At 38.6% G+C, this 43,666-nt stretch carries 44 protein-coding genes and 3 tRNA genes; 6 read left to right on the top strand and 41 right to left on the bottom strand.

Translation table 11 applies throughout. The features are described from left to right. Window positions 1–149: 149 nt before the first annotated feature. The 11 genes from panB to Q7U95_RS03310 all read right to left on the bottom strand — a co-directional run bounded on the left by panB (window position 150) and on the right by Q7U95_RS03310 (window position 11,708). Window positions 150–953, bottom strand: a complete 804-nt coding sequence (gene panB / locus Q7U95_RS03360; RefSeq protein ID WP_308751859.1) for a 3-methyl-2-oxobutanoate hydroxymethyltransferase — start codon at window positions 951–953, stop codon at window positions 150–152. A 3-nt stretch (window positions 954–956) separates the two neighbouring features. Further along, window positions 957–1,829, bottom strand: coding sequence for a DUF2520 domain-containing protein (locus Q7U95_RS03355; protein WP_308751858.1), 873 nt, complete (start codon window positions 1,827–1,829; stop codon window positions 957–959). A gap of 142 nt (window positions 1,830–1,971) precedes the next feature. Further along, window positions 1,972–2,463, bottom strand: a complete 492-nt coding sequence (gene folK / locus Q7U95_RS03350; RefSeq protein WP_308751857.1) for a 2-amino-4-hydroxy-6-hydroxymethyldihydropteridine diphosphokinase — start codon at window positions 2,461–2,463, stop codon at window positions 1,972–1,974. A gap of 200 nt (window positions 2,464–2,663) precedes the next feature. Next, entirely contained in the window at window positions 2,664–3,866 is a 1,203-nt protein-coding gene (gene folP, locus Q7U95_RS03345) for a dihydropteroate synthase (RefSeq protein ID WP_308751856.1), read from the bottom strand. Between the two features lies 1 nt (window position 3,867). After that, entirely contained in the window at window positions 3,868–4,437 is a 570-nt protein-coding gene (folE, locus tag Q7U95_RS03340) for a GTP cyclohydrolase I FolE (protein ID WP_308751855.1), read from the bottom strand. 123 nt (window positions 4,438–4,560) lie between these two features. Beyond that, window positions 4,561–6,480: an ATP-dependent zinc metalloprotease FtsH gene (gene ftsH / locus Q7U95_RS03335; protein WP_308751854.1), complete on the bottom strand. Its 1,920-nt coding sequence runs from the start codon at window positions 6,478–6,480 to the stop codon at window positions 4,561–4,563. A 76-nt stretch (window positions 6,481–6,556) separates the two neighbouring features. After that, on the bottom strand, window positions 6,557–7,099 hold the full coding sequence (gene hpt / locus Q7U95_RS03330) for a hypoxanthine phosphoribosyltransferase (protein ID WP_308751853.1): 543 nt from the start codon (window positions 7,097–7,099) through the stop codon (window positions 6,557–6,559). An 8-nt stretch (window positions 7,100–7,107) separates the two neighbouring features. After that, a complete protein-coding gene (gene tilS, locus Q7U95_RS03325) occupies window positions 7,108–8,502 on the bottom strand; it encodes a tRNA lysidine(34) synthetase TilS (protein ID WP_308751852.1) in 1,395 nt (464 codons plus the stop codon). 305 nt (window positions 8,503–8,807) lie between these two features. Further along, window positions 8,808–9,410 carry a flavin prenyltransferase UbiX gene (locus Q7U95_RS03320; RefSeq protein WP_308751851.1) on the bottom strand — a complete coding sequence of 201 codons (603 nt, stop codon included), beginning with the start codon at window positions 9,408–9,410 and terminating at the stop codon, window positions 8,808–8,810. Continuing rightward, entirely contained in the window at window positions 9,407–10,270 is an 864-nt protein-coding gene (locus Q7U95_RS03315) for a UbiA-like polyprenyltransferase (RefSeq protein ID WP_308751850.1), read from the bottom strand. The genes Q7U95_RS03320 and Q7U95_RS03315 overlap by 4 nt, the downstream gene beginning before the upstream one ends. Further along, window positions 10,263–11,708: a menaquinone biosynthesis decarboxylase gene (locus Q7U95_RS03310; RefSeq protein WP_308751849.1), complete on the bottom strand. Its 1,446-nt coding sequence runs from the start codon at window positions 11,706–11,708 to the stop codon at window positions 10,263–10,265. Before Q7U95_RS03310 ends, Q7U95_RS03315 begins: the two co-directional genes overlap by 8 nt. Window positions 11,709–11,790: 82 nt before the next feature. On the opposite strand from Q7U95_RS03310, the gene mqnE reads away from it, so the two are divergent. From mqnE to mqnC, 3 genes are all read left to right on the top strand, one after another. Beyond that, window positions 11,791–12,885, top strand: a complete 1,095-nt coding sequence (gene mqnE / locus Q7U95_RS03305; protein ID WP_308751848.1) for an aminofutalosine synthase MqnE — start codon at window positions 11,791–11,793, stop codon at window positions 12,883–12,885. Between the two features lie 220 nt (window positions 12,886–13,105). Next, window positions 13,106–13,930 (top strand): menaquinone biosynthesis protein, encoded by an 825-nt coding sequence (locus Q7U95_RS03300; RefSeq protein ID WP_308751847.1) that lies wholly within the window; start codon window positions 13,106–13,108, stop codon window positions 13,928–13,930. A gap of 1 nt (window position 13,931) precedes the next feature. Next, complete coding sequence (gene mqnC / locus Q7U95_RS03295; protein WP_308751846.1) at window positions 13,932–15,002, top strand: cyclic dehypoxanthinyl futalosine synthase; 1,071 nt, start codon at window positions 13,932–13,934, stop codon at window positions 15,000–15,002. A gap of 109 nt (window positions 15,003–15,111) precedes the next feature. Here mqnC and Q7U95_RS03290 read toward each other — a convergent pair whose 3' ends face one another. Further along, window positions 15,112–15,942 (bottom strand): 1,4-dihydroxy-6-naphthoate synthase, encoded by an 831-nt coding sequence (locus Q7U95_RS03290; RefSeq protein WP_308751845.1) that lies wholly within the window; start codon window positions 15,940–15,942, stop codon window positions 15,112–15,114. After that, window positions 15,942–16,583, bottom strand: a complete 642-nt coding sequence (gene mqnB / locus Q7U95_RS03285) for a futalosine hydrolase (RefSeq protein WP_308751844.1) — start codon at window positions 16,581–16,583, stop codon at window positions 15,942–15,944. The genes Q7U95_RS03290 and mqnB overlap by 1 nt, the downstream gene beginning before the upstream one ends. Before the next feature lie 164 nt (window positions 16,584–16,747). Between mqnB and Q7U95_RS03280 the strand changes: the two genes are divergently transcribed. Beyond that, window positions 16,748–16,999 (top strand): DUF1622 domain-containing protein, encoded by a 252-nt coding sequence (locus Q7U95_RS03280; protein WP_308751843.1) that lies wholly within the window; start codon window positions 16,748–16,750, stop codon window positions 16,997–16,999. A 1-nt stretch (window position 17,000) separates the two neighbouring features. Here Q7U95_RS03280 and Q7U95_RS03275 read toward each other — a convergent pair whose 3' ends face one another. The 9 genes from Q7U95_RS03275 to Q7U95_RS03235 all read right to left on the bottom strand — a co-directional run bounded on the left by Q7U95_RS03275 (window position 17,001) and on the right by Q7U95_RS03235 (window position 23,444). After that, on the bottom strand, window positions 17,001–17,873 hold the full coding sequence (locus Q7U95_RS03275) for a BON domain-containing protein (protein ID WP_308751842.1): 873 nt from the start codon (window positions 17,871–17,873) through the stop codon (window positions 17,001–17,003). A 15-nt stretch (window positions 17,874–17,888) separates the two neighbouring features. Further along, complete coding sequence (gene amrS / locus Q7U95_RS03270; protein WP_308751841.1) at window positions 17,889–18,782, bottom strand: AmmeMemoRadiSam system radical SAM enzyme; 894 nt, start codon at window positions 18,780–18,782, stop codon at window positions 17,889–17,891. Window positions 18,783–19,175: 393 nt separating this feature from the next. Beyond that, a tRNA-Arg gene (locus tag Q7U95_RS03265) sits at window positions 19,176–19,251 on the bottom strand. 97 nt (window positions 19,252–19,348) lie between these two features. After that, entirely contained in the window at window positions 19,349–20,056 is a 708-nt protein-coding gene (locus Q7U95_RS03260; RefSeq protein ID WP_308751840.1) for an HAD family hydrolase, read from the bottom strand. After that, window positions 20,053–21,318 carry a glycosyltransferase gene (locus Q7U95_RS03255; protein ID WP_308751839.1) on the bottom strand — a complete coding sequence of 422 codons (1,266 nt, stop codon included), beginning with the start codon at window positions 21,316–21,318 and terminating at the stop codon, window positions 20,053–20,055. The genes Q7U95_RS03260 and Q7U95_RS03255 overlap by 4 nt, the downstream gene beginning before the upstream one ends. An 11-nt stretch (window positions 21,319–21,329) precedes the next feature. After that, window positions 21,330–22,139: an SAM-dependent chlorinase/fluorinase gene (locus Q7U95_RS03250; RefSeq protein WP_308751838.1), complete on the bottom strand. Its 810-nt coding sequence runs from the start codon at window positions 22,137–22,139 to the stop codon at window positions 21,330–21,332. Between the two features lie 83 nt (window positions 22,140–22,222). Next, window positions 22,223–22,792, bottom strand: a complete 570-nt coding sequence (locus Q7U95_RS03245; RefSeq protein WP_308751837.1) for a M48 family metallopeptidase — start codon at window positions 22,790–22,792, stop codon at window positions 22,223–22,225. Between the two features lie 142 nt (window positions 22,793–22,934). Next, window positions 22,935–23,011, bottom strand: a tRNA-Glu gene (locus tag Q7U95_RS03240). A gap of 136 nt (window positions 23,012–23,147) precedes the next feature. Then, the gene (locus tag Q7U95_RS03235; protein ID WP_308751836.1) at window positions 23,148–23,444 is read right to left on the bottom strand and encodes a hypothetical protein; all 297 of its coding nucleotides are present in this window, start codon (window positions 23,442–23,444) and stop codon (window positions 23,148–23,150) included. Window positions 23,445–23,786: 342 nt separating this feature from the next. Here Q7U95_RS03235 and Q7U95_RS03230 point away from each other — a divergent pair, with 342 nt between their 5' ends. Then, window positions 23,787–25,040, top strand: a complete 1,254-nt coding sequence (locus tag Q7U95_RS03230) for an OFA family MFS transporter (RefSeq protein WP_308751835.1) — start codon at window positions 23,787–23,789, stop codon at window positions 25,038–25,040. Between the two features lie 91 nt (window positions 25,041–25,131). Here the strand turns inward: Q7U95_RS03230 and Q7U95_RS03225 are convergent. Next, a tRNA-Gln gene (locus Q7U95_RS03225) sits at window positions 25,132–25,205 on the bottom strand. Window positions 25,206–25,298: 93 nt separating this feature from the next. Continuing rightward, complete coding sequence (gltX, locus tag Q7U95_RS03220; protein ID WP_308751834.1) at window positions 25,299–26,759, bottom strand: glutamate--tRNA ligase; 1,461 nt, start codon at window positions 26,757–26,759, stop codon at window positions 25,299–25,301. Between the two features lie 556 nt (window positions 26,760–27,315). Between gltX and Q7U95_RS03215 the strand changes: the two genes are divergently transcribed. Then, entirely contained in the window at window positions 27,316–28,089 is a 774-nt protein-coding gene (locus tag Q7U95_RS03215) for a FliA/WhiG family RNA polymerase sigma factor (protein ID WP_308751833.1), read from the top strand. 16 nt (window positions 28,090–28,105) lie between these two features. Here Q7U95_RS03215 and Q7U95_RS03210 read toward each other — a convergent pair whose 3' ends face one another. The 17 genes from Q7U95_RS03210 to galT all read right to left on the bottom strand — a co-directional run bounded on the left by Q7U95_RS03210 (window position 28,106) and on the right by galT (window position 43,371). Continuing rightward, window positions 28,106–28,486, bottom strand: a complete 381-nt coding sequence (locus tag Q7U95_RS03210; RefSeq protein WP_308751832.1) for a response regulator — start codon at window positions 28,484–28,486, stop codon at window positions 28,106–28,108. 126 nt (window positions 28,487–28,612) lie between these two features. Next, window positions 28,613–29,734, bottom strand: a complete 1,122-nt coding sequence (locus Q7U95_RS03205) for a GNAT family N-acetyltransferase (RefSeq protein WP_308751831.1) — start codon at window positions 29,732–29,734, stop codon at window positions 28,613–28,615. A 303-nt stretch (window positions 29,735–30,037) separates the two neighbouring features. Then, the gene (locus tag Q7U95_RS03200) at window positions 30,038–30,280 is read right to left on the bottom strand and encodes a hypothetical protein (protein ID WP_308751830.1); all 243 of its coding nucleotides are present in this window, start codon (window positions 30,278–30,280) and stop codon (window positions 30,038–30,040) included. 139 nt (window positions 30,281–30,419) lie between these two features. Beyond that, window positions 30,420–33,383: a proton-conducting transporter membrane subunit gene (locus Q7U95_RS03195; RefSeq protein ID WP_308751829.1), complete on the bottom strand. Its 2,964-nt coding sequence runs from the start codon at window positions 33,381–33,383 to the stop codon at window positions 30,420–30,422. 26 nt (window positions 33,384–33,409) lie between these two features. Then, on the bottom strand, window positions 33,410–33,859 hold the full coding sequence (locus Q7U95_RS03190) for a hypothetical protein (RefSeq protein WP_308751828.1): 450 nt from the start codon (window positions 33,857–33,859) through the stop codon (window positions 33,410–33,412). A 25-nt stretch (window positions 33,860–33,884) separates the two neighbouring features. After that, window positions 33,885–35,417 carry a monovalent cation/H+ antiporter subunit D family protein gene (locus Q7U95_RS03185; RefSeq protein WP_308751827.1) on the bottom strand — a complete coding sequence of 511 codons (1,533 nt, stop codon included), beginning with the start codon at window positions 35,415–35,417 and terminating at the stop codon, window positions 33,885–33,887. Window positions 35,418–35,468: 51 nt separating this feature from the next. Next, on the bottom strand, window positions 35,469–36,959 hold the full coding sequence (locus tag Q7U95_RS03180; protein WP_308751826.1) for a monovalent cation/H+ antiporter subunit D family protein: 1,491 nt from the start codon (window positions 36,957–36,959) through the stop codon (window positions 35,469–35,471). A gap of 22 nt (window positions 36,960–36,981) precedes the next feature. Continuing rightward, on the bottom strand, window positions 36,982–38,505 hold the full coding sequence (locus Q7U95_RS03175) for a monovalent cation/H+ antiporter subunit D family protein (RefSeq protein ID WP_308751825.1): 1,524 nt from the start codon (window positions 38,503–38,505) through the stop codon (window positions 36,982–36,984). A gap of 3 nt (window positions 38,506–38,508) precedes the next feature. Next, a complete protein-coding gene (locus tag Q7U95_RS03170; protein ID WP_308751824.1) occupies window positions 38,509–38,883 on the bottom strand; it encodes a cation:proton antiporter subunit C in 375 nt (124 codons plus the stop codon). Then, window positions 38,880–39,614 carry a hydrogen gas-evolving membrane-bound hydrogenase subunit E gene (mbhE, locus tag Q7U95_RS03165; protein ID WP_308751823.1) on the bottom strand — a complete coding sequence of 245 codons (735 nt, stop codon included), beginning with the start codon at window positions 39,612–39,614 and terminating at the stop codon, window positions 38,880–38,882. The genes Q7U95_RS03170 and mbhE overlap by 4 nt, the downstream gene beginning before the upstream one ends. Further along, window positions 39,611–39,856, bottom strand: a complete 246-nt coding sequence (locus tag Q7U95_RS03160) for a hydrogenase subunit MbhD domain-containing protein (RefSeq protein WP_308751822.1) — start codon at window positions 39,854–39,856, stop codon at window positions 39,611–39,613. The genes mbhE and Q7U95_RS03160 overlap by 4 nt, the downstream gene beginning before the upstream one ends. Further along, on the bottom strand, window positions 39,840–40,196 hold the full coding sequence (gene mnhG, locus Q7U95_RS03155; protein WP_308751821.1) for a monovalent cation/H(+) antiporter subunit G: 357 nt from the start codon (window positions 40,194–40,196) through the stop codon (window positions 39,840–39,842). The genes Q7U95_RS03160 and mnhG overlap by 17 nt, the downstream gene beginning before the upstream one ends. Then, window positions 40,189–40,458: a monovalent cation/H+ antiporter complex subunit F gene (locus tag Q7U95_RS03150; protein ID WP_308751820.1), complete on the bottom strand. Its 270-nt coding sequence runs from the start codon at window positions 40,456–40,458 to the stop codon at window positions 40,189–40,191. The genes mnhG and Q7U95_RS03150 overlap by 8 nt, the downstream gene beginning before the upstream one ends. Continuing rightward, complete coding sequence (locus Q7U95_RS03145; RefSeq protein WP_308751819.1) at window positions 40,458–40,952, bottom strand: Na+/H+ antiporter subunit E; 495 nt, start codon at window positions 40,950–40,952, stop codon at window positions 40,458–40,460. The genes Q7U95_RS03150 and Q7U95_RS03145 overlap by 1 nt, the downstream gene beginning before the upstream one ends. Window positions 40,953–41,062: 110 nt before the next feature. Continuing rightward, the gene (locus Q7U95_RS03140; protein WP_308751818.1) at window positions 41,063–41,317 is read right to left on the bottom strand and encodes a hypothetical protein; all 255 of its coding nucleotides are present in this window, start codon (window positions 41,315–41,317) and stop codon (window positions 41,063–41,065) included. 21 nt (window positions 41,318–41,338) lie between these two features. Beyond that, window positions 41,339–42,196, bottom strand: coding sequence for a diguanylate cyclase (locus Q7U95_RS03135; RefSeq protein WP_308751817.1), 858 nt, complete (start codon window positions 42,194–42,196; stop codon window positions 41,339–41,341). 125 nt (window positions 42,197–42,321) lie between these two features. Further along, on the bottom strand, window positions 42,322–43,371 hold the full coding sequence (gene galT, locus Q7U95_RS03130) for a galactose-1-phosphate uridylyltransferase (protein ID WP_308751816.1): 1,050 nt from the start codon (window positions 43,369–43,371) through the stop codon (window positions 42,322–42,324). Window positions 43,372–43,666 lie beyond the last annotated feature (295 nt).

The following is a 43,666-nucleotide window of genomic DNA, read 5'->3' as shown; positions in this document are numbered from 1 at the left end:
GAATGAAAAACTATAATATAAAATTAAAAATGCTTTTGTACTATTTTTGTTTTTTACTCTTTACCACTTGCCAGATTTTTATTCATACATCGTTTGTTTTTCCTGGTAGCTGACAACTGGTGACTTTTTCCCCTTTACCCTTTCTTTTACTAATGAAATTCATGCTCTTCGGAGGGGAATTTACCCGTTTTCACTTCCGAGATGTAGTCGGATACCGCTTTCTTCATCTCACTGTTTAATTTCGCGTACTGTTTAACAAACTTCGGCACAAATTTATCATACATTCCCAAAATATCTTGAGTAACTAAAACTTGCCCGTCACATTCACATCCGGCCCCAATCCCAATAATAGGAATCGAAACCGCTTTGGTAATATCTGCCGCAAGTTCTTTGGGAACACACTCCAATACAATTGAAAAAGCACCTGCTTCCTCAAGAATTTTTGCATCTTTAAGTAATTTTTTCTTTTGTTTATCCTCTTTGCCCTGAACCTTAAAACCACCCATCTGATGTACCGATTGAGGAGTAAGCCCAAGGTGTCCCATCACGGGAATTCCGGCCTTAACAATTTTATCAACCTTATCCGCCACCTCTTCACCGCCCTCAAGTTTTACCGCTTGAGCACCAGCCTCTTGCAAAAATCTCCCGGCGTTTTTAAGAGCTTTGTCTGCATTTATTTGGTATGACATAAAAGGCATATCGCCAACGACCATGCTCGATTTAACGCCCCTTGCAACCGCCTTAGTATGATGAATCATGTCATCCATGGTAACAGCCAAGGTGTTTTCGTATCCAAGAACAACCATTCCCAAAGAATCGCCGACTAAAATTAAATCCACACCCATTTCATCTAAAAGTTTCGCGGTCAAATAATCGTAGGCAGTTAGCATGGTAATTTTTTCGCCCCTTTGTTTTATTTCTACAAGTTTGGTAACGGTAATTTTTTCTCTCATCTTCTACTCCTTATCTAAAAGTTGTTTAACTTTGTCTGCTTGTTTCTCATCTATGCTTCCCTTTTTAAGCGCCACATCAACCGTATAATTACCTAATTTCTCATAAAGACTTAAAACCTCAGGCAACTTCAATTTTATAGAAGATAAATGTTTTTCAATAGTACCTAAATCTCCGCGAGCAATTGGCCCGGTCAGCGCCTGAGAAGTACCCTTCTGTTTTATATTTTTAAGCGTCCCTTCAACAAGAGGCCAAATGGCCTTAATAGAAACTTCCTGCGATATTCCGATGCTCGAATAGATTTCCTGAGCAAAATGTAAAAGTGCCACCAGATAGTTTGAAGTCACGCAAGCAGCGGCATGATATAAGGACTTATCCTCATCTTTTACTAAAATTGGCTCACCGCCAAGGTCTTTTACTAATTCAAAAGCAAAGGGCCAAATCTCATCACCGGCCGTAACTCCAAAATAAGTTCCGGGCAATTGTTTTATTGCCAAATCGATGTCAGCAAAAGATTGTATCGGATGAATACTTGCTATACACGCTCCTGCCTCATCCGCGCTTTTGAGCACTTTTATTGAAAGCGCCCCACTCATATGCAAAACCATATCACCTGTCTTAAAACCATTTTTGTGAGCAATTTCCTTACAAACGTTTTCAATCTGGTCATCCTGAGTGGTAATAAAAATTACATCTCCTAAGCTTGCGGCCTTAACAATATTGGTAGTAATCAACCCTTTAATATATGAGCGAGCTCTAACAAGAGAAGCTTGGCTTTTGCCAGCAATGGCCACTACCTCATAACCCTTTGTATTTAAAATATATCCGACGGTCGTTCCGACAACTCCAGCGCCAATGATAGAAACCTTTTTTTTCACTTTTTACCCCCAAAAAATAAAAAAATCTTCTAACCCGCAGAAGATTTAAATTTACTGCCATCTTCCGTCCCGGTCACATTGGATCCAAGCGGTTTTAAAGCATTAACTATTAAAATTTCATAATGTTGAAAAATTATATCACTTATTCCTCCACTCTTCCAATTAGCTTAATTTTAAAAGGAGGAAGTTTATCCAAAAATTCCTTTATGGGTACTCCTGAAGAAAGTTTTAAATCAGAAGCAATTTCTAAAAGCGGAACTAACACAAAACTACGCTCGCACATTAGAGAATGAGGAATTTTTAAATTTTCTTCATTAATTTCAAGTTCATCATATAATAAGATATCTAAATCTATAGTCCTTGGACCCCACTTAATCTCCCGTTTTCTTTTAAGTAAACTTTCAATGAAATTACAAATTTTAAGCAGCTCATCAGGGGGAAGCGAAGTCTTAAGTTCTAAAACAAGATTGTAAAATTTTCTCTGCTCAGTATAGTTTTCAGGTTCCGTTTCGTATATAGAAGATACTTTCTTAACTTCAATATCTTTGTGCTTTTTTAACAACCTTATTGCGGCCCGCAAATAAGCTTCCCGGTCACCGATATTTGAACCAAGCCCAATATAAACTTTCGCCATTAAACACCCCCTGTTATTAGCTACCAGTCACCAGCTTACAGCCACCAGGATAAAGTGCAAGACTTGAAATTCAGAGAATGGATTTGTGGTTAGAAAGTTTGGTTTGCCGGATTATTGGTTGGATAGTTTTTCCCATACTCCAACATTCTGCTCTATTTTTAGTTTTGCTGAAAGCTGAGAGCTGGAGGCTGACGGCTAAATTATCCTCTAACCATCGCATCGGTCATCTTAGCAACGCGAACCATTTCTTTCACATCGTGAACCCGAATGATATTGGCCCCTTGAACGATAGAATATGCAACGGTCGCAGCCGTTCCTTCCAATCTATCTTCAACGGGCAAATTAAGTGTTGTCCCAATAAAAGATTTTCGAGAAGTGCCTATTAAAATTGGATAGCCTAAGTTTTTTAACTCCGGGAGTTTTCTCATAATCTCAAGATTGTGCTCTCTGGTCTTACCAAAACCAATCCCCGGATCAATGATAATTTTGTCTTTTTGGACACCTGCTTTTAAAGCAACTTCGGCTTTTTCTCTTAAGAAAGAAATTATCTCCCTCATTACGCACTCATAGTGGGGATTTTTCTGCATCATCTCCGGAGTCCCTTGCATATGCATAATAATTATAGGAACACCCGTTTTAGCAACAAGCTTTGGCATATTTTTATCCATTTGAAATCCGCTTATATCATTTACAATTGTCGCTCCGGCTTCTAACGCCTTTTTAGCTACCTCGGATTTATAGGTGTCAATTGATATTGGACAATTGATTTCACAAGCCAATCTTTCTATAACCGGTATTACCCTTTTTAACTCTTCTTCTAAACTAACTGATTCTACTCCCGGACGAGTTGACTCGCCCCCGACATCAATAATATCGGCCCCTTCTTCAACCATTGCAATACCACGAGAAACGGCTGTTTCGGTTTTAAAATAACTGCCTCCATCGGAAAAAGAGTCAGGTGTAATATTTAAAATGCCCATAAGGTGAGTGCGTTCGTTTAAATCCAGTTTAGATTTGCCAGCTTTGATAATTTGCGGCTTTGTATCAAAATTTCTAAGAACCTCATCAATCTCTTTTGAGATTTTCTTCAGATTGAAGGGCTGATTGGTTAATTTTTTACAAAGCTTATCAAACTGTGTAATTGTTCCTATTAAAATAACATCCGAATGTTCTTTCGTTAAACTATAGACTGTTTTAGAGATGGCTACTTCGCCACCACAAACTAACATTTCCTGCTTTAATATATTGGCCTGACATGCATTTAATCCCTCAAGTTTAATAATCCTAAAGATTGCTTTTGAAACCATAATCTTTATGCCCATGGGATCTACGCCTATCTTTTCAAAAGCTTTTTTTATCTCCCCGGATTCTTTTAAGATTAAAACTCTCGCGTTGCAAGACAATTTAATCCCTCCTAGCGTGAATTAACGATAAAGCTTCTTGGCGAGAAGCATCATTTGTTAGAAAAATCCCTCTTACTGCAGATGTTATGGTTAATGCCCCTGGTTTTTGAACCCCCCTCATACTCATACAAAGATGTTCGGCTTCTACAACAACAAAAACCCCTAAAGGATTTAACATCCTTACTAGAGTATCAGCAACAACTGTTGTCAATCTCTCTTGGACCTGAGGACGTTTCGCTACTACATCAACAACCCTAGCCAATTTGCTAATTCCAGTTATTTTTCCTTTTACTCCTGGAATATACGCAACATGAGCCCTGCCAATAAAGGGCATCAAATGATGTTCACAAATTGAATATAAGGGAATATCCTTAACTAAGACCATCTCGTTGTGATTTTCTGAAAACATTATTTGAATTACCTTTGAAGGATCTTTATTTATACCACAAAAAATTTCCTCACACATCCGACTAACTCGGGCAGGCGTCTCTTTCAATCCTTCCCTGCTTAAATTTTCACCAATTCCTTCCAAGATAAGACGTACCCCTTGCTCAATTTTATCCTTATCCAAACAATCCACCTCCGTAGGCATCAAATTAAAATTAGTATGACAAATATAATAGCTTATTCGCCCCAAATAACAAAAGGCCACCCGTTTTTAACGGGTGGCCTTTTGTGTAAGTAAAGAACAGTCTCAACTTTCCACAGGCCTGATTTTTCCAGGAATATCAATAATTCTCTTTTTCTTAAGTGTTTCTGGTTTTTTGTTCTTTTTATCTTCCTTTTTAACACTCTTTTTGATTTTTGAAGAAACCCTTTTGCGTTTCTTGCCTTCCAGTAAGTCTTTTAATTCATTTTTTTCAAGAGTTTCTTTATTAACTAAAGCCCGAGCTATTTTGTCCAGTTTTTTCCTGTGCTTTGTGAGTATCTCTCTAGCTTTTTCATATGCCTCATCAACTATGCGTCTTATTTCTTTGTCAATTTCATATGCTGTTTCACCACTATAATCAGTATGAGAAGCAAAGTCGCGCCCCAAAAATACTTGCTCTTGTTTTTGACCTAAAGTCAATGGTCCAATCTTATCACTCATCCCATATTCACAAACCATTTTGCGAGCTATTTTAGTTGTTCTTTCCAAGTCATTCTGGGCCCCTGTGGTAATATCCCCAAACAACATTTCCTCGGCAACCCGACCACCCAGTAACATAGCCAACTCATCTAACAATTCAGACCTGCTTACCAAATATTTATCTTCTGTAGGCAAGGTTAAGGTATAACCCAACGCCATACCTCGTGAAATTATGGATATTTTATGAACAGGATCCGTATTGGGTAAAGTGTGAGCCACCAACGCATGCCCAGCTTCATGGTAAGCTATAATCTCTTTCTCTTTATCGCTAATCAACCTAGTTTTTCTTTCAGGACCAGCGATAACCCTATCAATTGCTTCTTCAAGCTCAATCATATCAATTTTCTTCTTATTATGGCGAGCTGTAAGTAACGCGGCTTCATTAACCATGTTAGCTAAATCAGCGCCGGTGAATCCGGGCGTCCGTCTTGCAAGAACATCTAAGCTGATATCCTTTGTCAATGGCTTACCTTTTACATGAATTTTAAGAATTCCCTCACGACCTCTCAAATCGGGCCTATCCACAACAATTTGACGATCAAATCGCCCGGGCCTTAAAAGAGCAGGGTCAAGAATATCGGGACGGTTAGTTGCCGCAATAAGAATTACGTTATCTTTTACATCAAACCCATCCATCTCAACCAGCAACTGATTGAGAGTCTGTTCTCTTTCATCATGTCCTCCGCCCAAACCAGCTCCTCGATGACGCCCCACGGCATCTATCTCATCCATAAAAATAATAGAGGGAGCATTTATTTTAGCTTGCTCAAAAAGATCTCTTACTCTTGAGGCACCAACTCCAACAAACATTTCAACAAAATCGGAGCCGCTAATTGAAAAGAATGGCACATTCGCTTCACCGGCAACAGCTCGTGCTAAAAGCGTTTTCCCTGTACCTGGAGGACCATAAAGAAGAACACCTTTGGGTACCTTGGCCCCCATCGCTTGAAATTTAGATGGGTTAGCAAGATATTCTTCAATTTCCTTGAGCTCTTCCACCGCCTCGTCAACACCAGCAATATCTTTGAAGGTAACTTTGGGCTGGTTAGGGTTTAACCTCTTAGCCCTACTCTTACCAAAGGACATTACTCGATTTCCACCCCCCTGCATTTGATTCATCATAAGCAACCAAATTCCGATGATTAACACAAAGGGAAGCAAATTTATGAGAGCAATAATCCACATCGATTCTTTTTGTGGGTCAACTTTAGTGCTTACATCTTTGTCAATTAATTTTTCGGTTATATTGTAATTTTCTTCATAAGTAACCGTGAATTTTTCGCCGTTTTTCAATTCTCCTTCGACTATATGATCCTTGTTTTTAATCAGAACTTTGCTTACTTCTCCTGAGTCCAATTTCTTAAGAAAAGTATTGAGAGTATACTCTTTTGGCCCTGGCTGATTCCCCAAAAAATTCTGAGCTAAAAACAGTATAAGAATTATAATCAGGAAGTAAAAACCGGCGTTCCTGAATATCTTTTTCAACTTATTTCCCCCTTAAAATAAAAATTTTTCACTTTTAAATCGTAACACAATTTGAGGTAGAGAACAATTTAAGGAATTAATCCTCATTATAGAGCTCAGGTTTAAGTACGTAGATACAAGAAAGGTTTCGATACTTCTCGTCCCAGTCTAAACCATACCCTACAATAAAATTATCTGGAACTTTAAACCCACAATAATCTATATCTAAAGATATTTGCTGTTTGTTCTCTTTTTTTAAGAGAGAGCAAACTTTCAAACTCGCTGGTTTTCGAGATTTTAAATTTTTAAGAAGATATTTAAGAGTAAGCCCCGTATCAACAATATCCTCAACAATGAGAACATCTTTCCCTCGAATATCATCATCCAAATCCTTTAAAATCCTGACAACCCCCGATGTCTTAGTAGAAGAACCATAACTTGAAACAGCCATAAAATCGACCTTCATTGGCACATTAATCTCACGAGCTAAATCAGCTAAAAAAATTATCGCTCCTCGCAATATCCCAACAAGCACCAGTTCTTTGCCTTGATAATCTTTAGAAATACTTTCCCCTAACTCTTTTACGCGCTTCTTTATCTCTTTTTCACCAATTAAAATCCGTTCCAAGTCCTCGTCCATTGCTCCTCCTAAAAATTATTATTATCTTTAAACTGAGATTTAATATTAAGAATTCGCTGCGTTTCCTTGGTTACTTTAAATCTATCGTCAATTCTATGTCCAACAACCCAAATTATCTCACCTTCAGACAAAATTATGGGAACCTTATCTCTCAACCGCTCAGGCAACTTTACGTCCACAAAATAATCCTGCAACTTCTTTTCACCTTTCAGACCAAGCGGAAAAAATTTATCCCCGGGTAAATGATTGCGAACCTGAATAGGAAAGTGTACTTTATCAGCATCCAAATTTGCAACTAAGTTCGCTTCACCTTTCGTCAAACAAAATTTATCTTTTAAAATACCTTTTTCTGAAGATAAATCTCCCTTTACTTCCGTTATACATACTTCAAACTCAATATTTAACTCAGGTATCTCAATTTTTCCCGGCCCGCTGAGAATAACCTCAAAATGTCCTCTTTTTTCAAGCAAATCTCGTCTTATTAAAATGATATTATTATACTCTTTAATAATGGCTATTTGCCCCGGAATATCGCGCCTAAGTTTGGACATTTTCTCTGCATCTAATAATAAATCTTTTATGTGTTTAAACTCAACTCCCTTAAGGTCCCCTTTTAAAATCTCTATTCCCATACGTAATACTCTGCGCCTTATCGCCACAGAAAGCGCCTTTAAATCATCAAGTGAAAATTTAATTAAGCCCTCTTTAATTACAGATACGCGATTAAATTCCTTTGAAGCAATTTCGTCCAAGAATCGCTCATCATCACCAACAACCTCAATAGTCCGCAAAATCGTTTCTTTAAGATTTGGATTGTATTCTTCCAAATAAGGAATTAAGTTGTGACGAATCTTATTGCGAAGATATGTGAACTCAAAATTTGAAGCATCCACCTTGAATTCAATTCCCTGAGCTCTACAATATTCTTCCGTTTCTCTCCTTGAAATTTCAATTAAAGGACGAATAAAGATGTCTCTCACGGGAGGAATGGCCCTTAGCCCTTTAAGCCCGCTTCCTCTTAAAAGACACATCAAAAAGGTTTCCACCTGGTCATCAACTGTATGGCCTAATGCTACCTTATTCGCGCCTATTTCATTGGCTACTTTTTTAAAAAGCATATAGCGAGCCTCTCGCGCCCCTTCTTCAACAGAAAGATTTTTTTCAGCAGCATACAACGGCACATCAAAAGATAAAATCGTCGAGGGCAAACCTTCTTTTTCAGCAAGCGCCTTAACAAATTGCGCGTCTTCCTTTGAAATATCTCCTCGAAGCATGTGGTCTAAATGAAAAACATGCAAATCCAAATTAAAGAAATTTCTAATTTGGAGCAATAAATAAATTGAAGCAACTGAATCCTGCCCTCCAGATACAGCAACCAGGACCTTATCGCCAAATTCAAGCATATTATACTTTAAAACAGTATCCTTAAACTTTTCAAATATATTTTTAGTTGTTATGAGGACCAACTCCAGAAAAAATTCAGAGTACTATATTTTGTAAAATTAGATAACAAGTAAATTATCTATAATTTAGAACAAAATTGGAAGGGAGCCTGATAAACAAAGAACAAAATCTTTTAGGAACAAACTTTTGAGAAATGATAATTCCTCCAGAACACTAAAAAACTTCCATTTATAATGCCGCCTGTAAATTACAATGCCCGTCTCAGTTTAACTTTTGGAGTAAATTCTCGTTTCACGCGAACTCCTTAAGTATTCCATCGCCTATAAAGATTGTGTTCTAAGCCAAGCACATCAAAAACTCGGCCAACTACAAAACAGACCAAGTCATCAATACTTTCCGGCCGATGGTAAAAACCCGGCACGGCTGGAACAATAAAAGCACCCGCTCTATGCAGAGAAAGCATATTTTTTAAATGAATTTCATTTAGTGGAGTCTCCCTTGGCACAACAATCAAGGGGCGTCTCTCTTTTAAAGTCACATCTGCCGCTCTCTCTAAAAGGTTTGATGACATACCGGATTTAACCGCCGCTAAAGTTGCCATAGAGCAAGGAATAATAATCATACCGTCAACTTTGTAAGAACCGCTGCAGATAGACGAGTTTAAATCAGAAATCTCAATATATTCAAGACGCTCATCTGCAAAATCAAGCCCCATCCACTCTCTTAATTGTTTCTGCGCCTCATTTTGTTTTTCTTTTAACTTAAAATCAAGCTCATACGCCATAATATCTTTTGCCGTATCCGTAATAAGAAGCTTCACTTCGTGGTTGCCTAATAAAAGCTCTCTTAAAAGACGCTCAGCATAGACAGCTCCACTTGCTCCGGTTACTCCAACAATAAACTTCAAATCGCCACCCCTTTAACCATAAAATCCAGAAAAGTAAAGACAAACATAACGGTACTTATCACTCCATTCATTGTAAAAAAAGCAGCGTTAAGTTTGGAAAGGTCGTCTGGCGATACCAGTCTGTTCTCATATAAAAGAAGAAAAGAGACAACCCCCAAACCAAAAAAGTAAATTAAACCAAGGTTTGCCAGAATCCCAACTAAAAGAAATATCCCAACAGAAAATAGATGAAAAATTCCCGCAGTTCGGAGAGCTTTTTCTATCCCAAATTTCGCTGGAATTGAATAAAGATTTTGTTCCTTATCAATTTGAATATCCTGACAAGCATAAATAATATCAAAACCCGCCACCCACAAACAAACGGCAACCCCTAGTAAAATAGAGACTAAAGAAACAGAATTTTTTATTGCAATCCACGCTCCAATTGGTGCAAGCCCTAAACACATGCCCAGAAAAAGATGACAATACCAAGTGAATCTCTTAGTATAAGGATAAACTACAAAAGGCAATACAATAAAAGGCCAAAGCCAACGACAAAGTGGAGCTAAACTATAAACAGCGAGAAGAAAAACGACCAGTGAAATTAAACTAAAGATTAAAACATCTTTTTCTGACAGCAACTTCTTTGGTAAAGCCCTGTTTTTGGTACGCGGATTCTTTTTGTCTATCTCTTTGTCAATTAACCGGTTTAAACTCATAGCAAGACTTCTTGCCCCCACCATAGCCACCGTTATCCAAAAAACCTGCCAAAAAGTGGGAAGTCCTTCGGCTGCCAAAATCGCTCCCATATAAGCAAACGGAAGAGCAAAAATTGAGTGTTCAAATTTTATCATCTTAAATATGATAGCAATCTTATTCAATGCTGTAGTTTAACCACCTATCATCAACTAACCGTTTTGTTTCATCATCCATTTTGATATCGTCCGGCCACTCTCTGGGATATCCTTCTTCCTTCCATTTCTTTGTGGCATCAATACCAATCTTTGACCCATAACACGAACTATTTGAAGAGTGGTCCAATACATCTAAAGGCCCTCTGGTAAAAGCTATGTCTCTCTCAGGATCAACATTATTGAATATCTTCCAGGCAACTTCAGAGCAATCATGGACATTCACATTTTTATCTACCACCACAATCATTTTCGAAAACATCATTTGGCCCATACCCCATATAGCATTCATGATTTTATTAGCGTGCAAGGGATAACTTTTGTTGATTGAGACAATCACGCAATTATGAAAAACCCCTTCAAACGGCAAATTAATCTCAATTATTTCAGGATACATTAACTGAATTAAGGGAAGAAATATTCGTTCCGTGGCTTTGCCAAAATAACAATCTTCCATTGGAGGCCTACCTACTATAGTTGCGGGATAAATTGGATTTTTCCTGTGAGTAATAGATTGAATATGAAAAATGGGATATTCGTCAGCAAGAGAATAATAACCGGTATGGTCTCCAAAGGGACCTTCTCTGCGAAGCTCATTTAAATCTACATACCCTTCCAAAATAATTTCCGCACGAGCCGGGACCTTTAAATCTACGGTTTTACACTTAACGATATCCACCGGTTCCTCCCGGAGAAACCCGGAAAATATCAGCTCGTCAATCCCTTTGGGAAGCGGAGCAGTGGCTGAATAAATAGTTGCCGGATCCGCCCCCAGAGCAACTGCAACTTCAAACTTATCCTTGGCCTCAATAGCTTTGCGATAATTTTCCGCGCCATCATGATGAATGTGCCAATGCATTCCGGTTGTCTTTCCATCAAAAATCTGCATCCGATACATGCCCATATTTTGCTGGCCTGTTACCGGATCCTTCGTTATAACCAACGGGAGAGTGATAAATTTTCCGGCATCACCAGGCCAACATTTGAGAATGGGAAAGTCCTCTAAGCTAAAATTCTCAGTTAAAACTACTTCTTGGCAAGGTGCTTTTTTAACAAGTTTTGGCATATAGTTTGTAAAATCTTTAAGTTTTATAAGTGCGCCCAATTTCTCAATTAAATTTCCGGGGAGATTAGTGGACATTATTTTTCTTATCCGATTGGCAATTTCATCAAGATTCTCTACCCCTAAAGACCAGCTCATACGGTCAAAAGAACCAAATGTGTTGATAAGAACGGGAAAATCGGAACCTTTGACGTTTTCAAACAAAAGCGCGGGGCCATTTTTTTTCGATACCCTATCGGTTATTTCAGTTATTTCTAAGACTGGGTCTACCTTCGTCTTTACTCTCTTTAATTCGCCTTTTTTTTCGAGAAATTCTACAAATTCTCTCAAGTCTTTAAACGCCAAATAACTCACCTCAAATTAATTAGAAATTAAATACTCTGTGATATAATAGCACCTGTTAAATAAGTTTAGCAATGGAGGAAAGATGAAAGTTGCGACCAAAAAATTTAATTTAGCTGACATTCAAGAAAAAATATTAAATAACAAACGGCTTACAAGAGAAGATGGAATAAACCTTATTAACCGCGATGATATTTTATTTTTAGGAAGACTTGCAAAATATGTAAAAGAGAGAAAAACAAACAACAGAGCTTACTTTAACGTAAATCAACACATCAACCTCACAAATATCTGTGTATCTCGGTGTAAATTCTGCGCTTTCAGCTGCAATAAAAGCGACCCCAGTGCCTATACAATGTCGATTGAAGAAGTAATAAATGCTGCCTTACGTGCGCCAAAGGATATAACAGAACTTCACATCGTAAGCGGGCTGCACCCGGACAAACCTTTTGATTATTATGTGAATGTTATAAAAGCTTTAAAAAAAGAGTTCCCAAATATTCATGTCAAAGCATTTACCGCAGTTGAAATCGATTACTTCTCAAAAATATCAGGGTTAAGCGTTGAAGAAATTTTTAAAATTTTAAAAGAAGCTGGTGTCAATTCCTTGCCCGGAGGCGGAGCTGAAATTTTTAATCCCATAATAAGAAAACAGATATGCCCGAAAAAAGCCACCGCCAACGAATGGTTAAATGTAGTTCGCGCCGCTCACAAACTCGGTTTAAAGTCCAACGCCACCATGCTCTATGGTCATATTGAAACACTCGAAGACAGAGTAGACCATCTGATAAAAATTAGAGAACTTCAGGATGAAACAGCCGGGTTTCTGGCTTTTATTCCACTTCCATTTCACCCCCAGAACACCGAGCTCTCCCATCTAAAAAAACCAACAGCTGTAGAAAACCTTAAGATGATCGCCATATCCAGGTTAATGCTTGACAATTTCGATCACATAAAAGCATATTGGATAATGATGGGGCCTAAGGTAGCTCAACTATCTTTAGACTTTGGCGCTGATGACATCGATGGGACTGTAACCGAAGAAAAAATTACACACGCTGCGGGAGCACAGACTGATAAGTTTATCGAGAAAAACGAATTAATAGAAATGATAAAAGAGATGGGAAGAGTGCCCGTTGAAAGGGATACGCTTTATAATATTGTAAAAATGTATGAATAAATAGCTGATGTTTGTCCGCCGCTGGCGGAGCTTATGGCAGATAGCTGATGGCAAATGGCTTATAGCGTATAGCTAAAAACAGTCAGAAATCAACTGCTTTGCTAGTCAAAAGTCAAATTAAGGATATAGGATAAGAGTAAAATACTAAACGTAAATTGAAAATAAACGAGCAAGCTCCCGACTATTGACTACGGACTATCGACTAATTGAGGTGTAAAAATTGAGGCCAAAAGTAGGACATATTCAATTCTTAAACTGTTTTCCGCTTTACTATGGATTGGTTACCAGCAACTGTCTGTTGGGAATGGAGCTCATAAAAGGAACTCCTACTGAACTTAATCGCATGTTAATAAATGGTAAATTGGATGTGAGCCCAATATCGGCTATGGAATATGCACGCCACAACGATGAACTTTACTTATTACCCAATCTCACCGTAAGCTCAGATGACGAAGTTAAAAGCATCCTTTTAATAAGTAAAGTCCCGCCAAATGAATTAAACGGAAAGAAGATAGCTTTAACCAATACCTCGGCTACATCACAGGTACTGGTGCAAATAATCCTTAAGGAAAAATACAAGATTAATCCAAAATATTTTACATGCCCATCTGATCTCCCTCAAATGTTACATGAGGCAGATGCTGCGCTCTTAATTGGCGATGATGCTTTACGAGCTTTATATAATCCTCAAGATTTTTTCGTTTTCGACCTTGGCCAAGAGTGGAAAAACCTAACTGGCCAAAAAATGGTCTATGCAGTTTGGTGCGCAAGAAAAGAGTTCGCTAAAGAGAATCCCCATCTTTTAAAAGAAGTCTATGGCACCCTTCGAAAATCCATGGAGTATAGTTTAAGAAACGTCGACGAAATATCCTTGGCCGCCTCGAAATGGGAGATATTTACCGCTGACTTTTTGAAGGATTATTTCCTTTCACTAAACTTTACTTTCGATGAGAATTATCAAGCAGGGCTTAAATATTTCCTTAACAAAGCAAAAGAGCACGGATTTTTAAAGAAGGTGCCGGAACTCAAATTCGCGGAGGTATAAATTGAAAACAACAGAGAATATTTTGAAAAAATCTCTTTCTGGGAAAAGAATTACAGAAGATGAGGCACTTACCTTACTAAAAGAAGGTGAGCTAACTCAATTGGGAGAAACTGCAAACGAATTGCGCAAAAAATTTCACCCCGAAGACATTGTCACATTTGTCATCGATAGAAATATAAACTACACCAACATATGCGAGAGTAAATGTAAGTTCTGCGCCTTCTATAGAGAAAAAACCGACCCGGACGCCTACGTTCTCGACAAAGATGAAATATTTTCAAAGATAGATGAGACATTGGAGTTAGGCGGAACTCAAATTATGCTACAAGGAGGGCTTAATCCCGACTTAAAAATAGACTATTACACAGATTTACTTTCAGCTATAAAATCAAATTACAAGATACACATCCACTCCTTCTCCCCCCCGGAAATTGCTCACATCTCTAAAAACTCAGGACTTTCACTAAGAGAAACTCTTTCAGAGTTAAAAAAAGCGGGGCTTGATTCTTTACCCGGTGGAGGTGCCGAGATTTTAGTTGACCACATTAGACATCAGATAAGCCCAAATAAAATTGGGGCCGAGCTTTGGCTTAATGTCATGGAAGAAGCCCACAGTATTGGTCTTCGAGCAACAGCGACCATGATGATGGGAAGCTTGGAAACAATTGAGGATAGAATATTGCATCTTTCTCGCTTAAGAGCCCTGCAAGACAAAACAGGAGTTTTTAGAGCTTTTATCCCCTGGACATTTCAACCCGGACACACAGAATTAGGGGGAAAGAAAACATCAGGAGTCGAGTATCTAAAAATGCTCGCCGTTTCCAGAATATTTATGGACAATTTTGAGCACGTGCAAGGCTCGTGGGTTACCCAAGGTAAAGACATAGGGCAAATCGCCCTTCACTTCGGGGCAAATGATTTGGGAAGCATAATGATAGAAGAAAACGTCGTCGCCTCGACAGGCGTCTGTTACAAGATGTCAAAGGACCAGATAATTAACATGATTAAAAAAGCGGGTTTTGTCCCGGCCCAAAGGAACACCCGATATGAAATTTTGGAAACCTTTAATTAATTGCAGGTCCATGCTCACTTAGCCAATGCTTTTAAGTTAAAAATTCAAACTTGGACTTCTGCGAAGAATAAAAAACTTTTACTTTCAACAAAGAACGATCAGAATTGTCTTAAACAATAAAATCCTCGCGGTAAGTTTTAAATATATTTTTTTCATAGCCCATTTTTAGCAGATATTTGATAGCTCTGACTCCTTCTTCCCCAAGGTCTACACTAAACCGGTTTACATAAAGCTCTATGTGTTGCTTGATAACATCATCTTCAAGCTCCCGCGCATACTCTTTTATATACTCCATTGATTCTTCTCGATGTAGAAATGCATATTCAACGCTTTTTTTAATACAGGAATCAATTCTTCCGATAGTTTCTTTTCCCAAGCTCCTTTTGGCAAAAATTCCTCCAAGCGGGATGGGCAACCCCGTTTTTTTCTCCCACCAGTTACCAAGGTCAACCACCTTAACTAAACCCTCTTTTTTGTAGGTAAATCGACCTTCGTGGATTATGACTCCGGCATCAACAATTCCTTCTTTTATAGCGGGCATTATCTTCTCAAAACTCATCTCTACTAAATTTTTACACTGGTTACTATATAGTTTAAAAAGCATAGCAGCGGTTGTGTACTTACCAGGTATAGCTATTTTTTTATCAATGAGTTCTTCTGGCGCAAGAGAATGATGGGAAACAAGCAGCGGCCCACAGCCCCGACCAAGAGCGCTTCCGCTTCTAAGCAACACATAATCATCTACAAGGTGACCAAATGCCTGGTAAGAAAGCTTGGTAACGTCGAATTTGCAATTAAAAGCGGCTTTATTTAATGTTTCAACATCAGCAAGAGTTTCAACAAAACTTAACTCGCAATCATTTACCTTTTTCTTCATTAGCGGGTAAAAGATGAATGTATCGTTTGGACAAGTAGAAAAACCAATTGTGATGGGTTTCATCAAAACACCTCAGGTAAAAGTTTTTTTAAAACCCTTGTGCCTTTATCTATCGCCTCATTTAATTTCCACTTTGACTTGTCACGATCTTCAACCATATTGCTTACGCATCGAAGCTCAATCATAGGCACACGGTAAAGTTCACAAACGCGGGCTACAGCCGCGCCCTCCATGTTTTCACAAATAGCGCTAAATTTATCCCGTAAGAAATTTCCTCTTTGAAGTGTTCCACTGCAAGAATTTACAGTAACGAAGTTGCCAATTTTGTGGGGTATTTTAAGAACATTTAACTTATTCTCAACTTTATCAAGCAAGTTGTTTTTTAAATTAAAGGTGCGCTTGTTCTTTAGGGCGTCATCAGTAAAATATTCCACCTTGTTGCCCATTGCAACTCCAAGGTCACCAAAGTACTCCTTTTCGGCGAGGCATATGTCGAGAATATCTACACCCGTGTTTGAATATGCTCCACCGACACCAAATAAAATTAGGCCACCCACTTCTTTTTCTGCAAATAATCTTGCGAGCGAAATTGCACTTTCCACCATCCCAACATTAGTGGTAAAAAAGTTGAAATCTCTCTCAAGCTCTTTGCTCTTTCTTAATTGGTCTATCTCTATCTCCGTAGAACTTACAATAAGATACATATAATGGCATTAAACTCCAGTTTGTTGTTTGCGTCAATCCTTCTATACTTTTGCTTAATATGGTTTAATATAGAAATTAATATTAGCTTTATAATAAATAAAACCGGAGGAACAAAAGTAGAAATTAAAATACCATTCGCTTAATTGTTCACATTCTCGAGTTTTTGGGAATACTTGTTGTAACCTATGGTTCCATTAAAGCCGCCGTACAACTCGCAATAAATATTTTCCAAAGGACCAAAACAATCCCGGATTTAAGAAGAACCCTGGCTTTCGGGTTAGAATTTTTAATGGCAGCCGAAATAATAAGATCTGTTATCGTGCGCACAATGAATGAACTTGTCATGCTGGGAAGTATCATTGCTTTAAGAGGCCTTTTGGGATTAATTATTCACTGGGAAGAGAAAACTTCTTAACTTATTTTCGCGTCGCCACAATAAGGTTGTTGTGAATAGCTTTCACGCCACTTATAGAAAAGACAATTTTACCCGCTTTATCCCGCTGTTCCGGAGTATCTACTTTACCCTCCAGATAAACTACCTTATTTACCACAGAAACTCTGACATCTACAAGATTTAATTTCTTGCTTTTCTCGAGAACAATTAAAATTTGTCTCTCAAGAATTTCATCTGTACCAACCGGAAGTTCAGCCACCTGTATTTTGTTCACAACTCTTTTTATGCCGGGAATCGTCCGAACCACTTTTTCAATATGGTCTTTTTCTCCCCGCGTTTCAACCCAGCCCCTAAGGACAACTTTACCTTTTTTGGCCAAAGCCCCAATATATTTAGCATGCACTCTTTTATCTTCATGAAGAGCCATTTCTACCCGATTAGTCAATTCCACATCGGGCAGGTCCTCCGTCCCTTCAAACTTAATTTGATTAACTACTTCCTTAACTCCTCTAACAGAGCTAACTAAATTTTCCGCCCTATTTTTATAATCAAGCGAGGGAACCTCGCCACCAAGGTAAACTGCCCCCTTCGCAACCCGTTCAACACCAACTTTATTTTTAAGATAAGAATCTTTCGTTAAAATCTTACTTATTTCTCTATTAATTTCCTCATCTGATAAAAACCCGCCCGTCTCAATAGATATATCGTTTTCAACATCAATCACACCGGGCATTTCACCCGCTATCTCTTCAGCCCTTAATTTTTCCTCAAGCTCATTAACTACGCCAAACAGCCTTACTTTCCCCCCATTTACTTCAACATTTATCCTGTTTTTGACCACTTCATTGAGAGCAATTTTGCTGTCTATCTCAGCTTTAAGAATTCTGTCATCCATAATAAACACCCTCCTCTAATAAACGTTCCCGAGATGAACATATTTTAACTTCTTAAGTGCAATTTCCTCGGCCATCTTGACAGTCTTAAGAGGTGTAGGCGGCTCTGTATATTTAAGATGTGGAAAATAACGGCTAAAATGCAAAGGAGTTTCTTCACCAACTTTAGTTGCTATCCACTCGACAAGCTTCTCAATTTCCTCTTTGGAATCATTAAGCTTAGGAACAATTAAATTAGTTAACTCCACATGACATTCTTTGCTGGCAATTTCAACTGTTTTTAGCACTGGCACAAGTCTTCCGCCCAGTTTTTTGTAAACCTCATCAGAAAATCCTTTAACATCAATATTCATGGCATCAATATACGGTAGCAGCTTTTTAAGAGGTTTTTCATTAACATAACCGTTCGTTACCAAAACGTTTTTTAATCCATTTTCATGAGCAAGTTTAGCGGTTTCATAAATATATTCATACCAAACAAACGGCTCATTATATGTATAAGCCAATCCTATATTACCGTTTTGACGATGAGTTAAAGCTAAATCAACAGCTTGTTTGGAAGTTAACGGGTCTGTCACCCTGGAAACAATCTTTTCCATATCCTCGCCGGGAAAAGCTTCCTGGGGTTGGGCAATTTGCCAATTTTGACAGAAGGGACACGCCAAATTACATCCAATGCTACCCAAAGACAAAATCACCGTTTTAGGATGAAAGTGATAAAGCGGCTTTTTTTCTATAGGATCAAGACTACAAGAGGAAATTCGTTCGTAAGTTAACGCAATAAGAGTTCCGTCAATATTCTTTCTAATGGAGCATGTCCCCGTCTTGCCAGGAGATATAAGACATCCGTGTGGGCAAAGAAAACACTTAACTTTCTTATTCGGCTTCTTTTCATAGAACCGGGCTTCCATGAACCACGCCCCCTTACCTCTTAACATAATTATAACTTAAATTTTACCGAAATAACTCCATTTTTTTATAAGACCGGCAGCACTATATCAAGCAATGATGTAATGTAAATATTTATAACTTTTATTTTTTAACCTTCCCTTTTACCAATCAGTCGGTAGTCTCTTAGTGGAAAGTCGGTAGTTATTTGGTTTCTTAGTTTCTTGGTTACGTAGCTACATGGTTTCTAAGTCACCATTTTGATTCCTTAGTTTCTTGGCTTCTATGTCGTTATGTCTCTAACAACCATCAGCCATACGCTATCTGCCCTGCCAGAGGCGGGCAAGCATAAGCCATCAGCTATCTAGCGATAGTTTGTTACCAAGTTATCTAAGGTTTACAGCTATACACTAGTTTGGCGCGCTCGACGGGATTTGAACCCACGACATCAGGCTTCGGAGGCCTGTGCTCTATCCACTGAGCTACGAGCGCAAAACTTTGGTTAATGGTAGATGGTTTGATAGTTAATGTTTTTCACCTAAGTATCTCCCCTGTTTTAAATTACCGCTGTGAGATTTGTCTGCAACTGTCAAAATAAATTGCTCTTAGTTAACTCAAATAAGTTTTTGATTACTAGACAATTAGAGTCTTCGATATTTAAATCGCTCTCGCGACTGATAAGAACCGGTGTAATACCGGCATTTCTCGCACCTAAGATATCGGCATAATAATGATCTCCAACATGAACAACGTTTGCCGGCTCAATTCCTACCTTTTCGAGCCCGAGTTTAAAAATCTCTGGTTGAGGCTTAACTCTTCCTACAAGCGCCGAAGAAATTATAAATTCCATGTATTTGGAAAGGCCCAGTTCCAAACAGAGCTCGGGCAACCTTCCATCCCAGTTCGAAATTATCCCAAGCTTAATTCCTTTTGATTTAAGCTTCTCAAAAGTAGTGATAACATCCGGATAGAGTTTCCATCTCTTCGTCTTGCCAAATTCATCATAGATTGCCTGGGCTATCATCCGAGCATCACCGTCAATATCAACTTCACGAAGCAATAACTCGTAGAAATCCACCCACATTGAGACCGCTTTGTTTTCATCCATCCAAAAAGAATCGTCTGTTTCATACCTTTGTAGATAATAGCCATCTGCCACAGATAGAGCTCTTGAAAACTCTTTTAAACCTGCCAAGTATCCATATCTGGACGCCACCTCGACACAAACCGCCTCAACCGAGGGATGTGGATATAAAAGGGTATTACCAACATCAAAAAAGACCGCTTTGTGCCTCATCCAAGCCTCTCTTTGTCAGCTTGTCTTTCAGCTTTTGACCATTTTCTTAAAAGATACGGTTTCATTCTCTCAAAAATACCCGCTACCCCTTCCACAACAGCATCCGCAAGTTCTTCGGAAACGGCTCTTGATTCAATAACAAAGGCTGCCGTCCTTCCATAGTAGAGAGGAATTAAACTCATCAATATCTCGTCTTTGTCTCCATCAAAACAATATCCAACAGCGTAATCATAAACTATCTTTGCCCACAAATCAGCGGGAAAATTAAAATCTTCAACACCAAGGTAGGCGAGTTTAATTACATCACGGTAGTTCTTATTAGAAAGTATATTTTTCCATACTTTTCTGTATTGAGTTTTCCCTTGTTTAAATTTCGCAATTAATTCCGGCAAAGCCACTTTTACTTCCTCAAGCTCAACAAAGTGAAACTTCCCCATAATCCTAACTTCTTTGCTTGCCTTTACTAACTTCCACCTCACTTTATACTTCTTCATTAAACTAAAAAGGGTTCCAACAACTTGTTTAAACATTGGACTGAGATCGCTGCCCGGATCTTTGGCATCGTGAACCTTAGCTCCAAGAGATGCTTGACAAACCCTAAACCCCTCAGTAATAGCTGTCGTAGTTAACCAGATATCTATTCCAAACCTGGCAACATCAGTGTCGTATTCCCATAACCTTTGGTGATTAAGAACAGTAATCAACCCACCGGTAAGCCCAAAATCACCACCAATTGGTTGTCTTATTCTTAAGCCGTAAAGCGCTTGAGTGAGCGGATAAACAAGCGAATTGGTTATAGTAGCGTCGTGTTTATCCCTTAAATAGTAAGGGGTTACAACACCATAATTATGCAAGTAAATAGGATTAGCTAAAGCTTTTATCCACTCAGGAGTAATGCTTCGCGAATCAGCATCCAATACAAGGCACATCTTTATCCCTAATCTTTCACCTATTTCAAAAATGGTTCTAAAAGCGCTTCCTTTCCCCGGTACCCCCTTGTATTGAGTAACTATCTTCTCGATGCCATCCGGAACCGGAGTCTTTAAAAATATTTCACATGTCTTATCTTTAGAGCCACCGTCAGAATCAACAATAACCGCTTTAAGGTTTGGATAATAAGTTGAAAGACCTTTACCTACAGTTCTTACGACATTCTCAATTGTTTTTTCGTTGTTGTAACTCGGAATACCAACAATGATATCGGCTCGGTCTATTTCTTTAACTTTAAGACCAATTTCTTCATGAAGAATATCTGGCTTCATAAACAACTCCTTTAAAAAATTTTAATGGCTACCTTATCTCCGTCTTTTAAGTTAAAAAAACGGGCAGCATTTCCTTGATTAACCGCTATGCTTAGGTAGTTAGTTGAGTCAACAAGTGCCAAGGGGTCCCCAACCACAACATCACCAAAAGTGTGGCAAAAAGGCAATTTAACACTTCCCCTTTCCCATGAAACCTCAGCATCCTTCCCGTAAGGTATATTCATTTTAGATAACTTGTCTCCGGAAAGATTTAAATGAACCGTTCCAAATTTATCTATATCTATAACCTCACACTCAATTTTACCTTTCTTTGAAACAGCCGCCTCTTTCCAAAGGGCCGAAACCAAACTATCTTTTGGTATTTCAACCCCAATATCATCTAATTTTACATCATTAGCTAAATAACCAGCAACCGGAGCAAATATATCTCTGGCCTGAAAAGTAGAACAGATAAACTTACTCATGTGTCCATCGTTCTTAATTTCAATTGCCTTAGTTATTCCTCCCAATTTTTCCGCGACGGGAATTAAAAGTCCGTTATCGGGCCCAACCAGATAGTCACCTCGTTCAACTTGCAAAACAATGGGTCGTCTTAAAGTCCCAACCCCCGGGTCTACAATTGCCAAATGAATGCCCAACGGCATAAAGGAAAGACTGGAAGACAAAATAAAAGAAGCTTTTTTGATGCTAAAACTTGGAATATTATGACTTATATCAATTATTTGAACATTCGGCGCTATATTTAAGATGACACCCTTGCAAACGCCGACCCATCCATCTTCAAAACCAAAATCCGAGGTCATAGTGATAAATACCTTCATTTTTAAATCTTAAACGAACAGTAAAGATATGACAAGAAGGGATACGTAAATACTCATTTTTTATTCTTGGCTAGAGATAATTTCTAAATTAATCCTAATTGATATTCTTTCACTTTTGACCTAAGGGCTTTCGCGTCCCCAACAAACTTATCCAGCTCTTTCCAAAAATCTTTACTGTGATTCTTTATTTTTAGATGAACAAGCTCATGCAAAATTACGTAATCAATTAGTTCATCCGGTAACAGTATCAGCTTCATATTTAGATTAATGTTATTTTTAAAAGAACAACTGCCCAATCGAGTTCTCTGATTCCGAATAAACACTTTGTTATAGGTAAAACCGTGCTTCTTTGTTAATTCATTTAACCTCTTGATAAGCACTTTTTTTGCTTCGACTCTATCGATATTGACAGAGCTATTTAGAAAAGAGATGTGCTCCTGCTCCACCCGTTCCATCTTCTTCAGGTGTTTCTGCATCCAAGGAACTTTTGAGCAAACAATCTTCTCAGCTCTTTTAAAGGATAAATTATAAGGAACAGCTACCCGAACACCCTTAAACGGCCTTATAGAAATATTTAAATGTTTAGCCCGTCTGCTACGCTTAAAAAACACAGGCCCTACGCCATCAATCTCAACAGTTATTGATTTCATCATTAAAAACGTTCTCCTTTTTTAAGAAACGTAGAATTGTTATTAAGATAACAGAAAACATTAAACGAGCGAGAAAATAAAGAGGCCTTTGGATTTGTTTGTAAAAACTCAAGTTCTTAAGCATGAGCCAATGCTTTGGAAAGAATGGTAGCGCATACGGGACTCGAACCCGTGATCTCCGCCTTGAGAGGGCGGTGTCCTAGGCCACTAGACGAATGCGCCACTAACTGCACTTTTACTTCCAAAGATTAACCCAATTTTATGGAGGGATGACACCTTGAAAGAAATTACAACGAAAAGTATAACTTTTTAAAGAATAATTGACAACTTCATTCTTATTCGGGCTTTTAAAACCTCTTTAGTCTTTCTTCTTTTTTAAAACCTTTTGACTTTCTTCCAATTCTTTCTCTTTTCTATCGTATTCCTTTGTGTGTTTATTAAAAAAATGGGCAGCTACTAAAGATAACAATAAAACCGCCAAAAACAATAAAAGGCAAAATAAGTCGGTAAAGAAAATTTCAATAGATTTATATCTTCCACTTTTTGCCGCTTGAAACATACCAAATGCCCCAAAAAAAATGATTGTTGCGCTTAAAAAAATACCGACTTTGGATAAATAGTCCTTATAACCATCGCTCAAATTAAATCCTCCCATCCATGTATTCTGCTCTTTCCCTTCTTAAAATACCATTTTTTTAATTCATGGCTTATTTTAAAGAACCCTTCCCCGCAAAGTTAAGTTACCCTTGTGCTCTTTCCTATTTTACCCTTTTATTAAACACAATTTGAAAAATTTTACCGGCATAAGTATTGTCTTCAGACAAAAGACTCTTTAAATAGAAAATTTTTAACTTATCAATTAGCCAAGAGCTATTAATTAAAATCATCCACTTGCTAACGCAAATAGACCTTTTACCTTAAATCAAAACCGTTTAATGACTTTCTCTTTATTTTACAAATCTTAAATCAACCTATACTGATAAAAAGGGGAATTTTTATGAATAATAGTTCTAATAAGCAAGGATGGATTGTTGTTTTAGCCGGTACCGGAATTAACTTAGCCCTTGGTGTTTTATATTCTTGGAGTGTTATCGCCAAAAAAATGACGACCAGCTGGGGTTGGTCTGCTACCAGCGCTTCTATGCCATATGCGGTTGCGTGCGGTGTTTTTGCCATTATGATGGTTTTTGCCGGCCGCGCTCAGGATAAATTGGGCCCGCGCCTCGTCGCCTCCGTCGGTGGCGCCCTAACGGGCCTTGGCTTAATTCTTGCCAGTTTTGCCTCAAAGGGAAATATAGCATTAATGATTTTAGGTTTCGGAATTTTAGCAGGAACAGGTATTGGCCTTGGATATGCCTCCGCTACACCGGCGGCGGTCAAATGGTTTCCACCAGCCAAAAAGGGTCTCATCACGGGAATAGTGGTTAGTGGGTTTGGTCTTGCTTCTGTATATATTGCTCCTGTCACCAATACTTTGTTAAAAAATTTTGGCATCAATCAAACTTTTTTGATTCTCGGTATTGCTTTCTTTGTAGCGACAGTTGGACTATCTCAATTTTTAAATAATCCCCCGGCTGGATATGCCCCCGCCGGTATGCTTATATCTTCAGCTTCAACTGCAGCCAACTCTAAAAAACACGAATATGACTGGCACGAAATGCTCAAAACCCCTCAATTTTATTTACTGTGGTCAATGTACGCCTTTGCTGCATTTGCCGGCCTTATGATTATTGGCCACTTGGCAAAAATCTCCGCTGCTCAGCTCCCCGATGTTAATTTAGGCTTCCTCTTGGTTGCCATCTTGGCCGTTGGTAACGCTTCTGGCCGAATCATCGCCGGCGGTGTTTCCGACAAACTCGGCCGTACCCACACAATGCTTCTGGTTTTTTTATTTCAAGCGCTGATGATGGGAGTCTTGGCCATATCAACCACATCAATCCTTTTAATCGTATCCGCTACTTTAATTGGCTTTAACTACGGCGCTAATTTGGCTCTATTCCCTGCCGTTACCGCGGACTACTTCGGCACCAAAAACCTTGGTGTTAACTACGGCTTAGTCTTTACGGCCTGGGGAGTTGGAGGCGTATTTGGCTCAATGGTTGCGGGAAAAATTGTTGATGCCACCGGTTCTTATTCAATGGCTTATCTGATTGCAGCCGTTCTTTGCATTATTGCTTCTGGAATAACCTTCATTATTAAAGCACCAAATGAAGTTGACATCGAGGTACAAGCAGTAGAAACCGCAAACTAAAATACTATTTTTCATACAAAAGAGTTAAAAGGATTTCCCGGCTAAATTTCACCAAGACAATAAAGTAGTTCTATTTTTTACTGAGATTTTATGGCTGGGGAGGAAGGATTCGAACCCTCGCAACGGGATCCAGAGTCCCGTGTCCTACCACTAGACGACTCCCCATTTATTAGTTATTGGCCGTTAGTCGTTGGTTAAACCTGTTTATTTATAACATACGAGCACTTCAGAAGCAAGGCTGACCTCTTAAAAATCAAATTACTTCACAATTCCAATTGCTGCCGTGAGCCTGGTTAATGTCCTTTCCTTCCCAAGCACTTCAATTGTCTCAAAAAGCGGCGGGCTTACCGTTTTTCCGGTTACGGCAACCCGTATGGGTTGAAAAACAAACTTCGGTTTAATATCGAGTCCCGCGGGGATGGAACGCAAAGCAGCTTCCACGCTTTCAACATCAAATTTTCCAAGTGTTTTTAATTTCTCATACGCAATTTCTAAAACTTTTAAGGCCTCCGGGTTCTTTAACACCTTGTCTGCAGCTTTGGGAGCAACTTCAATCTCCTCTTTAAAGAAGAAATCCGTAAGCTCCAAAACCTCGGTTAAACATTTTATTCGCTCTTGCACCAAAGTAGCTATCATTTTAAGTCTCTCTATCCCAAAATCAGAGGATTTCGCAAAAAAGCCGGCATCAACCCAGATTGGAATGAGTAAATCCGTTAGCTTATCAACCGATAATTTACGAATATAACATCCGTTCATCCATTGAAGCTTGGCATTATCAAAAATAGCAGAATTTTTGGAAACCTTCTCAAGGGAAAATTTTTCAATTAAATCTTCAATAGAAAACATGGTCGTCTTCTCATCATAAGACCAACCTAAAAGAGCAAGGTAATTTAGTATTGCTTCCGACAAATAACCATTTTTCTTATATTCCTCCACCGATGTAGCCCCGTGACGTTTACTTAAAGGTTTTCCATCGGAACCTAAAATCATAGGCAGATGAGCAAAAACGGGAAGCGGTAAACTAAGAGCTTCATACAAAAGGATTTGTTTTGGTGTGTTTGATAGATGATCAATCCCCCGAATTATATGTGTTATCTTCATGGTTGCGTCATCTACAACGGCCGCAAAGTTATATGTTGGCAGACCATTCGCTCTGGTCAGAATAAAATCTTCTAAAACACTGTTCTGAAAAACAACATCTCCTCTTATGATATCAGAAACGACCGTCTCTCCCTCTTTGGGACAAGCAAAGCGGATGGCATATTTTCGCCCTTCCTTTTCATAATCTTTTTGCTCTTTTTCAGTAAACTTTTTGCATCGACCATCATAACCGGGAGATCTACCGTCCCTTAATGCTGCCTTTCTTCGCTCTTCTAATTCTTCCGGGCTACAATAACATCTATAAGCCATCTTTGCCTCAAGCAATTTTTTAAGGGCTTCCTTGTAAAAAGATAGACGCTCTGTTTGTCGATAAGGCCCGTATGCCCCCCCAACTTCAGGACCTTCGTCCCAATCAAGCCCCAGCCACTTAAGTGAAGAAACGATTGCACCGATGGCCTCTTCCGTAGAACGATTTCTATCAGTATCTTCCATCCTCAAAATAAACTTACCGCCGTGATGCCTGGCAAAAAGCCAATTATATAAGGCAGTTCTTGCCCCTCCGATATGCAATACTCCGGTGGGGCTCGGAGCAAAACGAACTCGTATTTCTTTAAACAAAACAATCACCTTCAAGTTAATTATCGTTACACAAACACACAATTATTGCTCATTTACTTTGAGTTGTTTAAATATCTTAGCCGCAACATCACCAAAACACCATAACATAGCTTAAATAATATTAATATTTTATTGTATTCAGCTTAAGCGCTTCTGTTAATTCTTTAATTTATTATCCGTATCGCAAAACCACAACATCTTGTGTAATGTCATAATTTTCTTGACATATTTTGTGCCTAAGGTAATATTAAAATAGTCTAGGTCGATTAGGAGGTATACAAATAATTCGCTACCTAAGATGGAGTTTACCATTAATTTTCTTTTCAAATTTCCCCACTCCGGGGACAAGAGATTCTTTTTTCTTTAAATTAAACTTAAAAACAAACAAACCGGCAAGCAAATTAAAGACTAAAACCCCGCAAATTCTAAAAGAAAACATAGAAGAATATTTTGAATTATTAAATCTTGGGAAATTAAATCAACCGGCAAAAAATGCGATAAAACCACAGCTTTTCGTTTTAAATGCAAAACATCTCGTAAAATAAAGGGAGATAAAGTGGAAAAATTTAAACCGCAAAGCGAATGGGAGCAATATAAAATACATGGGGACACGAAGGCCCGCGAAAGATTAATTGTTCAATACTTGCCATTAGTCAAATATGTAGTCGAGCGAATGGGAAAAACTTTGCCTTCTGATATTGAAACAGATGATCTCATAAGTTATGGGATCATTGGCTTAATAGATGCCATAGAAAAATTTGATTACCACAGAGGAATTAAATTTGGAACATATGCTGTACCCCGCATAAAAGGGGCCATAATAGATGAATTAAGAATAAGCGACCATGCCCCTCGCTCTTTCCGACAAAAAGCAAAGAAATTAATGGAAGCATATACAAAAGTAGAAAAACGCTTGGGACACGCCCCAAAAAATGATGAGGTAGCCGAAGAACTCAATATGGATATAAAGTATTTTAATAATTTACTTTGTGAGGTAAGTAAAATATCTTTGCTCTCACTGGAGAGTTTTGTAACTAAAAATGAGGATTCTAAAATCACTATCGGAGACAAGTTAAATAACAATGAGATGGATGGTCCATCTGACTTTATTGAGCTAAAAGACATCAAAGATATTCTCGCAAAAAGTATTGAAAATCTCACCGAGCAAGAACAAATTGTTATAGCGCTTTACTATTATGACGGATTTACGTTAAAAAAAGCGAGTAAGGTTTTAAATCTCTCTGAATCAAGAGTGTCTCAAATTCGCACCAAAGCTGTTTTGAGATTACGAGAACAGTTAAGCCATTTACGTAAAGAGGACGCGCTTTAAGAAGAAACCCAGAAGTTTAATGTTTGCTTTCTTCCAACACCTGGTATACGGCCTTAATCAAAGTATCAGCATCGAAAGGTTTCTTAAGATATTTTACCGCACCCAGCTGAAGGCCTTTGAATTCTTCAGCTATATAACCTAAAGCAGTTAACATTATTATCGGGATATCCTTACTTTCGGGGTTTGCTTTTAACTTTTGGCATACCTCCCAACCATCCATCTTCGGCATGCTTATATCTAAAATTATTAAATCGGGTTTTTCCTCAGCAACTTTTTTAAGAGCCTCTTCTCCATCCCCGGCTCCAATAACCTTAAAACCCTTGTTCGCAAGTTTTAGCGTAATCAATTTAACTATATCTACCTCATCGTCCACAACAAGAATCTTTTCTTTTTCCATGAAAATCTCCCTTTATCCTCTTAATTCTTTTACATATATAATATACCTTACAATAATTATTCTCCAAAAAAAATTTTCCCCCTGTTTAATTTCCTAATTAAAAAAAATAAATGGGGAAATTAAAATTTATAATCTTCTTAGTCTTTCTTTAGCTTTTCTCGCAAACTTAGTTTCATAACTTAAAAATTGCATAATAGGACGCGATAATAAAGGAGCACCTTTTAAGTAACCATCTTTTTTGCAGAGCAAAAACCGCATATTACTATGAGAGGCTGCCCCCCATTTTAACTTATATTCCTCTGTACCTCTTAAAAAGTCGAAGCAGGAAAGCTTTTTTGTTATTGAATCACGAATTGCCTCACTTACAATAAACGTCCCCACGCTGAAGCGTTCCCAACGTGGGTCGAACCCACTAAGATAATAGTAAAAGCAATTATTGTATTTAAAGCCATATAATGAAGCCGCCATTTCATCATCAAGTTTTAAAAAATATAAAGCCAACCATCCTTTTTTGTGAAAAAGAGCCGCTATGTCGGAATGAAAATCCCGATACCGTTTATTCCAAAAGAGTCCTGGCAATTTCTTTTTCTGCCACCTCTTCTGGTGAAGATCAAAAAAAAGATTCATTCCAAAAGTAATATCATCAGCCCTATCATTTAAATTGTAGCTATCAACTTTGTATTGTTTAAAAAGACGTCTGGGATAATAATTTAAGTTATATCGAAACTTTTTACTCAGAGTGCCCATGAGCTCATCCCGGCTGGAGGGCAACAAAAGAGCAAAGGAGCTCTCCTGAAAAAGCTCTAAACCATTAAGACCACCTTCCTTAATTGATGCTCGAAGAGGATTAATGCAAGGGGAATCTTCCAATAATTGTTGTAAATCTACAATATCCCAATCCACGTTTGTGGTGGAAAGATATTTAAATAACCCTTTAATAAACTTCTCTTCTTTACCGGGCAAAACGATAAAGTCCCCATAATCAGAAGGGCCGGTTCCCAAGAAAGAAAGCACCTTAATTGGTAATCCATAATATGACCTACTTAAATAAAAAGGGGCTATGCCAATTAGATCCTTCTCCGTAGCAACTAATATAAATAACTTTTTATCTTTAGCGTAATGTTTCCACCACACCCATTGCCACTCCCAGGTTTGAAATATGCTACCGCTGCTATTAGCAAGCAAAGCATCCCACTTTTCTTTGATGGCCTCAAACTCTTTTTTAGTGGTAATAACATCTATTTTCATTTTCCCCGGCCCCCAAAAAACTAAGGAGAAAATCGATTTTTGATTTTCCCCTTAAAATTTATTTTTTTATTAAACTTCCTTTTTTGCTATTTGACATCCTCTTTATGTTTAATATAAATTGGGCAATTTTCACATTTCGAGTAAGCCCTGCACAAGCAACCGTTCCTCTCCTCCCAGCAACTTTTTCTTTTTGCGTATGCCGGACAATTCAGATAATAACTTGCGGGACAACCTTTTAATTCCCAACAATTTTTCATAATCGCCCTCTCAAATACAATTCTTTTTTAGTATTATAAAACCTTATTACTTTTTCGCAAAATACCTTGCCTGAGCTTCTAAAATTCTATCCCTCAAATCATCTTCATTTTTAACGCTCGTATAATCTACATTAAGTTCCCTTATTGCGTTTATAGCAGCTCTCACAATCTCAGTATTTGCAAGTTTATGTCCACCAGTAATTTTCGACTTCAAACTATTTTCTTCAAGATAACTTATCATATCATTCGGCATTGTTATTGGTACCCTTATATAATTTTCTTTTCCCAAAACTCTTTCCTCCCAAGAAGAATTTTAAATCTACTGATGTTTGTCGTTAGGATTAGTTCGAACTTATATTACTTATAATTAATATAACGATAACTGCCTCTTGGGTCAACCTTTATGATGATAGGATTGTTACGTTAAGCTAGATATTCCCCCACAACAACATAATGGAAAGCAATGTCAACATCCCAACTAAAACTAACACATTAAAACCAATATCCCTAGTATAGGAACGGATGGCATTCCTCGTATCCTCAATATCCATTGATGTATAAATAGCCTGCTCAATACCGCCAAACCTTTCTTCAGAAAGCACAACCATCATCGCTAAAATCATTCGACGTATCCAGTTTGATATCTCTTTAAAGATACTACCGGTCATAATCTTATAACTAAGTTGAGCTTTTTTATATTCAAGAAGAGCCTTTTGAAGTATTGGCTCCATTCTTTCCTCACTAATAATATTTTCTGCCTTGCTGCTTAATTTGGATAGTTTGCTCATACCAAGCATGCTTATATCATGGAATCGTTCTTCCCCTTTTTGCAATTCTTCAAATGGAAAAATTTTAGAGCCAGATATTTCTTCCACTTTGGGGGCCATCCCTTTTAATCTATTCAAGGAAGATAAACCTGCTTTACGAAGTTTCTCCTCTTCTGATAGCAACTCTTCTAATGAAATGGACTTTGAAGCAGTTTTTTGATGCAGTTTTTCTAGTTCTTCCTGAATAACCCTTCTGTTTACTGCTTGAAACTTAAGGATGGTCTTCTGCAACCTCATCAATTTCTCTTCGCCTAATTTGTGTTCTTTAATTAAGGTTCGCTCAGAAAGCAAGAGCAGCTTGCGCAACCAGTAAATATCTTCTTTGCTAAGCTGTTTAGGATTAGCTTCCATTATTCCAACCGCACTTCTTAAAAGATCCAAATCTAACTTATTTAAATTCCCGCTTCTAATTAAGGGCTCCTCAATCATTCTAAAAACTTTTCTCAAGCGATAAAGTTCGGCCCTATCTAGTCTCGTTGCTCCACGGTCTAATTTTGACATGGCACCTTTAATAGCTTTTAACTTCTCCAATCTATCTTTTTGTTCATTCAAAACATTTTCCAGATTTGAGACCACTTCTCTTCGTCTCTCCTCTTCGCCTGTTAAAAGATATGTTGCAACCCTGCGACGAAATTGGCCTTTTAAAATACCTAATTTTTTTGGAAGAACAAGAAATCCAGTTGCCAGCTTCAAATACCAATACTTAACCGAAGTCCACTCGGGAACCTCAACGTGAAACCAGCCCAATCTGTAGCCTAAAACGAAGTATATTCCGCCGCCCAAAACAGCCATTCCGCCGCCCAAAAGGTTGTGTAACACCTCCGGGTTACTAAAAATTGAGAAAGTTCCGGGATCATACAAGAGAGGGATTGTCGAGCGAATCCCTTCGGTAATATGAACGTTATAGAGAAGATGGTAAGCATGAGAGCCAGCATCATAACCAAAATAAGCAAGAGCTGGTCCTATAAACTTTTCCAACATCCAATTGGGCCTTAGACCAATGAATATAATCACAGCAGAAAGAATAACTAATACAATTCTCATCGAAATGGGTTCTGGCTTTACTTCCTTAAAACGTTCAGGTTGCTTCCATATAAAAACAAACAACCACATCTTAAAGTTAGAACAAAAGGTGCCAAATGCCGTGAGCATGAAGAAACCCTCAGCGATAAGAAGGAATGAATCACGTTGATGAATTGGAGAAAAGACAGCAGAGTATTCCCATGCCTCAAAGATAGAATGATGAAGAAGGGTTTTACTAGCAAACCCGTTAAATCCAGGTATACCCGAAATTCCAAAAACTGCAATTAGACAAGCTACTGCTACAAAGGGCATATTTCGCCACAGACCACCCAGTTTATACATGTCAAGCTCACGTGTCCTAAAATAGACAGCACCCACACACAAAAATAGCGATGCCTTAAAAAGAGCGTGATTTACGATATGGTAAAGACCGCCCGCCATACCCATCGCCCCTTCCGCTCCCAAGTAGGCGGCACAACCAAGGCCAAAGATAATATATCCCATCTGAGAAACGCTATGATAGGCGAGCATCCTTTTGCAGTTGTGCGAGAGTAAAGCATTGACCACACCAAAAAACATAGTTATAACGCCGAGCCAAATGAGCGCATAACCCAAACCCGTTTTTGTTGTCCACTGGGCCGCTGTATGAATAACAGTAGCATTGGAAACTTTGGTTGCCATCGGAGCATAAAGAGTATTTACCGATCTTAAAATTCCATAAGCACCGGCTTTTATCATAACTCCGGAAAGCAAGGCGCTGGCCGGAGTCGGTGCAACGGGATGAGCCTCGGGAAGCCAAACGTGAAGGAAAAATACTCCCGCCTTTGCGCCAAAGCCCATAATCATAAGTGTAGTTATGAGATAACGCATATAAGCGGGTACGGTCTTTTCCAGGAGTTCTGCCATAGGCTTAATATCCACGGTCCCGGTATAGGCAAATAAAAGAACAATTCCAGTTAACAGAACGAGGCCAAAGATAACACAGAACCACAGGTAAAGTTTACCGGCATCCAGAGCCTTTTTATCTTCTTCATGAATTACAAGCATGGTGGAGAAGAACCCTAATAGCTCGAAAAAAACAAAGAGGGAGAAAAAGTCTTTGGTAAGCAAAACTCCCAAATCAACACCCAAAGTTAACAGAGAAAAAATTGCAAATCTTGTCCTGGCATGCTCGTGAGACATATAACTTATCGCGTAAATGGAACAAAGAAACCAAAGAAAGGAGGTGACAAGCGCCACTATTAAACTCACCGGGTCAACCTTAAAACTTGCTCCCAGAATCCCCTTGATGCTGAATTCTATGCCCTTATAAAAATGCTCTCCAATGTGAACACCGTTCACAACCGGACCATACATGGCAAGAACCAACACAAAAGTAACAAATGTCGTTACCACCGCAGCGGCGTTGCGCAACTTCTCGCTTTTGCCAACAAGGCCGGTAACCAGCGCCCCGATTATAGGCGTTAGGCACGCCAAAAATGGAAGAACAGCAACACCACTCACCGCGCTTGTCAAGGGCATTACTACTTCCAAGTAATTCATAAACTTCATCCTCCAATTAGATAATTTTAATGGTGGACTTCATCGTGTCGACCAAGAACACCATAGAAAGTCACCAAGGCTCCACCGATAAATAACAAGAATAATCTTAAAAAACCCAGCAACAAAGGTTCATGGTAATCCATCATCGTATAGCCAAGAAAGAATACCAAAAACACCATTCCAACAATTGCATATGCTACAAACGAACCTTCTTTCCCGCTTTGGCCATGCTTTTGAAATTTAACTGCGTATTGGAAAGCCATCCCTAAAATGGCGAAAATGAAAAACCACTGAACATAATAGGCAACGGGGACTCCGTGGTGCTCTTCTTCTGCATGCCCTTCTTCTACGTGCTCCGTAGTATCTTCCTCTACATGGTCATGTGTTTTAACTGCCTCTGAACTTGCAAAAACCACAGCAGTGAATAGAAAAATAAGAGCTATTATAAGAACAAACGGAAATAACTTTTTTAACAATCTAACACCTCTCAATCAAAAAATATTACTTCAATAAAAAACTGGTGCTAATCTTTATAAGTGAGAGCGGAAAACCGTTCAACTGCGCAAACAACCCAAAAACAATAACACCTAAAGCCCCGAGAATAACAGGGATTAGCATAACCTTCGGTGCCTCCAACTGCTTCTTCCCCTCTGAATTAACCGCAACAGCCTTATGACCGCCATGCTCCTTTTCGAGCAATTCCTCATCAGACTTTTGAAAAAAAGCAGTATAAATAATAGGAAGAAAATATGCCGCTCCTAAAAGCGAACTTATTAGCAAGACAATCACAAAAACAACTTCCCCGGCATCCAGGGTACCCAAACAGAGATACCATTTGCTTATGAAACCAACTAAAGGAGGTGTCCCTATCATGCCCAGTGCGGCAACAGTAAACGCCCCCATGGTTAAAGGAAGTTTTTTGCCAATACCACGCATCTCACTAACATTCATTTTTCCGGTTTGCTTGATGATGGTCCCGGCACATAAAAACAATGTGCCCTTCATAAAAGCATGATTTATAATATGAACCATGCCGCCCCAAACACTATAAGTTGTCAACAAAACCGTGCCAAGAATAATATAACCCATCTGCCCAATAGTAGAATAAGCTAACCGCCGTTTCAGATTATCTTGATCTAATGCAAGAATTGATGAAACAATTATGGTAAATGAAACAATATAGGCCATTATTAAACCCGTCCCCAATTCTCGTACCAGAGATGAACCAAAGACATTCAAAACAGTTCTTATTATTCCAAAAGCACCCACCGCAACCATTATGCCTGAAAGTATCGCGCTAAAAGGAGCTGGCGCTATTGGATGCGCATCAGGAACCCAACCATGAAGAGGCATAACTGCCGCTTTTACCCCAAAGCCAAGCATATAACACCAAAAGAGGATAAGCAGGGGGGTGCGGCCGTACGTAAGCGAAAGTATCCCCGCCTTTGCTAAGGTTAATGTTCCCGCTAAAAAATACGTATAAATTATAGCAAACAAGAGAAAAGAGGAGCCCACTAGGATATATATCATATACTTTTTGCCTGCAGCTAATGCTTCCGGAGTTTCCTCGTGAACAATAAGGGGATATGTAGAAATAGAAAATAGTTCGTAAAAAATAAGGTATGTAAATAAATTCCCCGAAATTGCAACTCCTACAGTCCACCCAAGACAAAGAATTAAAAAGCTAAAATATCTTTTTTGAGCATGCGCCCCTCGCATATAACCAATAGAATGCATACTTGCCAGAAACCAAAGTATCGCCGCGCTTGTTGCTAAGATAAGTCCCAGTTGATCAACCCTGATAAACATCCAAATTCCCGGGACAATCACCATTAAGTGAGTTTGTAAAATCGTCCCATTTAAAGCACCAGGCAACATCAACAGCATTATAAATAAAGTAATTACAGAGCCTGCAACCGTAAACCAACCTCTCCAACGATTGTATTTTTCCCCAAGTAGAAAAATAATGGTTGCAAAGAGAATTGGAACAAGTATGGCTAAAACCGGAAGGATAGAACTTACTTCTTTATACATTTAAAAACACCTCCAAATTAGATATACCTTAAGAACTCGCTTATCTTTTCATTAAACTCCGAAAAACTGCATTACGGCTCCGCGAGCTAAAGCTAAAGGAACAAATGGTAAATCCGCAAACAAACCTAAACCGATAGTGTAAAGGGCACAAATAACACATGGCGCAAGAAGAGTCCAATGGGCCTCATCTGTCTTTAAGTTTCCATCTTGAGGCTTCATAAAGTAAGCTCGATAAACAATCGGTAAAAAGTACGCGGCATTTAAAAAAGAGCTCACCAACAAGACAACCACAACTACCATTTTACCGGCGTCTAACGCGCCTAAACACAGATACCATTTAGATATAAATCCGGCTGTCGGCGGAAGCCCCATCATGCCAAGCGAAGCAATAGTAAAGGTCGCCATCGTTAGAGGCATCTTGTGTCCTATACCGTGCATCTCGCTTATATTTTTTTTATGGGTCTTTTTATAAATTGCACCCGCTGCGAAAAACATGGTTATCTTCATAAATGCCTGGTTCGCAATGTGCACAATTCCACCTAAGGCCCCGTTTGGAGTCAGAAGTGAAACGCCCAGCACGATATAGGAGAGCTGACTTATAGTAGAATAAGCGAGTCTTTTTTTAAGGTTATCTTGCATTAAAGCCATCAAGGAAGCGCAAATAATCGTAATCATCGCCGCCCACATTAAAAATTCTGCCACAGGCATTCCTTTTAATGCCATCTCTTTTAGTAATGACACCCCAAAAATATTATAAATTATTCTGGTAATTCCAAAAACGCCGGCTTTTACTACAGCTACCGCATGCAACAAAGCACTAACAGGAGTAGGCGCAACCATAGCACTTGGCAACCAACCATGAAGAGGCATAATTGCCGCTTTTACACCAAACCCCAACATAAACATGGCAAATATCGCGGCTAAAAGACCAACACCGGTGCTTATTGAAAGAATACCCGGCTCAGAAAAGGTAACAGTTCCAGCCGAATAAAAGGTCATCGCTGTTGCAAATAAAATAAAGGAACCGCCGGTGAGCGTATATATTAAGTACTTTCTACCCGCCTTCATTGCTTCGGGAGTTTCATCGTGAAGTATCAGCGGATAGGTGCAGACTGTCAACATTTCATAAAACACAAAAAGGGTAAATAAATTTCCCGCAAAAGCTATTCCTATCGTAGTCGAAACACACAAGGCAAAAAAAGCAAAAAATCTTTTCCGTGCGTGCTCCCCTTCCATATAACCTATAGCATACACAGTAGTTATAATCCAAAGAGTTGACGATATCATCCCGAAGAACATGCCTAAACCATCAACCCTCAAAAGAAAACTAATGCCCGGGGTAAAAGGAATAAGCTCAGTTACATAAATCTTTCCGGCCAATGAACCCGGAAGCATCGAAAAGACAATAATCCATTTAATAATAGCAGCCGATATGCTGAACAATCTCCTTAAGAAAGTATTATCTCCACGCCAAAGAATCAAAACAGCACATAAAATTGAGATTAGCGGAGCAACTAAAGGCCTGATATCATTAACAATCATCTCATCACTCTCCTTTTTTATTTCAAGGAAGATATGTTGGCGGCAAACCAAGCATCGTTGCCGCAGCCGGCTTTATCACATTCAAAGGTATGTAGGCAAAAACACCCATTATTAAACAACCCGTTGCCAATATTACAATTGGTATCAGCATACTTAAAGGAGCTTCGTCAACCTGAGTAATTGGTTCTACCGGTTCTCTGAAAAAAATTGCGTTAACTATCTTAATATAATATCCAAATACAAACAACGCTCCCACCAATAGGACCCCCGCCCAAATTAACCTACCGAATTCTATAGCCCCAAGAACGATATACCATTTGCAAATAAACCCTGCCGTCGGCGGAATTCCCGCGATTGAAAGAGCCGCAATAGTTAAAGCCCCGCAGGTGATGGGCATCTTCTTCCCTACTCCCCGCAAATCGCTTAATTTACGAAAACCCGTTTTGTAAATTATAGCTCCTGCACAGAGAAATAATGTTGACTTAATTATCGCGTGATTAAAGATATGAATTAAGCCACCAACCATCCCAAGATAACCTCTCTCAGGCTGAGAGAAAGAGACCAGACTTATCCCCATGATTATGTAGCCAATATTGGATATGCTTGAGTAAGCAAAAATCATCTTGATATCATCCTGGAAAAATGCAAAAAATGCGCCAACCAATATTGTAATTGCTGCAAGCCAACCCATGAAATTTGTTACAACAGTAAAATCAACGGACCCACCCAACTTGTATACACAATAAAGAACTCGCAGGATTCCCACAATGCCAACCTTAATTACCAAACCCGACAACAAAGCGCTAACTGACGAAGGAGCCAGCGCGTGAGCATCTGGAAGCCATATATGTAGAGGGAACATAGCTGCTTTGACACTAAACCCAATAATAAATAAAGCCAGAGCCACATATGTCGTAGTAGTTGGCTGGGTTTGTTGCAATCTAAAAGCAATATCAGCCATATTTAAACTACCGGTTACATTATAAAGAAAAGCTATTCCAAACAAAACACACAGGGATGACACTGCTCCAATGACCAAATATTTAAAACTTGCCATAGCGGTTAATTTTTCTCCGGTGATTGCAACCAGAGCGTAGCCGGAGAGTGAAAGTATCTCAAGAAAAACATATAGATTAAACATATCTCCGGTTACAGAAAATCCGACCATGCCACCTAAAAGAAGCAAAACCAACGAATAGTACGTTGGGAGTTTTTCTTCGGAAATATCGTGTCTTATATATTTATTAGAATAAACTATGATAAGTACGCCAAGAGCAGTCATTAAAAGGGTAATCGTGGAAATGTAATCAAAGTAAACCTCAATGCCATAGGGAGGCTCCCAGCCGCCTAACCAGTAGCTTATCGGTCCAACAGTATATAATCTCCAAACAGCACAAAAACAAAAGAATAAGCCCAGAAGCGAAACAAAAAAAGCCCACCAGAAAGAAAATTTCTTTCTTGATCTGCTAACTATAGGGGTAAGAACAGCCCCAATTAAAAACGTTACCGTCATAAGAACTGGACAATGTCGTGAAAATTCCACCATATTTTACTTTAACTCCTTTATTTTATCTGCATTTAAAGTTCCACATTGCTCATACAGTTTAATCATTAAAGAAAGTGCTAATGCGGTCGTACTCATTGCAACAACAATCCCCGTGAGAATAAGCGCTTGGGGAATGGGGTTAACGAAAACTGTTCCGGAGCTTAAGCCTTCTCCAATAATAGGCGCTTTCCCCCCGGTTATTGCCCCACTGGAGACTATAAAAAGAAACACCGATGTCTCCATGATATTTAAACCCATGAACTTCTTTATTAAGTTTGGATTTGAAATCATAGCATAAAGGCCAATTATGAAAAGCGTCACTGCTACCACATAATTAAAATTGACATTAAGCTTATAAAATAATTCACTCACACTCATTCTTTCTCCACCTTCTCCATCGCAAAAAATATCGATGCTATAATTGCTCCTCCTCCAACTCCTATACCTATTTCAACTATGATGAGCAGCAAGTGCCGGACCAAATCTTGATAAGCAAGAGCAACGCATGGAAGCAAGTAAGTTAGAAAGTTTTGACCGCAAAGTATACCAACCATACCTATGATAAAAAAACCAAGCGGGCCCGCGCTTTCAAACAACACTCGATACTTCAATGATAACTTTTTAGTTACAAAAGCAAGGCCAAGAGTTAAGGTGATGATGATGATGCTCGCTCCTAAAATAGCTCCACCTTGAAATCCTCCACCCGGTGATTCGGCTCCATGAAAAATTATATAGAGAGCAAATAAAACTATAAACGGTGTCAAAAAGCGAGCAACAGATTTAACTATAATGCTTTTCTCTACTGTTGACATTTCTGCTTTTGACGTATGAAGAAGAAAGTTTTCTCTCCCTAAAACAGCTAAAACGGCCATAAGGGCGGTAAAAATTACCGTGACCTCACCCATCGTGTCATATCCCCGGTAATTTAAGATAATACCCGTAATTATATTATGAGCGCCTCCCTCTTCAACCCCCTTCTCAAGATAACGTGGAACAATATGTGTATATGTTGGGTTTTCAGGGCTCCCCATAGGAGGCAACACCACCACAGTCGATATCAATAAAACCCAAAGTAAAAGTAGGGCAAATATTGCTAAGCCTTTTTTCACTCGTCTTCCCTCCGCACCGTACGGCTAATAGTAATTAAAAATAAAACTGTGGTAACTCCGGCACCAACAGCCGCTTCCGTCAAAGCTAAATCGGGAGCACTCAATTGTTGCCAAATGATGGCCATGGTTAAACTATACGCTGAAAAAATAATCGCAGCTCCGAGTAGATCTTTCGTCCGAACTACCCCAATTGCGGTTACCAGCAAAAATATGAGAAGTAAGGCATCAAGGATACGTAACATCTTCACTCTCCTCTTCAGAAAAAACTGTCGAAACTTTTTTTCGCCAAGGCATAATCCCGACCTTATAAGCCGCGCGGGAAATAGCATGACCCGTAGTTGAGCTCATCACCATTACCAAAAAAGCTAAAACAATCATCTTTAACCCATTTACGGAAAATCTCTCATAAACAGCAAGGGCAAAAAGAATAGAGCCGGCACCCAAAGTATCGCATTTTGTCCCGGCATGAAGACGAGTATAAACATCAGGTAAACGAACTAAACCCAAAGTTCCAACGAGAAAAAAGAATATTCCGATACATGAAAAAATAATTGTTAAAGTATTTATTAAGATATCAAGCACTAGGTAGGCCTCCTGTTTCAAGATATCTAGCCACAGCCACCGTTACGATGAAATTAAGCAACGCGTAGACAAAAGCTGTATCTATATACATGTGTTGGCCAAAGATATGGGCTATGAGCACGAGAATAACCAGTGTCTTTGTTCCTACAATATTAATCGCCACTATTCTGTCAGGAAGAGTGGGCCCCACAATTGCTCTAAAAAGGCAAACAAAGGCGTTTGCAATTAAAATTAAACCAACCGCGAGAAAAAAGTTTTGCATTATCCCTTCACTCCTTTAAAAACCCACGTAACCATACCTTCCAACTTCCGCTCCATCAAATCTTTTGCGTGCTTATCGGCCAAGCAATGTATATAGTAAACTCCACTTTCATCAATATCAACTGTTAAAGTGCCCGGCGTGAGAGTTATTGCGTTACCCAGCAATGTCTGATGGTCATCATTCTTAAGATGGCAGGAGTATTTAACAATGGCCGGTTCTATAGGTAAACGTGGATTTAATACCCTTTCCGCCACATCTATGTTAGATTTAGCAATCTCAATTATGAGCCAGAACATGAACAAAATAAATCTAATTAAAACTATGGGGGTTTCCTCTAAACCAATGTTTTCTTTCAATAGACCATGGGCAGCAATAACTACCAAAAAGGAACATACTAAACCGAGGAATAAGTTTGAAAATTCAACATTTCCCGTAAGTATTAGCCAAAAAAGAAAAAGAAAAATTGCAGATTTAATTGCTCTACGAAATGACAATTGCCGCCTCCGCTAAAAATTTTTGAACTTTGGATAAAATAACTCTACTATTTTATTTAAATCCGGCATATTTTATGTAAAAAGCCTCCATTTTAAAGGGTTAAATAACCTTACTCCTTTTCTTCTCCCTCAATTGGGAAAACCAAAAGCACTGAGTCCCTGTGAATAGCCGCGTAACCCACTTCGTAAAAGACCTTATCTTCCACCGAGTGCGTCACTTTTACATTTGTAAGAGGAAAAAAATCGTGAGTTTTAACATTAAACATATCGGTTATTCTGCTCCCGGGGATAATATACATATCTCCCTCTATTCTATATAAACTGGTACACATCATAACCCGAATCTTCTGTTTCTCGGTATACATTCACAACCCTCCTTAAGAAAACTAACTGCTTTGCTCGCACACACAAGTCTGATTTCTCCCGCTCTCTTTTGCTTTATACAAAGCTTCATCAGCCTTAACTACCAACCCAGTATCATCCTTAGCGTTTCTTGGATAGACTGCTACACCCGCACTGATTGTCTTTTTGACAATGGGTTGTTCAACATCCCCTTCAAATTCAGCCATCTCAACAGCTTTACGAATTCTTTCCGCGGCCTCCTTGGCTTCCTTGCCTACAGAAGGAAGCAACACAGCAAATTCCTCGCCACCATAACGAGCAACGATATCAATGTCTCTAACTTTTTCTTTAATAATTTCCGCAATATCTTTTAAGACTTTATTGCCTTTTTCGTGGCCAAATGTATCATTAAAATCTTTAAAATAATCTATATCTAACATAATCAGCCCAAGTGGAGTTTCATATCGATTTGAGCGCTTAATCTCCTCATCCAGTCTATCCACAAAATAACTGTAGTTATAAAGTCCCGTTAATCTATCGCGAACAGAAAGTCTTTCCAGTTGTGCTTGCTGCTTTTTTTGCTTACCGGAGATGTAACCTAAGATTAGACCAGCAATTAAGAAGATTGATGTTCCTGTAATCATTTCATACCCGAGAACCGTGGGGTTTTCAACCAAACCAGTTCCAACCCCAGAATAAAACCAAAAAACTAAAATTCCTATACTTGCAATTCCAACCATCAAGCTACCAATTAAATTGTAAGTTATCGCAGCAATAAATATCGGGATTATATATAGATACCAATATAGGTTAAGCTGACCTGTAAAACCAATAAATATAGATACAAAAGCAAAACTTACCAAAATTGCAAGTACACTAGCAAGATGCTCTCCTGTTTTCAAGTATTTCCTCCTCCTTTTTACACATTCTACTTTACTAAAATACTTTATATAAACAACCTTCTAAATAAATATTAAACATAATTATACTTATTCCTCTATACTTTTCTAAAAATTTCACAAATTTCTTAAAAATTTCTTAAAAATTTGGCTGCTTCTTCAGGAGAAACAACATTTATCATAATCCCCGATCCCATTTCAAAGCCAGCTTGAATGGAAAGTTTGGGTAAAATTTCAATGTGCCAATGGTAAAATTTCTTTGCATCCATCTGAAACGGTGAAGTATGAAGATAAAAATTATAAGGGGGATCATCCAGCCCCTTGTAGATTTTTCCAAGCGTACTCTTTAATATAGAGGCAAAGTCCTTCTTTTCCGCTAAGGAAATAAGCTCAAAGTTGGCCAAGTGTTTTTTAGGAACTATCCAAGTCTCAAAAGGTTGCCTGGATGCATAGGGGGAAAAAGATAAAAAATACTCACTTTCTGTTATTATTCTCTCGGCCATTTTTAGCTCTTCGGCTAAGATATTACAGAATACGCACTGCCCTGTTTTACGAAAATAACGGTCGGCGCAACTTATCTCTTCAGCCACAACCGGTGGAATTATTGGCATCCCAAAAAGTTGTGAGTGAGGATGCTCGATTGAAGTACCGGCTTCCTCTCCATGATTGACAATAATGAGAACTTGTTTGATTCTGGAATCCTTCTTAATATCCAACAATCGAGAACAATAAGCTTCTATTACTAACTCAACCTCTTGCTCAGTTAACAGAGCAAGGCTTTTAACATGATCCGGGCTGCTCACTATAACCTCATGAACTCCCAGTGCCGGTCTATGAGAGTAAATTTCCAACTCTTTTTGCCTTCCAGTTTGCTTATCCTCAAACTCAGTAGGCACAATAGGCGTTTTAATTTCTGACTCACTCTTCATTGTAAAAGCAGGAAACTTGTTTGGAACTACCCGAACTTTCCAACCTGAACTATTGGGCTTAGTGCCTTTAGGTCGAAAAGCTAACACCTCGGATGGAGTCATCCCTTCATTACCATAACAAAAAGGACAATTAGCCATCAACTTCACCGGTTTTCTTTGTTTTTGAGTAAAGCTCTCCGGCCTTTTTGCGCGCTTAGTAGCAATTACCACCCACCGGCCCGTAATAGGTTCTCGACGCAATTCAGGCATTTAAATAACCCCAATCTGGCATATAGCTGATAACATATAGCTGATGGTCTTAACTTTGCTCTACAATCTATGAGCTGTTATCCAATATTCTTCTCAATTAAAAACTTAAAAATAAAAATAAAAAACGATATAGAAAAATTTAAAATGGTACAACATTCTTAAAAAGATTATCCCAAGCGCTGGTCTGACGATAAAAACTTTTTTAATTCTTGATTACCATGTCTGCCAACAGGCAAGTAGTTTTTTCCTTTTCTCGTGAAACCAGTATCTGACATTTTTCACTTTTCATTTAACT

The sequence above is a fragment of the Candidatus Oleimmundimicrobium sp. genome (genome assembly GCF_030651595.1).
Taxonomy (GTDB): Bacteria; Actinomycetota; Aquicultoria; order UBA3085; family Oleimmundimicrobiaceae; genus JAUSCH01.
The sequence above is the reverse complement of the archived record's forward strand: the minus strand, read 5'-3'. Positions and strand labels throughout refer to the sequence as shown.

Excerpts from the sequence above, each read along its gene's own strand:
- panB (WP_308751859.1), bottom strand. The coding sequence starts at position 953 with ATGAGAGAAAAAATTACCGTTACCAAACTTGTAGAAATAAAACAAAGG.
- folK (WP_308751857.1), bottom strand. The coding sequence starts at position 2,463 with ATGGCGAAAGTTTATATTGGGCTTGGTTCAAATATCGGTGACCGGGAA.
- hpt (WP_308751853.1), bottom strand. The coding sequence starts at position 7,099 with ATGGACGAGGACTTGGAACGGATTTTAATTGGTGAAAAAGAGATAAAG.
- tilS (WP_308751852.1), bottom strand. The coding sequence starts at position 8,502 with ATGCTTGAATTTGGCGATAAGGTCCTGGTTGCTGTATCTGGAGGGCAG.
- mqnE (WP_308751848.1), top strand. The coding sequence starts at position 11,791 with ATGAAAGTTGCGACCAAAAAATTTAATTTAGCTGACATTCAAGAAAAA.
- Q7U95_RS03290 (WP_308751845.1), bottom strand. The coding sequence starts at position 15,942 with ATGAAACCCATCACAATTGGTTTTTCTACTTGTCCAAACGATACATTC.
- mqnB (WP_308751844.1), bottom strand. The coding sequence starts at position 16,583 with ATGTATCTTATTGTAAGTTCTACGGAGATAGAGATAGACCAATTAAGA.
- Q7U95_RS03275 (WP_308751842.1), bottom strand. The coding sequence starts at position 17,873 with ATGGATGACAGAATTCTTAAAGCTGAGATAGACAGCAAAATTGCTCTC.
- amrS (WP_308751841.1), bottom strand. The coding sequence starts at position 18,782 with ATGGAAGCCCGGTTCTATGAAAAGAAGCCGAATAAGAAAGTTAAGTGT.
- Q7U95_RS03260 (WP_308751840.1), bottom strand. The coding sequence starts at position 20,056 with ATGAGGCACAAAGCGGTCTTTTTTGATGTTGGTAATACCCTTTTATAT.
- Q7U95_RS03255 (WP_308751839.1), bottom strand. The coding sequence starts at position 21,318 with ATGAAGCCAGATATTCTTCATGAAGAAATTGGTCTTAAAGTTAAAGAA.
- Q7U95_RS03250 (WP_308751838.1), bottom strand. The coding sequence starts at position 22,139 with ATGAAGGTATTTATCACTATGACCTCGGATTTTGGTTTTGAAGATGGA.
- Q7U95_RS03245 (WP_308751837.1), bottom strand. The coding sequence starts at position 22,792 with ATGATGAAATCAATAACTGTTGAGATTGATGGCGTAGGGCCTGTGTTT.
- Q7U95_RS03235 (WP_308751836.1), bottom strand. The coding sequence starts at position 23,444 with ATGGGAGGATTTAATTTGAGCGATGGTTATAAGGACTATTTATCCAAA.
- Q7U95_RS03230 (WP_308751835.1), top strand. The coding sequence starts at position 23,787 with ATGAATAATAGTTCTAATAAGCAAGGATGGATTGTTGTTTTAGCCGGT.
- Q7U95_RS03210 (WP_308751832.1), bottom strand. The coding sequence starts at position 28,486 with ATGGAAAAAGAAAAGATTCTTGTTGTGGACGATGAGGTAGATATAGTT.
- Q7U95_RS03205 (WP_308751831.1), bottom strand. The coding sequence starts at position 29,734 with ATGAAAATAGATGTTATTACCACTAAAAAAGAGTTTGAGGCCATCAAA.
- Q7U95_RS03195 (WP_308751829.1), bottom strand. The coding sequence starts at position 33,383 with ATGAATTACTTGGAAGTAGTAATGCCCTTGACAAGCGCGGTGAGTGGT.
- Q7U95_RS03185 (WP_308751827.1), bottom strand. The coding sequence starts at position 35,417 with ATGTATAAAGAAGTAAGTTCTATCCTTCCGGTTTTAGCCATACTTGTT.
- Q7U95_RS03180 (WP_308751826.1), bottom strand. The coding sequence starts at position 36,959 with ATGATTGTTAATGATATCAGGCCTTTAGTTGCTCCGCTAATCTCAATT.
- Q7U95_RS03175 (WP_308751825.1), bottom strand. The coding sequence starts at position 38,505 with ATGGTGGAATTTTCACGACATTGTCCAGTTCTTATGACGGTAACGTTT.
- Q7U95_RS03170 (WP_308751824.1), bottom strand. The coding sequence starts at position 38,883 with ATGAGTGTGAGTGAATTATTTTATAAGCTTAATGTCAATTTTAATTAT.
- Q7U95_RS03160 (WP_308751822.1), bottom strand. The coding sequence starts at position 39,856 with ATGTTACGTATCCTTGATGCCTTACTTCTCATATTTTTGCTGGTAACC.
- Q7U95_RS03150 (WP_308751820.1), bottom strand. The coding sequence starts at position 40,458 with ATGCAAAACTTTTTTCTCGCGGTTGGTTTAATTTTAATTGCAAACGCC.
- Q7U95_RS03140 (WP_308751818.1), bottom strand. The coding sequence starts at position 41,317 with ATGTATACCGAGAAACAGAAGATTCGGGTTATGATGTGTACCAGTTTA.
- galT (WP_308751816.1), bottom strand. The coding sequence starts at position 43,371 with ATGCCTGAATTGCGTCGAGAACCTATTACGGGCCGGTGGGTGGTAATT.